General features: G+C 69.1%; 57 protein-coding genes (2 of these 57 cut by a window edge). 27 read left to right on the forward strand and 30 right to left on the reverse strand.

Annotated features, from left to right (window positions below; translation table 11 throughout):
- Nucleotides 1–49 carry the 3' portion of a chitobiase/beta-hexosaminidase C-terminal domain-containing protein gene (locus tag ACFC14_RS07180; protein WP_376102297.1) on the forward strand. 2168 nt of this gene lie to the left of the window's left edge, so only the last 49 of its 2217 coding nucleotides appear in the window; its start codon lies beyond the left edge, outside the window; the stop codon is at nucleotides 47–49.
- Between the two features lie 64 nt (nucleotides 50–113).
- Here the strand turns inward: ACFC14_RS07180 and ACFC14_RS07185 are convergent, their stop codons facing one another.
- From ACFC14_RS07185 to ACFC14_RS07200, 4 genes are all read right to left on the reverse strand, one after another.
- Complete coding sequence (locus ACFC14_RS07185; RefSeq protein WP_376102300.1) at nucleotides 114–344, reverse strand: helix-turn-helix domain-containing protein; 231 nt, start codon at nucleotides 342–344, stop codon at nucleotides 114–116.
- A complete protein-coding gene (locus ACFC14_RS07190; protein WP_376102303.1) occupies nucleotides 344–832 on the reverse strand; it encodes a DUF2975 domain-containing protein in 489 nt (162 codons plus the stop codon). Before ACFC14_RS07190 ends, ACFC14_RS07185 begins: the two co-directional genes overlap by 1 nt.
- 220 nt (nucleotides 833–1052) lie before the next feature.
- Nucleotides 1053–2690: a glycosyltransferase family 2 protein gene (locus tag ACFC14_RS07195; protein ID WP_376102306.1), complete on the reverse strand. Its 1638-nt coding sequence runs from the start codon at nucleotides 2688–2690 to the stop codon at nucleotides 1053–1055.
- Between the two features lie 244 nt (nucleotides 2691–2934).
- Nucleotides 2935–3213: a helix-turn-helix domain-containing protein gene (locus tag ACFC14_RS07200; RefSeq protein ID WP_376107122.1), complete on the reverse strand. Its 279-nt coding sequence runs from the start codon at nucleotides 3211–3213 to the stop codon at nucleotides 2935–2937.
- A 68-nt stretch (nucleotides 3214–3281) separates the two neighbouring features.
- Between ACFC14_RS07200 and map the strand changes: the two genes are divergently transcribed.
- A complete protein-coding gene (gene map / locus ACFC14_RS07205; protein ID WP_376102309.1) occupies nucleotides 3282–4055 on the forward strand; it encodes a type I methionyl aminopeptidase in 774 nt (257 codons plus the stop codon).
- An 88-nt stretch (nucleotides 4056–4143) separates the two neighbouring features.
- Here map and ACFC14_RS07210 read toward each other — a convergent pair whose 3' ends face one another.
- The gene (locus ACFC14_RS07210) at nucleotides 4144–5646 is read right to left on the reverse strand and encodes a DUF4127 family protein (protein ID WP_376102312.1); all 1503 of its coding nucleotides are present in this window, start codon (nucleotides 5644–5646) and stop codon (nucleotides 4144–4146) included.
- Between the two features lie 67 nt (nucleotides 5647–5713).
- On the reverse strand, nucleotides 5714–6430 hold the full coding sequence (locus ACFC14_RS07215) for a GntR family transcriptional regulator (protein WP_376102315.1): 717 nt from the start codon (nucleotides 6428–6430) through the stop codon (nucleotides 5714–5716).
- Between the two features lie 138 nt (nucleotides 6431–6568).
- Here ACFC14_RS07215 and ACFC14_RS07220 point away from each other — a divergent pair, with 138 nt between their 5' ends.
- From ACFC14_RS07220 to ACFC14_RS07255, 8 genes are all read left to right on the forward strand, one after another.
- The gene (locus ACFC14_RS07220; protein WP_376102318.1) at nucleotides 6569–7858 is read left to right on the forward strand and encodes an ABC transporter substrate-binding protein; all 1290 of its coding nucleotides are present in this window, start codon (nucleotides 6569–6571) and stop codon (nucleotides 7856–7858) included.
- 10 nt (nucleotides 7859–7868) lie between these two features.
- Nucleotides 7869–8840, forward strand: coding sequence for a carbohydrate ABC transporter permease (locus ACFC14_RS07225; RefSeq protein WP_376102321.1), 972 nt, complete (start codon nucleotides 7869–7871; stop codon nucleotides 8838–8840).
- On the forward strand, nucleotides 8827–9690 hold the full coding sequence (locus ACFC14_RS07230) for a carbohydrate ABC transporter permease (protein ID WP_376102324.1): 864 nt from the start codon (nucleotides 8827–8829) through the stop codon (nucleotides 9688–9690). The genes ACFC14_RS07225 and ACFC14_RS07230 overlap by 14 nt, the downstream gene beginning before the upstream one ends.
- Complete coding sequence (locus ACFC14_RS07235; RefSeq protein WP_376102327.1) at nucleotides 9687–10370, forward strand: N-acetylmannosamine-6-phosphate 2-epimerase; 684 nt, start codon at nucleotides 9687–9689, stop codon at nucleotides 10368–10370. The genes ACFC14_RS07230 and ACFC14_RS07235 overlap by 4 nt, the downstream gene beginning before the upstream one ends.
- Nucleotides 10367–11299, forward strand: coding sequence for an ROK family protein (locus tag ACFC14_RS07240; RefSeq protein WP_376102330.1), 933 nt, complete (start codon nucleotides 10367–10369; stop codon nucleotides 11297–11299). Before ACFC14_RS07235 ends, ACFC14_RS07240 begins: the two co-directional genes overlap by 4 nt.
- Nucleotides 11300–11367: 68 nt before the next feature.
- Entirely contained in the window at nucleotides 11368–12000 is a 633-nt protein-coding gene (locus tag ACFC14_RS07245; RefSeq protein WP_376102333.1) for a PadR family transcriptional regulator, read from the forward strand.
- A 45-nt stretch (nucleotides 12001–12045) separates the two neighbouring features.
- Nucleotides 12046–13737: an ABC1 kinase family protein gene (locus ACFC14_RS07250; protein ID WP_376102336.1), complete on the forward strand. Its 1692-nt coding sequence runs from the start codon at nucleotides 12046–12048 to the stop codon at nucleotides 13735–13737.
- Nucleotides 13738–13885: 148 nt separating this feature from the next.
- Nucleotides 13886–15919, forward strand: a complete 2034-nt coding sequence (locus tag ACFC14_RS07255) for a BCCT family transporter (protein WP_376102339.1) — start codon at nucleotides 13886–13888, stop codon at nucleotides 15917–15919.
- Between the two features lie 144 nt (nucleotides 15920–16063).
- On the opposite strand, the gene ACFC14_RS07260 is transcribed toward ACFC14_RS07255, so the two are convergent.
- Nucleotides 16064–17623: an SDR family oxidoreductase gene (locus ACFC14_RS07260; protein ID WP_376102342.1), complete on the reverse strand. Its 1560-nt coding sequence runs from the start codon at nucleotides 17621–17623 to the stop codon at nucleotides 16064–16066.
- Between the two features lie 98 nt (nucleotides 17624–17721).
- Here ACFC14_RS07260 and ACFC14_RS07265 point away from each other — a divergent pair, with 98 nt between their 5' ends.
- From ACFC14_RS07265 to ACFC14_RS07275, 3 genes are all read left to right on the forward strand, one after another.
- Nucleotides 17722–18945, forward strand: a complete 1224-nt coding sequence (locus ACFC14_RS07265) for an MFS transporter (RefSeq protein ID WP_376102345.1) — start codon at nucleotides 17722–17724, stop codon at nucleotides 18943–18945.
- Between the two features lie 357 nt (nucleotides 18946–19302).
- Nucleotides 19303–19785 carry an SRPBCC domain-containing protein gene (locus tag ACFC14_RS07270; protein WP_376102348.1) on the forward strand — a complete coding sequence of 161 codons (483 nt, stop codon included), beginning with the start codon at nucleotides 19303–19305 and terminating at the stop codon, nucleotides 19783–19785.
- Nucleotides 19782–20099, forward strand: coding sequence for a metalloregulator ArsR/SmtB family transcription factor (locus tag ACFC14_RS07275; RefSeq protein WP_308737263.1), 318 nt, complete (start codon nucleotides 19782–19784; stop codon nucleotides 20097–20099). The genes ACFC14_RS07270 and ACFC14_RS07275 overlap by 4 nt, the downstream gene beginning before the upstream one ends.
- Nucleotides 20100–20102: 3 nt before the next feature.
- Here ACFC14_RS07275 and ACFC14_RS07280 read toward each other — a convergent pair whose 3' ends face one another.
- Together ACFC14_RS07280 and ACFC14_RS07285 are read right to left on the reverse strand one after the other, a co-directional pair.
- Nucleotides 20103–20654, reverse strand: coding sequence for a MarR family winged helix-turn-helix transcriptional regulator (locus tag ACFC14_RS07280; protein ID WP_376102352.1), 552 nt, complete (start codon nucleotides 20652–20654; stop codon nucleotides 20103–20105).
- Nucleotides 20654–20896, reverse strand: a complete 243-nt coding sequence (locus ACFC14_RS07285) for a hypothetical protein (RefSeq protein ID WP_376102355.1) — start codon at nucleotides 20894–20896, stop codon at nucleotides 20654–20656. Before ACFC14_RS07285 ends, ACFC14_RS07280 begins: the two co-directional genes overlap by 1 nt.
- A 129-nt stretch (nucleotides 20897–21025) precedes the next feature.
- On the opposite strand from ACFC14_RS07285, the gene ACFC14_RS07290 reads away from it, so the two are divergent.
- Both ACFC14_RS07290 and ACFC14_RS07295 read left to right on the forward strand, forming a co-directional pair.
- Nucleotides 21026–21484 (forward strand): MarR family winged helix-turn-helix transcriptional regulator, encoded by a 459-nt coding sequence (locus tag ACFC14_RS07290; protein WP_376102357.1) that lies wholly within the window; start codon nucleotides 21026–21028, stop codon nucleotides 21482–21484.
- Between the two features lie 111 nt (nucleotides 21485–21595).
- Nucleotides 21596–21922, forward strand: coding sequence for a hypothetical protein (locus tag ACFC14_RS07295; protein WP_376102360.1), 327 nt, complete (start codon nucleotides 21596–21598; stop codon nucleotides 21920–21922).
- A gap of 147 nt (nucleotides 21923–22069) precedes the next feature.
- Here the strand turns inward: ACFC14_RS07295 and ACFC14_RS07300 are convergent, their stop codons facing one another.
- Both ACFC14_RS07300 and ACFC14_RS07305 read right to left on the reverse strand, forming a co-directional pair.
- A complete protein-coding gene (locus ACFC14_RS07300; protein WP_376102363.1) occupies nucleotides 22070–22822 on the reverse strand; it encodes an SDR family NAD(P)-dependent oxidoreductase in 753 nt (250 codons plus the stop codon).
- Between the two features lie 115 nt (nucleotides 22823–22937).
- Nucleotides 22938–23522, reverse strand: coding sequence for a hypothetical protein (locus ACFC14_RS07305; protein WP_376102366.1), 585 nt, complete (start codon nucleotides 23520–23522; stop codon nucleotides 22938–22940).
- Nucleotides 23523–23730: 208 nt separating this feature from the next.
- Here ACFC14_RS07305 and ACFC14_RS07310 point away from each other — a divergent pair, with 208 nt between their 5' ends.
- Entirely contained in the window at nucleotides 23731–24702 is a 972-nt protein-coding gene (locus ACFC14_RS07310) for an arsenic resistance protein (RefSeq protein WP_376102369.1), read from the forward strand.
- A gap of 21 nt (nucleotides 24703–24723) precedes the next feature.
- Here ACFC14_RS07310 and ACFC14_RS07315 read toward each other — a convergent pair whose 3' ends face one another.
- Together ACFC14_RS07315 and ACFC14_RS07320 are read right to left on the reverse strand one after the other, a co-directional pair.
- Nucleotides 24724–25131: an arsenate reductase ArsC gene (locus tag ACFC14_RS07315; RefSeq protein WP_376102372.1), complete on the reverse strand. Its 408-nt coding sequence runs from the start codon at nucleotides 25129–25131 to the stop codon at nucleotides 24724–24726.
- A 64-nt stretch (nucleotides 25132–25195) separates the two neighbouring features.
- The gene (locus ACFC14_RS07320) at nucleotides 25196–26497 is read right to left on the reverse strand and encodes an NAD(P)-binding domain-containing protein (RefSeq protein ID WP_376102375.1); all 1302 of its coding nucleotides are present in this window, start codon (nucleotides 26495–26497) and stop codon (nucleotides 25196–25198) included.
- Nucleotides 26498–26580: 83 nt separating this feature from the next.
- Between ACFC14_RS07320 and ACFC14_RS07325 the strand changes: the two genes are divergently transcribed.
- Nucleotides 26581–26940, forward strand: coding sequence for an ArsR/SmtB family transcription factor (locus tag ACFC14_RS07325; protein ID WP_376102378.1), 360 nt, complete (start codon nucleotides 26581–26583; stop codon nucleotides 26938–26940).
- Here ACFC14_RS07325 and ACFC14_RS07330 read toward each other — a convergent pair.
- The gene (locus tag ACFC14_RS07330; protein WP_376102381.1) at nucleotides 26928–27485 is read right to left on the reverse strand and encodes an AAA family ATPase; all 558 of its coding nucleotides are present in this window, start codon (nucleotides 27483–27485) and stop codon (nucleotides 26928–26930) included. The two genes, ACFC14_RS07325 and ACFC14_RS07330, sit on opposite strands and share 13 nt — an antisense overlap.
- 81 nt (nucleotides 27486–27566) lie before the next feature.
- Entirely contained in the window at nucleotides 27567–28373 is an 807-nt protein-coding gene (locus ACFC14_RS07335; protein ID WP_376102384.1) for an NAD(P)H-dependent oxidoreductase, read from the reverse strand.
- 101 nt (nucleotides 28374–28474) lie between these two features.
- Between ACFC14_RS07335 and ACFC14_RS07340 the strand changes: the two genes are divergently transcribed.
- Nucleotides 28475–29065 (forward strand): TetR/AcrR family transcriptional regulator, encoded by a 591-nt coding sequence (locus tag ACFC14_RS07340; protein WP_376102387.1) that lies wholly within the window; start codon nucleotides 28475–28477, stop codon nucleotides 29063–29065.
- Nucleotides 29066–29156: 91 nt separating this feature from the next.
- On the opposite strand, the gene ACFC14_RS07345 is transcribed toward ACFC14_RS07340, so the two are convergent.
- Nucleotides 29157–30311 (reverse strand): ATP-binding protein, encoded by a 1155-nt coding sequence (locus ACFC14_RS07345; RefSeq protein ID WP_376102390.1) that lies wholly within the window; start codon nucleotides 30309–30311, stop codon nucleotides 29157–29159.
- A 148-nt stretch (nucleotides 30312–30459) separates the two neighbouring features.
- Here ACFC14_RS07345 and ACFC14_RS07350 point away from each other — a divergent pair, with 148 nt between their 5' ends.
- Together ACFC14_RS07350 and ACFC14_RS07355 are read left to right on the forward strand one after the other, a co-directional pair.
- The gene (locus ACFC14_RS07350; protein ID WP_376102393.1) at nucleotides 30460–30849 is read left to right on the forward strand and encodes an ArsR/SmtB family transcription factor; all 390 of its coding nucleotides are present in this window, start codon (nucleotides 30460–30462) and stop codon (nucleotides 30847–30849) included.
- 1 nt (nucleotide 30850) lies between these two features.
- Nucleotides 30851–31828: an SRPBCC domain-containing protein gene (locus ACFC14_RS07355; protein WP_376102396.1), complete on the forward strand. Its 978-nt coding sequence runs from the start codon at nucleotides 30851–30853 to the stop codon at nucleotides 31826–31828.
- A 94-nt stretch (nucleotides 31829–31922) separates the two neighbouring features.
- Here ACFC14_RS07355 and ACFC14_RS07360 read toward each other — a convergent pair whose 3' ends face one another.
- The 6 genes from ACFC14_RS07360 to ACFC14_RS07385 all read right to left on the reverse strand — a co-directional run bounded on the left by ACFC14_RS07360 (nucleotide 31923) and on the right by ACFC14_RS07385 (nucleotide 39913).
- Nucleotides 31923–33311: an NtaA/DmoA family FMN-dependent monooxygenase gene (locus tag ACFC14_RS07360; RefSeq protein ID WP_376102399.1), complete on the reverse strand. Its 1389-nt coding sequence runs from the start codon at nucleotides 33309–33311 to the stop codon at nucleotides 31923–31925.
- Nucleotides 33308–34618 (reverse strand): acyl-CoA dehydrogenase family protein, encoded by a 1311-nt coding sequence (locus tag ACFC14_RS07365; protein ID WP_376102402.1) that lies wholly within the window; start codon nucleotides 34616–34618, stop codon nucleotides 33308–33310. Before ACFC14_RS07365 ends, ACFC14_RS07360 begins: the two co-directional genes overlap by 4 nt.
- Complete coding sequence (locus ACFC14_RS07370; RefSeq protein ID WP_376102405.1) at nucleotides 34615–36276, reverse strand: dipeptide ABC transporter ATP-binding protein; 1662 nt, start codon at nucleotides 36274–36276, stop codon at nucleotides 34615–34617. The genes ACFC14_RS07365 and ACFC14_RS07370 overlap by 4 nt, the downstream gene beginning before the upstream one ends.
- Nucleotides 36273–37172 (reverse strand): ABC transporter permease, encoded by a 900-nt coding sequence (locus ACFC14_RS07375; RefSeq protein WP_376102408.1) that lies wholly within the window; start codon nucleotides 37170–37172, stop codon nucleotides 36273–36275. The genes ACFC14_RS07370 and ACFC14_RS07375 overlap by 4 nt, the downstream gene beginning before the upstream one ends.
- Nucleotides 37169–38137 carry an ABC transporter permease gene (locus ACFC14_RS07380; protein ID WP_376102410.1) on the reverse strand — a complete coding sequence of 323 codons (969 nt, stop codon included), beginning with the start codon at nucleotides 38135–38137 and terminating at the stop codon, nucleotides 37169–37171. Before ACFC14_RS07380 ends, ACFC14_RS07375 begins: the two co-directional genes overlap by 4 nt.
- Before the next feature lie 114 nt (nucleotides 38138–38251).
- Entirely contained in the window at nucleotides 38252–39913 is a 1662-nt protein-coding gene (locus tag ACFC14_RS07385; protein WP_376102413.1) for an ABC transporter substrate-binding protein, read from the reverse strand.
- A gap of 195 nt (nucleotides 39914–40108) precedes the next feature.
- Between ACFC14_RS07385 and ACFC14_RS07390 the strand changes: the two genes are divergently transcribed.
- Complete coding sequence (locus ACFC14_RS07390) at nucleotides 40109–41461, forward strand: FAD-dependent oxidoreductase (RefSeq protein WP_376102416.1); 1353 nt, start codon at nucleotides 40109–40111, stop codon at nucleotides 41459–41461.
- Nucleotides 41462–41480: 19 nt separating this feature from the next.
- Here ACFC14_RS07390 and ACFC14_RS07395 read toward each other — a convergent pair whose 3' ends face one another.
- The 6 genes from ACFC14_RS07395 to ACFC14_RS07420 form a co-directional block, all read right to left on the reverse strand.
- Nucleotides 41481–42218: a Pr6Pr family membrane protein gene (locus tag ACFC14_RS07395; protein ID WP_376102419.1), complete on the reverse strand. Its 738-nt coding sequence runs from the start codon at nucleotides 42216–42218 to the stop codon at nucleotides 41481–41483.
- Nucleotides 42219–42343: 125 nt separating this feature from the next.
- Entirely contained in the window at nucleotides 42344–42733 is a 390-nt protein-coding gene (locus ACFC14_RS07400) for a DoxX family membrane protein (RefSeq protein ID WP_376102422.1), read from the reverse strand.
- 29 nt (nucleotides 42734–42762) lie between these two features.
- Entirely contained in the window at nucleotides 42763–43629 is an 867-nt protein-coding gene (locus ACFC14_RS07405) for a ribonuclease H (RefSeq protein WP_376102425.1), read from the reverse strand.
- Nucleotides 43630–43736: 107 nt separating this feature from the next.
- Nucleotides 43737–43979 (reverse strand): hypothetical protein, encoded by a 243-nt coding sequence (locus tag ACFC14_RS07410; protein WP_376102428.1) that lies wholly within the window; start codon nucleotides 43977–43979, stop codon nucleotides 43737–43739.
- A gap of 77 nt (nucleotides 43980–44056) precedes the next feature.
- Nucleotides 44057–44365: a protealysin inhibitor emfourin gene (locus ACFC14_RS07415; protein WP_376102431.1), complete on the reverse strand. Its 309-nt coding sequence runs from the start codon at nucleotides 44363–44365 to the stop codon at nucleotides 44057–44059.
- On the reverse strand, nucleotides 44340–45410 hold the full coding sequence (locus ACFC14_RS07420) for a M4 family metallopeptidase (protein WP_376102434.1): 1071 nt from the start codon (nucleotides 45408–45410) through the stop codon (nucleotides 44340–44342). Before ACFC14_RS07420 ends, ACFC14_RS07415 begins: the two co-directional genes overlap by 26 nt.
- A gap of 359 nt (nucleotides 45411–45769) precedes the next feature.
- On the opposite strand from ACFC14_RS07420, the gene ACFC14_RS07425 reads away from it, so the two are divergent.
- Nucleotides 45770–47029 (forward strand): hypothetical protein, encoded by a 1260-nt coding sequence (locus ACFC14_RS07425; protein WP_376102437.1) that lies wholly within the window; start codon nucleotides 45770–45772, stop codon nucleotides 47027–47029.
- 65 nt (nucleotides 47030–47094) lie between these two features.
- Nucleotides 47095–48303 carry a hypothetical protein gene (locus tag ACFC14_RS07430; RefSeq protein ID WP_376102439.1) on the forward strand — a complete coding sequence of 403 codons (1209 nt, stop codon included), beginning with the start codon at nucleotides 47095–47097 and terminating at the stop codon, nucleotides 48301–48303.
- 124 nt (nucleotides 48304–48427) lie between these two features.
- On the opposite strand, the gene ACFC14_RS07435 is transcribed toward ACFC14_RS07430, so the two are convergent.
- Nucleotides 48428–48871: a hypothetical protein gene (locus ACFC14_RS07435; RefSeq protein ID WP_376102441.1), complete on the reverse strand. Its 444-nt coding sequence runs from the start codon at nucleotides 48869–48871 to the stop codon at nucleotides 48428–48430.
- Nucleotides 48872–49034: 163 nt separating this feature from the next.
- Between ACFC14_RS07435 and ACFC14_RS07440 the strand changes: the two genes are divergently transcribed.
- The 4 genes from ACFC14_RS07440 to ACFC14_RS07455 are packed head-to-tail and all read left to right on the forward strand — an operon-like array spanning nucleotide 49035 to nucleotide 53909.
- Nucleotides 49035–50351, forward strand: coding sequence for a sugar ABC transporter substrate-binding protein (locus ACFC14_RS07440; protein ID WP_136042674.1), 1317 nt, complete (start codon nucleotides 49035–49037; stop codon nucleotides 50349–50351).
- Nucleotides 50352–50353: 2 nt separating this feature from the next.
- The gene (locus ACFC14_RS07445) at nucleotides 50354–51316 is read left to right on the forward strand and encodes a carbohydrate ABC transporter permease (RefSeq protein ID WP_376102446.1); all 963 of its coding nucleotides are present in this window, start codon (nucleotides 50354–50356) and stop codon (nucleotides 51314–51316) included.
- Complete coding sequence (locus tag ACFC14_RS07450; RefSeq protein ID WP_376102449.1) at nucleotides 51313–52257, forward strand: carbohydrate ABC transporter permease; 945 nt, start codon at nucleotides 51313–51315, stop codon at nucleotides 52255–52257. The genes ACFC14_RS07445 and ACFC14_RS07450 overlap by 4 nt, the downstream gene beginning before the upstream one ends.
- The gene (locus ACFC14_RS07455; RefSeq protein ID WP_376102452.1) at nucleotides 52257–53909 is read left to right on the forward strand and encodes an amylo-alpha-1,6-glucosidase; all 1653 of its coding nucleotides are present in this window, start codon (nucleotides 52257–52259) and stop codon (nucleotides 53907–53909) included. The genes ACFC14_RS07450 and ACFC14_RS07455 overlap by 1 nt, the downstream gene beginning before the upstream one ends.
- Nucleotides 53910–54043: 134 nt before the next feature.
- Here ACFC14_RS07455 and ACFC14_RS07460 read toward each other — a convergent pair whose 3' ends face one another.
- On the reverse strand, nucleotides 54044–54815 hold the 3' portion of the coding sequence (locus ACFC14_RS07460; RefSeq protein ID WP_376102455.1) for an SDR family oxidoreductase. Its footprint extends 47 nt past the window's final position; only the last 772 of its 819 coding nucleotides appear in the window; the start codon falls outside the window, past its right edge; its stop codon occupies nucleotides 54044–54046.

Here is a 54815-nt window from a genome sequence, read left to right on the forward strand (position 1 = left end):
CCACGACGTCGCCGGCAACGTCACGACGGTCGAGTTCGTGCTGCGCTGATCGATCGACGCGAAGCCTCGCGGGCGTACCGCGGGGCTTCGCGCGTCACCCGGTCCTGTCGGCGTCAACCGGTCCTGTCGGCATCAATTGTGTCCGGCTCCCAGCGCAGCAGGTCCCCCGGCTGGCACTCCAGCACCGCGCACAGAGCGTCCAATGTCGTGAAGCGCACCGCCTTCGCGCGGCCGTTCTTCAGAACCGCGAGATTGGTCGGCGTGATCCCGATCCGCTCGGCCAGCTCGCCGACGCTCATCTTCCGTCGCGCCATCATCACGTCGATGTCGACCACCACCGGCATCAGATCACCTCGTCGTCGAGTTCGGAACGCAGCGCTCGCGCCTCGGCCTCGCGGTCGATCGCCTGCCGCAGCAACGCCTTCATGACGACCGCGAGCAGTGCCATTCCGGCGAGCACGACTCCGGCTCCGCCGATCAGCGCAACGACCCCCGGCGCCGTCGACCCCGGAGCGAGCAGCGCGGCCAGGATCCACGTGAGCGCCGCGGCCACGAGGATCGCGCCGATGATCACGTTGACGTAGCGGAACGACGACTCCGAGAAGATCGACCCGCGCCGCACCCTCGTCAGCAGCATCCACACGCACACCCCGAACACCTGCAGCGTGCCCACGCCCAGCACCACGAGCGACACCAGCACGATCCGGCCCCAGAGCTCCTCGTCGGCGAGGTCGAGCCACAGCAGCGGCACGATGAGCGCCTGCACCGCCAGCGAACCCAGCAGCGCCACCGCGATCACGATGCGCAGAACGACGATCGTCGTCTTCCCCATGCCCACTCCTTCATCGAAGAACAACAGGAATCTATCGTTATTCGTTCGATCATGCAAGCAAGGGGGCGGTCGGAGTGGGGGCGGGAGGGGCCCGTGCCGTCGGGTGGAGGGGGCGGTGCCTTCGGGTGGAGGGGGCGGTGCCTTCGGGCAGTGACGTGGGTTCCCGGGGGCGTCGGGGCCGGTGCCGTCGGGCGGAGGGCTCAGCCCCGCGACGGCGCGGTCAGTGCCGCTGGACGGCGCGACGGATGCGGCGAACCGCCCGCCCCGCAGCATCCTTGAATCCGCCGCCCGGCCACTCGCGGTGCAGCTCCACCGCGCCGCCCTCACTCACCGCGAGCGTGCAGGTGCGCCCCGCCAGGATCGGCGAGCGGCCGACGCGAGCGAGCACCGCGGGAGCGGCCTCGAGGGGAACGTCGAACGTCCACCCCGCCCGGCGGACCTTGACGCTGAGGGGGCCGCCTCGGGAATCGTCCGTCCGCTCGAACGAGCGAACCGGATCGATCGAGACGGCGACGGCGGAGAGGTCGCGGGGGCGGCGGCCGGAGAGGACGCGCTCGGTACCGGGCCCGTCGCGGAGGATCAGATCCACACGATCGTTGCGAAGCTCGCGATCCACGACCAGAAGATTCGCGGGGAGCCCTTCGAGAGACGACAGGGGCAGCGACGTCAGCCGCGTGATCTTCTTGGCGCCGGACGACGTCGCCGCGGCACTGCCCCTACCGGCGATGCTCCCGAGTGCGTCGCTTCCGCCGACGTTCCGCGCGCCGGGAGTGGGCGCATCCGAACGGGACATCTCGAACACCAGCGCATCCTTCCCGTCGTAGGTGATGGTGATGCGAAGCGTGAGGTGCAGCCCGCCGCCCCGCGACCAGTGCGCGGCTGTCACGGTCGCCCGGCACTCCAGGCCCGTCTCGAACTCGGCCAGACGCACCAGGTCGTCACGACGATCGGCCCGCAGCAATGCCGCGCGGATCCGGTTCGCGACCCCGAGACCGGCATCCACGCCCGGCCCGAACCGCCGCTGTGTCAGCGGGACCACGACATCAAGCAGGCGGTCGCGATACTCGTGGGGGTACTTGACCATGCGCCGCCCCGCGATGCGCTTGAGGATCTTGCCGCGGAACCAGTGCCGCAGCAGCCGGTCGCGCAGGCGCCCCGGCTCGGTGTGCGCCTCGACGATGTCGAGCACGGTCTCCAGGTGTGGGAAGTAGGTCTCCGGCTCGATCCGCGCGGAGCTCGCGCTGCCCGGCTGCTTCACCCAGGCGTAGCAGGGCTCGCTCGCGAGGATCGAGATCGTCGACGCGGCGAAGTACGCCTGCATCACGAACATGTGATCCTCCAGCCGCACACGCCCCTCGGGGAAGCGGATGCCGTTCGCGCGCAGGAACGCCGTGCGGAACATCTTGTGCGGTGTGAGCATCTCTAGCAGCGGATCGGTGCCCAGCGTCGCCCGGGGGATGTCGTGGCGGAAGATCCGGCTCGGCAGCGGGCGACCGATCCCCACCTCCTTGCCGACCACGACGTCGGACGCGTTCGCATCCGCGTAGTCGCACAGCTTCTCGAGCGCTCCGTCGAACAGGTAGTCGTCTTGATCGACGAACTGCACGTACTTCCCGCGCGCCGCGTCGATGCCGTGGTTGCGGGGCATGCCCGGCCATCCGGAGTGCTCCAGCGACAGCACCCGCACGTTCGGACGCGTGCGCGCGATGGCGGCCAGGCGCTCACCGGTCGGCTCACCCGAGCCGTCGTCGCACAGCAGCACCTCGAACGCGGTGGGGTCGAGCGTCTGCCGATCGAGCGATGCGATGAGGTCATCGAACGACGGCCCCGGCCGGAACACCGGCACCACGACGCTCACGCGGATGCTGTTCCCGCGACTGCTGCTCTCCGGCTGAATGCTCTGTGACAAACGTCTCACTCCCCCAAGTCCGACAATCTCCCGAGCTAAACACGAGTTCCTGTGGGGGTCACCAGGCTTGCGCTTCGCGGGCGGGTATGCAGAACCGGGCGGTGGCCGGCAGGTGGTCGGCAGTGGCCGGGCAGCAGCCGGGCAGCGACTGAGCAGTGGCCAGACGAGGGGCTCGGCGCGGAAGTCGTCGGACTCAGGAGGCGATGCGGCGAGCCGCGGCGTCGTCCGTGCGCGTCCCGACCTCGGCCCAGACCGCATCCAGCGAGATCTCGAGAACGCCGGCGATCGCCGCGATGGTCGAGAAGGCGGGGGTGGCCACTCGTCCGGACTCGATCTTGCGCAGGGTCTCGGGGGAGACCCCGGCGTCGAGTGCGACGCTCAGCATCGACCGCTCGCCGCGCGCTCGACGCAGCAGGGCGCCCAGGCGCTCGCCCCGCTCGAGCTCGGCGGAGGTGAGCGGCATCCGAACCATCGTGATGCCCATACTAATACCGGGATAGTATTACCGGGATAGTTATTGGTATAAACGGGAGAGAGCCCATGATCGAGATCCTGAATGCCGATGAGCTCGTGCGCGCGAGGGCGGCAGGCGCGCTCGTCGGCGACATCCTGCAGACGTTGAATTCCCTCGCCGACGTCGGCGTGAACCTGCTCGACCTCGACCGCAGCGCGAAGCAGCTGATCGAGGATGCCGGCGCCGAATCCTGCTACGTCGACTACGCCCCCTCGTTCGGCCGTGGTCCGTTCGGCCACTACGTGTGCACCGCCGTGAACGACGCCGTGCTGCACGGCATGCCCCACGACTACGCCCTCCGGCAGGGAGACCTGCTCACGCTCGACCTCGCCGTCACCCTGCGTGGCATCTCGGCCGATGCGGCCATCAGCTTCGTTGTCGGAGGCGCCCCGGCGGCAGAGGACCTCGCGATGATCGAGGCGACCGAACGAGCGCTCGCCGCCGGTATCGCCGCCGCGCGACCCGGTGCCCGCGTCGGCGACCTTTCGCACGCGATCGGCACGGTGCTGCACGATGCCGGCTACCCCATCAACCTCGAGTTCGGCGGCCACGGCATCGGCTCGACCATGCACCAGGACCCGCACATCGCGAACGACGGGCGACCCGGCCGCGGGTACAAACTGCGCCCCGGACTCCTGCTCGCGCTCGAGCCCTGGGTCATGGCCGACACCGACGTGCTGCGCACCGACGATGACGGCTGGACCCTGCGGAGCGCCACCGGATGCCGCACCGCGCACACCGAGCACACGATCGCGATCACCGCGGACGGGGCCGAGATCCTGACGCTGCCGAGATCCTGACGCTGCCGACGGATCGCGCCGTCTGAGGCTGCCGACGGATCGCGCCGTCTGACGTTGCCGACGGATCGCGCCGCCTGACGTTGCTCGGCTAACTCAACACGAGCCCGATCTCGAACGATCGCCGCCACGGCAGAGTCAGCTCCTGGATGCGCACGTCTTCCGCGGGGAGTGTCGACTCCAGCAGCGCCGTCAACTCCTCACGGATGACCCGTTCCGCCGTCGCGACCCGGGCGTCGTCGGCCATCGGGTAGACATCCGGGAAGAGGGCGGGGCCGGAGTCGGTGCGCACGACCGCCTGGTACGCGAAGTCGTCCAGCAGTCGCGTGAGCAGGGCGATGCGGGCAGCGCGGGCATCGAACGTGCTCGTCGCCCGTCCGACCACTCCGGCCGCCGCGACCGCGACCACGCTGCCGAGCGTGTTGCCGGCCGTGTTCCAGCCGCCGAACGCCTCGAGCCGCCCGAGCAGCCCCGCCTCGGCGAGTGCCCGCACGAGCGCCTCGTCGGCGCCGTTGGGGTAGCGGACGTCGGCGAGGGCCACGTGCTGGCCTGCTTCCAGCCGCTCCCGGATCAGCGCGACCGTGCCGGCCACGGCGTCGGCATCCACCTGATCCGGACGTCCGCGGAACATGTCGTGCCGGTCGGGATCGGGGGCGTGCAGCACCAGGGTCACATCGCCGCCCTCGGCGACCTCGACGGCACCGGCCGCACGGATCTGCCGGCTCGCGGAGGCTGCGAGCGACATGTTCTCGTACGGCGGGATGCGCGTCATGCCCTCGGCATCCGCACACGCGACCGAGAACGAGGCGGTCACGCCGGCGTCCGCGGCGAGGGCTCGGGCGACCAGTGCCGCCCCCACCTCGTCGGCGCCCGGGTACATGAGCACGTCGCGGCCCGACGGCAGCATCCGCATCCAGTGCCGCAGCCACACCTGCTCGGCGCTGCCCGCGGCGAACGGTGCGGTGTCATCGGCGGTGATCGCCAGGAAGTCGAGCGTCGCATCCTCGACGAGGGCGAGCGTCGACAGGTTCACGATGTGATTGCGCAGCCGCCGTGCCGAGTAGTCGGACACGATCTCGGCCGGCACCGGTGTCAGCTCCGACAGCGGCAGCACGTCGGGCTCGTCGAGCAGCCGGTGCGCGTCGCCGCCGAGCGCGTGGATCTCCTTGCCGTGCTCCCGCCAGTACTCCGGCTCCTCGGCGGCCGAGTACGAATTGCTCGCCCGCGTCACAAGCGAGACGGCCGAGATCGGCAGCTCCGGCCGGCGGCGGCGCACCTCGCGCAGCACGTCGAGCCGCTCCAGCACCTCGCGCGTCGTGTCGGCGCTCGTACGGCTGGCGATCAGCCCGCCGTAGAGCAGCATGTCGACCGACACCACCACATGCACCGTGGCCGGGTCGGCGACGCGGTCGAGCAGCCAGGCGCCGAGCGCGCTCGCGTCTCCGGCGACGCGGTACGAGGGCAGGATCTCGGCCGGCGGAACGTCGAGGATCACTCCGGCCACCGCGGCGACGTCGCCGGGAAGCCGCACGTTCACCGGCCGGTCGTCGAGCGGGAGCAGAGCGATGCGCGGGCGCAGAGTCGTGTCGGACACGGGGAGTGCCTTTCGTCGAGAGAGTTCGGGGGTTCGAGGGGGTTCGGGTGGCGATTCGGGAACGTGTTCAGGGGCGCGAGATGGAGACCAGGTACGAGTAGCGGTCGCCGCGGTACACCGACTCGGCGTACTCGAGCGGACGGCTGCGGGCGTCGTAGGTCGTGCGCTTGACGAGGAACGCGGGCGAGAACGGGGGCGTCTGCAGTGCCGCCGCCTGCTCCTCGTCGAGCACGACCGCGTGGATCTCCTGGTCGGCGCGGACGGCCGAGATGCCGAAGCGCGAACGCAGATCCTCGTAGAGCGAGTCGCCGACGATGCCGTCTTCGAGGCCCGGCACCGCGTCGGCGGCGATCGAGCAGACCTCGAGGCAGATCGGGATGTCGTCGGCCGTGCGCACGCGGCGGATGCGGACCACGGGCGACTGCGGGCTGAGGTTCAGCGCGTACCCGGCGGTCTGTCCGGCGGATGCCGTGCCGACGTCGACCGACAGCGAACCGGGCCGCATGTTGCGGGTGTGCATGTCTTCCGAGAACGAGGTGAGCTCGAAGGCCTTGCTGATGCGGGACGCGCTCACGAAGGTGCCGGCGCCCTGCAGCCGGTAGACCAGCCCGTCGCGCTCCAGCTCGTCGAGGGCGCGCCGCACGGTCTGGCGGTTGACCTCGAGCGATTCGGCGAGGTCGCGCTCGGTCGGCAGCTTCTCGTGCGGGGCGAGCCCCTGCTGGATGACCTCTTCCAGATGCCGTCGCACCCGCTCGTGCTTCGTCACGCCTTCGATCGACGACATGCCCACCCCTCCGGTCTGCCCATTTGGACTAACCCAATCTTGACGATCACTCGCAGATGTGTCAATGTCTGTTCTCAGCGGTTCCGAATTGGTCTATTCCAATCCTTTTGCAAGGTCAATGATGAGCGGAGAACTCCCATGCACACGAAGCAGCACATGCGCCGGCGCGCCCTGATCGCCGGTGCCCTGACAACAGCCACGGTCGCAGCCCTCACCGGATGCGGTGCGGGAGCCGGCGACGCCGATGGCCCGACCGAGATCACCTTCTCGTACCTCTGGGGCGGCGAAGAGGCCAAGGCGCTCGAAGAGATCATCGCCGACTTCAACGACAGCCAGGACGAGATCGTCGTCAAGGGCGTCTCCAGTCCCGACACCCAGAAGCAGCTGACCTCGATGTCGTCTTCGAACGGGTCGTTCGACATCTCCGACAACTTCGGCAACACGGTCGGCGCGTGGGCCTCGAAGGGCATCCTTGCGCCGCTCGACGAGGCGATCGCGGCCGAGGGCATCGAGGTCGACGACTTCATCCCCAGCGCCATGGAGCAGATGACGTACGACGGCAAGATCTACTCGTTGCCGATCGCCACCCACAGCTTCCAGCTGCTCTACAACACGCAGCTGCTCGAAGAGGCCGGCGTGACCCCGCCGACCACCATGGACGAGCTCGCCGCCGCGATCGAGAAGCTGACCGTGGTCGACGGATCCGGCAAGATCACGCAGCTCGGTCTCGGCTCGGCCAACGACAGCACGACCCTGACCACCCTCGGCTACGCGTTCGGCGGCAGCTGGGACGGCGAAGACGGTCCGACCCCGGCCGAAGACGGCAACCTCGAAGCCCTGCAGTGGTACCAGGACAACGTGATCGAGCCGGTCGGCGCCCAGGCCATGGCGACCTTCGTCTCCGGGCAGGGCGAGTACCTCTCGGCGCAGGACCCGTTCTTCAGCGGCAAGGTCGCGATGATCATCGACGGCGAATGGCGTTCGGCCTCGGCCGCCAAGATCGCCCCGGAGTTCGAGTGGGGCGTCACCGCGATCCCGGCCGCCTCGCCGGAGCTCGAGAACAGCACGCAGGTGACCGCCAGCACGCTCTTCATCCCCGCGAACTCGAAGCACAAGGAGGAGGCGGCGACCTTCCTCGCCTACCTCGTCAGCGAGGAGCCGATGGAGAAGTTCGCCGTCGCGCTCGGCAACCTGCCCGGGCGCACGTCGCTCGCCGGCAGCGCCGCCTTCGACAGCCTCCAGGACTTCGGAGTGTGGGCCGATGCGGCATCCTCCCCGAACGCGAAGTCGCTCGCGAGCCTTCCGTACAGCGCCGAGTACGCCACCGACCTCGCCACCGCCTTCGATGAGGTCGTCCGTCTCACGGCGACCCCTGAAGAGGCGATCGCGACGGTCGAGGAGCGCATGGCCAACTACTCGACGAAGTGATCGAAGCTCCGTGACCACTGCAACAGCGCGCCGGGTCCGGCAGGAGAACGCTCCTGTCGGGCCCGGCGGTCGCGCCCCGCGGCGGCGCCGCACCCGTCGGTCGACCCTGATCGGCCTCGCATTCGCGTCGCCGTTCATCGTCGGCTTCCTGTTCCTCTTCGCCTACCCGATCGCTGCGTCGGCGTATTACAGCTTCACCGACTTCAACCTGTTCCAGTCACCGGAGTGGGTGGGGCTGTCCAACTACGTGCAGATGTTCAACGACGGCGTCTTCTGGAAGTCGCTCGCGAACACCGCCGTCCTCACGGTCTTCGGCGTTCCGCTCGCGATCGGCATCGCCCTCGCGGGTGCGCACCTGCTGAACACCCCGGTGCGAGGTCAGCCGCTCTATCGGGCGCTCGTCTACCTGCCCTCGATCGTCCCCGTCGTCGTCGGCGGCTACCTGTGGCGCTGGCTGCTCAACGCCCAGTACGGCTTCGTGAACTACTTCCTGTCCTGGTTCGGCATCGAGGGGCCGGCCTGGTTGCAGGAGCCCGAGTGGACCAAGCCCGCCATCATCCTGATGTCGCTGTGGACCGTCGGCGGCACCATGATCATCTACCTCGCCGCCCTTCAGGAGGTGCCGAAGGAGCTCTACGAGGCCGCCGAACTGGATGGCGCGGGTATGTGGCGCCGCTTCACCAGCGTCACCTGGCCGACCGTCTCGCCGGTCACCCTGTTCCAGGTGATCGTGAGCATCATCGGCTTCCTGCAGATCTTCACGCAGCCGTACATCCTGTCGCAGGAACGGCTGAATCAGGCCGGTTCCGGCCCCGGGCAGTCGATGCTGTCGTACGCGATGTACCTGTATCAGAACGCGTTCGTGTTCCTGAAGATGGGGTACGCGTCGGCCATGGCCTGGACCCTGTTCATCATCACGCTGGTCGTGAGCCTGATCGTGCTCGCGACCTCGAGGAAGTGGGTGCACGATGGCACACGCTGACATCGCCGTCCGCAAGCGTCCGCGGCGGGTGCGCCGCACGATGCGCCGAGTCCGGCAGCAGGTCTCGGTCGCGCTTCTCGCGCTGCTGTTCCTCTTCCCGCTGCTGGTGATGCTGTCGACCGCGTTCAAGACCCCGGGCGACGTGTTCTCCTCGCCGCCGTCGCTGCTGCCGACCGACTGGACGATGGACAACTTCGCCGAGGCGTTCGAGCAGATCCCGGTGTGGCGCTACCTCGGGAACACCCTGTTCGTGTCGGGCATGAGCATCCTCGGCACGGTCATCTCGTGCCCGCTCGTGGCCTACGCGCTGGCCAAGGTGCGCTGGCGCGGTTCCCGCCCGCTGCTCATCCTGGTGCTGGCCACCATGATGCTCCCGCCGCAGGTCACCCTCATTCCCCTGTTCCTCGTGTGGAACGGGCTCGAGGCGACCAACACGTATCTGCCGCTGATCGTCCCCGCGTTCCTCGGCACGCCGTTCTTCATCTTCATGATCCGGCAGTTCCTGCTCGCGGTGCCGGACGAGCTGATCGAGGCCGCGCGTCTGGACGGAGCCTCCGAGTTCCGCACCTACGCGACGATCGTGCTGCCGTTGGCACGGCCGGCTATCGTGACCGCCGCGATCTTCCAGTTCGTGTGGGCGTGGACCGACTTCCTCAACCCCCTCATCTATCTGAACGACGAGTCCACCTATACGCTTTCGATCGGCCTGTACGCCTTCTTCGGGGAGAACGACGTGGCCTGGGGGCCGCTGATGGCCGCCTGCGTCATGTTCACCCTTCCGGCCGTGGTGATCTTCCTGATCGGTCAGAAGTTCTTCATCGGCGGCGCCAGCGCAGGAGCTCTCAAATGACGCATGACCCTCTCGAATTCATCACCGGACGCCTGATCGCCTCGGTGCAGGCGCAATCGGGAAGCCCCGTGCGCGACACGGAGGTGATCGCGGCGCTCGCCGAGTCGGCGCTGCTCGGCGGGGCGAGCGGTCTGCGGCTCAACGGCCCGGACGACATCCGGCGCATGCGTTCGTCGACGAGCGCGCCCATCATCGGACTGCACAAGGTCTTCAACGGCGTGCGCAACGTGATCACCCCCGACGTCGCGCTGGCGCTCGGGCTCGCGGGTGCGGGGGCGGACATCATCGCGGTGGATGCCACGGTCGAGCAGCTGGGGGAGAGATTCGATCTGCTGCGCGACATCGCGGATGCGACCGGGCGTCCGGTGATGGCCGACGTCTCCACCCTCGACGAGGGGCTGCGCGCCCGGGAGGCCGGAGCGGCTGTGATCGGCACCACCCTCTCGGGATACACGCCGCACTCGGTGCGCAGGGAGGGGCCGGACCTGCAGCTGGTCGCGGATCTCGTCGCCGCCGGCATCCCGACCATCGCCGAGGGGCGGTATCAGACGCCCGAGCAGGTCCGTCAGGCCTTCGATGCCGGTGCGCTCGCCGTGGTGGTCGGCGGGGCGATCACGGATCCGATCGCGATCACACGACGCTTCGTCGAGGTGACCCCCGCGGTTCGGAGCCCCGCATGATCGTGGGCGTCGACATCGGCGGCACGAAGATCGCGGTCGCCGGCTTCGAGCGCGACGCCGACCGGCTCGTCCGGGCGACCGGGGTGCGCACGATCGCCACACCGTCTCGAGCGGGTGGTCCCGTCATCGTGCAGGCGGTGGTGGATGCCGTGGTCGAGGTGTGCGGCGCTGCAACGCTCGACGCGGTCGGCGTCGGGACGGCAGGGGTCGTCGGGCCGGATGGAGTGATCACCTCGGCCACGGACGCCATCAGCGGCTGGGTCGGGTTCCGGCTGCGGCGTGCCCTCGCGGATGCTCTCGGGGTGCCGGTGGAGGTTGTCAACGACGTGCACGCAGCGGCAGTCGCTGAGGCCGAGGAGGGCGCAGGACGCGGGGCGGACACGATGCTGATGGTCGCGGTCGGCACCGGCATCGGCGGGGCGGTGGTGCTGCCGGACGGATTGCGCCGCGGGTTCACCGGAACGGCGGGCTCGGTCGGGCACATGGAGATCGCGCTGCCCCCGCACCTCGCAGAGCGCCGGTGCCCGTGCGGTGGCTTCGGCCATGTCGAGGCAGTCGCCTCCGGACCGGGCCTGGAGCAGACCTTCTTCGAGGAGACCGGGGTGCGCCTCTCCCTCCGCGAGGTGCACGCGGCGGCTCTGGACGGAGACGGGGTGGCCGAACGGGTGATCCGCGACGGCGCCCGCTACCTCGGCCGCGCCCTCGCGAGCGCGAGCGCTGCTCTCGACGTGGAGGTGATCGTCGTCGGCGGAGGGGTCGCCGAGATCGGCGGGAGCTATCTGTCCGAGGTGGCGCGCGCCCATCGCGCGGCCGCGATGCCGGGGCCTTCGCGGGCACGCGTGGTGCCGGCGAAGCTCGGGATCGATGCCGCACTCACGGGAGCTGCGCTGATCGGCGCCGCCCGAGCGGAGGACGCGCTTCCGTCCTGAAACTCACACCCCACCTTCAGCCTGAACGACATATCGTTGAGTATCGTTCAACCCAGCAGGAGGTCATCATGAACAACGCATTCCCCTCCAACCCGTTCGGCGGCAACAGCGGCTCCGGGAACAACGGCGGCCCCGGCGGCCTCTTCGGCGGCGGCGGCTTCGGCACGGGCCCCGGCGGTCCGGCATCCGCGATCTTCGAAGCGATGGACCAGCTCCGCAAGTCGTTCGAGCCCCGCCCGTCCGGCGGCTCGCGCATGGCCCGCGGCGATGTGCGCACGGCCGTGCTCTCCCTGCTCGCCGAGAAGCCGATGCACGGCTACCAGATCATCAACGAGATCGCCGAGCGCAGCGGCGGCACCTGGAAGCCCAGCGCTGGTTCCGTATACCCGACGCTGCAGCTGCTCGCCGATGAAGGACTCATCGAAGCCGAGGAGCAGAACGGCCGCAAGACCTACTCGCTCACCGAGGCCGGCCGTGCGGTCGCCGACGAGAGCTCCGAGACCCCGGCTCCCTGGGAGTCGTCGGGCAAGGACGGCAACCGCGACAACGCCCGCTTCAGCGCCCTGCCCAAGGCGGGCGTCGACCTCGCCGCCGCGGCAGCGCAGGTCGGTCGCAGTGGTTCGCCCGAGCAGGTGCAGCAGACCATCGAGATCCTCGACGAAGCCCGCCGTAGGCTGTACTCGATCCTCGCGCAGGACTGACCGCACAGTGCGGCATCGGGTGAGGGCCTGCGAGAGGACCACGCGATGACGGATGCCGCGGCACAGGGCGCGCACCGCGCCAGGTACCGCCGCATCGTGTCGTTCGCGGGCCGCGAGTTCCTGAAGATCTGGTGGTTCGAGCTCGTCCTCCCGCGTTTCGGCATGAGCCGGATCTGCGAGCGCACACGAGGGCAGCGGATGCAGACGTTCGCGCGTCGCTTCCATGCGCTCGCGGTGGAGCTCGGCGGCCTCATGATCAAGGTCGGGCAGTTCATGTCGTCGCGCCTCGACGTGCTGCCGCCCGAGATCACGAAAGAGCTCGAGGGTCTGCAGGACGAGGTTCCGGCCGTGCCGACCGCGGCCATCCGCGCGCTCGCCGAAGCCGAACTCGGCATCCCGCTCGAGCGCGCGTACGCGTGGTTCGACGACACCCCGGTCGCGGCGGCATCCCTCGGCCAGGTGCATCGGGCCCGGCTCTCCGAGCTCGACGCCGCCGACACCGGCCTCGACCAGGTCGTGGTCAAGGTGCAGCGTCCGGGCATCGACGGGATCGTCGCGGTCGACCTCGCCGCACTCCGTCGGGTCGCGCGCTGGCTGACCCGTGTGCGCATCGTCGCCGATCGTGTCGACGCCCCCGCGCTCGTCGAGGAGTTCGCCGCGACCAGCCTCGAGGAGATCGACTACCTGCACGAGGCCGCGAGCGCCGAGCGGTTCCGCGAGAACTTCGCCGATGACCCGCGCGTGGCCGCTCCGGAGATCGTGTGGGAGCGGTCGACTCGCCGCGTGCTCACCCTCTCCGACGTCACCGCGATCAAGATCAACGACACGGATGCGCTGCGTGCCGCCGGCATCGACCCGTCCGAGGTGGCCGCCGTATTCGCCGAGGTCATGTTCGACCAGGTGTTCACGCACAGCTTCGTGCACGCCGACCCGCACCCCGGCAACATCTTCGTGACGCCCGTCGCCTCGGTGCCCGGGGGATTCCAGCTCACGTTCATCGACTTCGGGATGATGGCCGAGGTGCCGGACAGCCTCCGCGATGGGCTGCGCACCCTCCTCATCGCGGTCGCCGGGCGCGACAGCCGCGGACTCGTCGCCGCCGCGCAGGAGATCGGTGTGCTGCTCCCTTCGGCCGACACCAATGAGCTCGAACGAGCCCTGACCGCGCTGTTCGCCCGCTTCGGCGGCATGGGATTCGCAGAGCTGAGCAAGGTCGATCCGCGGGAGTTCCGCGACTTCGCCGAGGAGTTCGGTGACATGGTGCGCTCGCTCCCGCTGCAGCTGCCCGAGAACATGCTCCTGCTCATCCGCGCGGTCTCGCTGACGTCGGGCATGTGCAGCGGACTCGATCCGGCGTTCAACGTGTGGGATGCCGCGGAACCCTACGCCGGACGCCTGCTGCGCGACGAGAGCGGCAACATCGTGCAGGCCTTCGCGACGCAGGCGATGGACACGATGAGCACCACCTGGCAGCTGCCCGGACGCATCGACCGGATCATCACCCGCATCGACGACGGCAACGTGTCGTTCGACACCTCGCGTCTGGAGCGGCGCCTCGACCGTCTCGAGGGCATCGCGCGCCGCATCGCCTCGGGGGTGCTGTTCGCGGCGATGCTCGTCGGCGGGGCGCTGCTCGTCCCCTCGCTGCCTCCGCTGGGCATTACCCTGATCTGCGTCTCGGCTCTGCCGCTGCTGCACTCCGTGTTCGCCGGCGTCGGTCGCCGCGGCCCGCGCTGACCTCGGCCGCGGTCGATCCGGCACGCCCGGGAAACCCGGACCATCCGGCATCCGCGCGGCGCGTCGAGCCCCGACGCGCCGCGGATCGCTCCGTTGGCCTGGGTTCTCGCACCACGGGCGGGTATCGCGCGTGACAGGATGGTGTGCCATGGAGACCCCTGACGAGAAGCCGCCCGCACGCTCCGCAGGAAGCACCCCCCAGCGCCCGCGTACGGATGCCGTCGGCACGGGCGTGAACCGCCTCCCGGCCAAAGCCACCGAGGCCGCCAAGAAGATCGTCCGCGACATCGCCGCCGTCCCGCCGCGCAGCGTGCACCCGGCCCTCGTGCCCGGCGTCTCAGTCGAGGAGACCGGCCGCACCTACCGCACCGACCCGCTCGTGTTCGGCGTCGCGGTCGCCCTCACCGTGGCCTTCATCGCCTGGGGTGTCTTCGCCGGCGACAACCTCTCCGGCACCACCACGGCCGTGCTCGGCTGGGTGGTGGAGTACTTCGGATTCTTCTTCACGACCATCGCCACGGTCATCCTGGTGTTCATGCTGTTCGTCGGTTTCAGCCGCTACGGGCGCATCCCTCTCGGCCGCGACGACGAAGAGCCCGAGTACTCGATGTTCTCGTGGATCTCGATGCTCTTCGCCGCCGGCATGGGCATCGGCCTGGTGTTCTGGGGTGCGGCCGAGCCGCTGACCTTCTTCGAGAACCCACCGCCGGGAACCGTCGAGGCGAACACCCTCGACGCGATGCACACGGCGCAGACGCAGGTGCTGTACCACTGGGGCCCCCAGGCGTGGGCGTTCTACGCACTCGTCGGCGGTGCCATCGCCTACGGCGCCTACCGCCGCGGACGCACCCCGCTCATCTCCTCGATCTTCGCCCCGCTGCTGGGTGAGGGCCGCACGACCGGACCCCTCGGCCGCACGATCGACATCTTCTCGATCATCGTCACCCTGTTCGGAACGGCGGCATCCCTGGGCCTCGGCGCCCTGCAGATCGGGCACGGCGTCGAGATCGTCAGCGGCGCCGGTCCGCTCGGCAACGGCATCCTCATCGCGGTCATCGCCGTGCTCACCGCGTGCTTCATCGCCTCGGCGGTCTCGGGCGTCTCGAAGGGCATCCGGGCGCTGTCGAACATCAACGCCGTCGTCGCCCTGCTGCTGGCGTTCTTCGTGTTCTTCGTCGGACCGACGCTGCTCATCCTCAACGTGATCCCCTCGGTCGCGGTGCAGTTCATCGGGGACCTGCCGCAGATGATCGGCCGCTCGGCGTCGCAGGGCGAGGCGGCGCAGACGTTCCTGTCGAGCTGGACGATCTTCTACTGGGCGTGGTGGATCTCGTGGTCGCCGTTCGTCGGCATGTTCATCGCGAAGATCTCGCGCGGCCGGAGCCTCCGCCAGTTCGTGTCCGTGGTCATCGTCGTGCCCTCGGTCATCTCGCTCATCTGGTTCGCGATCTTCGGCACCACGGCGATCCAGCAGCAGATGGACGGTGCGAACCTCGCCGTCGACCCGCCGGAGGAAGTGCTGTTCGGCGTGCTCGAGAACCTGCCGTTCCCGCTGATCACGAGCATCGTGCTCATCCTGCTGATCGCGATCTTCTTCGTCACCGGCGCGGATTCCGCCTCCCTCGTGATGGGCACGCTCTCGCAGCAGGGCCGCCCGGAACCCGCACGCTGGGTCGCGGTCGTCTGGGGCGTGCTGGTCGGTGTGATCGCGGCCGTGCTGCTCGTCACCGGCGAGGAGGGGAGCGGCCTCAAGTCCCTGCAGAACGTGACGATCATCGCCGCGCTGCCGTTCGCGATCATCATGGGGTTCATGATGATCGCGTTCATGAAGGATCTGCGGCGGGATCCGCTGATCCTGCGCGACCGCTACGCCCGCGCCGCCGTGCGTCACAGCGTCATGTCGGGGCTGGAGGAATACGGCGACGACTTCGCGCTCGTGCCCGTCGAGTACGACCACTCCGAGGACGACCTTGCCTGGATCGACGAGTCGACCGTCGACGACAGTCTCGCCGAGGTCTACGAGGCAGCCACCGAGGCGATCGACATCATCCCGCCGGCCGAGGTGGGTGCCGTGGTCGACGCGGCGCTGGACGACGCGGCGCTGGACGACGCGGCGGATTCGGCTGCAGAGTCGGCGGCGGATTCGGCGGCGGATGCGCAGGAGCGGCCCCGCGCGGACTGATCCGCTCGCGAGGCGCGCGCGAGATCAGGCGATCCTGCGAGAACAGGCGGATTCATCGGGAATCGGCCTGAATCGGCGGGATCGCCTGATCCCGCCCGCCCAACCCGCCCAACACGCCCAACCCGCCCAACACGCCCGGGGGTGCTAGGAGTTCTCGGCCGTGCGGGTGATGCGCGATGCCATGCTGGCGAAGATCAGTCCGTGGAAGGGCAGCACCGCGAGCCAGTACAGGCGTCCGGTGAGCCCGCGCGGGAAGAAGATCGCCCGCTGCTCGTAGCGCGCGCCCGCGGCTTCGGGGAGTGCGCGAAGTTCGAGCCAGGCCTCACCGGGCACCTTCATCTCGGCGCGGAGACGCAGCAGTCCACCGCTCGCCGGCGACGACTCGGTCGCAGCTCCCGGCTCTTCGACCGCTTCGACGCGCCAGAAGTCGATCGCGTCGCCCACGCGGGCGACGGTCTGACTGCGGCGGCCCCGTCGCAGTCCCACCCCGCCGACCACGCGGTCCATCAGCCCGCGCACCGCCCACAGGAACCGTGACGAGTACCACCCGTTCGTGCCGCCGATGCCCAGGATCACCGGCCACAGCCGGTCGACGGATGCCGAGGTGACGAGCGTGCGGGCATCGGTGAAGACGGTGCGACCCGCCCAGTCCGGGTCGCTCGGCAGCGGATCGCTGGGAGCGCCCGAGACCTCGGAATCCTGCCAGCTCGTCTCGATCGCGTCGGCATCGACCCGGCCCAGCGCCAGGTCGACGGCTCGCCGATACGGCGTCAGGCCGCCCTCCGGCTGCGGGATCAGCTCGTCGACCGCGTGGTCCTTCATGATGCACTCGTTCTGCAGCGAAGCGACGAGTGGCCGAGCGATCGAGCGCGGCACGGGCGTCACGAGGTTCACCCAGTGCGAGGCGAGCCCCGGCGTGAGCACCGGCAGCGCGGCGATGGCCCGCTGGGGGAGACCGGCCTCGACCGCGTAGCCGTTCATCATCTGCCCGTAGCGCAGCACGTCGGGTCCGCCGATGTCGACCGCGCGGTTCACGTCGGCGTCGACCCGGGCCGCGCCGAGCAGATAGTGCAGCACGTCACGCACGGCGATCGGCTGGATGCGGTTGCGCACCCACTTCGGCGCCGGCATGTACGGCAGCACATCGGTGAGGTGCCGGATCATCTCGAACGAGGCCGACCCCGATCCGATCACGACACCCGCCTGCAGCACGAGCGTCGGCACGCCGGAGCGCAGGAAGATCTCGCCCACGTGCACGCGGGAGCGCAGATGCGGAGAGAGTTTCGCGTCATCCGGATGCAGCCCGCCGAGGTACACGATGCGCCGCGCACCCGCACGGGCCGCGGCCTCGGCCACCGTCGTCGCCGCGCGCTCGTCGCTCTCCTCGAAGCCCTTGCCGGCGGTCATCGAGTGGATCAGGTAGTACACGACGTCGACGTCGTCCATGGCTGCGGCCACGGCATCCGCATCGTCGGCCGAGCCCTCGACGATCTCGCAGTCGGGACCCCAGGGGAACGACGCCGCGCGGGCGGCGTCGCGCGCCAGTACCCGCACCCGGTAGCCGGCGTTCAGCAGCCGCGGGGTCAGTCGCCCGCCGACATATCCGGTCGCGCCCAGCACGAGCGCGCGCGGCGCCGATCCGTCGTCGCGGGGGAAGGCGCGCAGCGCCTCTTCGCGGCCGGTGGGTTGGGTGAGTTGAGCCATGGGTCGAGAGTACGACCGGGAGCGGGTGGCGGGTACGGGGTTGTGGCGATGAGCGGGTGCGGATATGGAGTGCGCGCCGTGCCGTTACGATCGTAGACATGGCTTCAATCGAATCGATTCGACGACCGGCTCCGGACCGGGCGTCCCGGCGCGCGCGCATCGCCGTCTCCGCCCTGTTCCTGACCAACGGGGCGCTGTTCGCGAACATCCTGCCGCGCTACCCGGAGATCAAGGCCGGGCTCGGGCTCGACAACCTCGGCTACGGCTTCGCGATCGCCGCCTTCCCCGCGGGCGCGATCGCCGCGGGGCTTCTCGCCGCCGTGCTCATCCGTCGGTTCGGCTCGGCGCGCGTCGCGGTGATCGGCACCGTGCTCACGAGCATCGGACTGCTGTCGGCCGCGCTCGCGCCCTCGGGCGTGCTGTTCGCCGTGGCGCTGTTCCTCGGCGGAGCATCCGACGCCATCACGGATGTCGCACAGAACGCGCACGGCCTCCGCGTGCAGCGGCGCTACGGGCGGTCGATCATCAACGGCTTCCATGCCATCTGGTCGATCGGCGCCGTGATCGGCGGAGCGATGGCCGCCGTCGCGATCGCGCTGCAGCTGCCGCCGGGTGTGCACCTCGGCATCTCGACCGCCGTGTTCGCGACCGTCGCCCTCGTGGCCCTGCGGTTCTGCCTCCCTGGCCGCGACGACGAGTCCGAGCCGGATGCCGTCGCCGAGCCGACTGAGGTGACGGGGGCGCTGCGTCGTCACGTGACCCCGCGCACCGTGATCGCGATCATCGCGCTCACCCTCATCGCGATGGCCGGAGCCGTCGCCGAAGATGCGGGCAACTCCTGGGCGACCCTGTACCTCGCCGACTCGCTGGGGGCTGCCGCGGCGATCGCCCCGCTCGGCTTCATCGCCCTGGTCGGCGCGCAGTTCATCGGCCGGATGCTCGGCGACCCGCTCACCGACCGGTTCGGGCAGCGCTGGGTCGCACGGGTGGGCGGCATCATCGCGGCGGTGGGCATGACGCTCGCGCTCGCCTTCCCGACCGTTCCGGGTACGATCCTCGGGTTCGCCGCGGTCGGCTTCGGCATCGCGACCCTCATCCCCGCGGCGATGCATGCCGCCGACGAGTTGCCGGGGCTGCGGGCGGGCGTCGGGCTCACGGTCGTGTCGTGGCTGCTGCGCCTCGGGTTCCTGCTCTCGCCGCCGTTCGTCGGGTACATCGCCGAGACCCAGAGCCTGCGCGCCGGGCTGCTCGTCGCCCCGGTCGCCGCCCTCGTCGCCGTGCTGCTCGCCGGGTTCCTGGAGAAGCGCCGCCCGCGGGACTAGCCCCCGGCATCCGTCCCGTCCCGGCTTGGCCCGTCCCGGCATCCGTCCCGTCCCGACATCCGTCTGCCCCCGGCATCCGCCCGTCGCGCTGCATCCGTCTGTCGCGCTGTACGGATGTCGGACGGATGCACGGATGCAGGACGGATCTGCGGCGTTTCGTCCTGCGGATGTGAAATCTCCCGACAAGTGGACCGGATGCCGGGGCCGTTGCCGGGGCGGATGCCGGACGGATGCCGGGACCGGTGCCGGGACGGATGCACATATCTGCAACTCGGGGGTTGCGACACGGCGCCCAGTGTGCAACTCTGGAGTTGCAGTTGGCCGACCGGCCAGCACGAAATCCCGAAAGGACCCATCATGGTGAACATGACCCACAACGAGGCATCCGTCGTCGACGAGGAGACCTTCTCCGTGCGGCGCAGCATCCAGATCGCGGCGCCCATCGAGAAGGTGTGGCGGGCGGTCGCCGAGCCCGAGCACGTCTCCCGCTGGTTCGGGCGCACTGTGCTCGACGGCACCGGTGTGGGCGCGACCGGCACGATGACGTTCCCCGACTACGACGTGATCCCCCTGCGTGTCGAGGAACACGACGAGCCGCGGCGAATCACCTACCGCTGGAACAACGACGATGCCCTCGGGAAGCTCCCGGATGCGATCGACGAGGCGACCTCGACCGTCTTCACCTTCACGCTCGAAGAGGCCGACGGCGGCACGCGGCTCACGGTCGTCGAGAGCGGCTTCGAGCGCACGTCCGACCCGCGCGCCAACCTCGAGTCGCACCGCACGGGCTGGGACCTGGAGCTCGACAAGATGGTGGCCCTGGTGGAAGGCGAAGCGTGACCACAGAGACCCTGCTGCCCATGTTCGCGGCGCTCGCGGACGAGACGCGCTGGAGCATCCTGACGGCTCTCGGCGAGGGGGACGCCTCGGCATCCGCCCTCGCCGGGCGCCTTCCGGTGTCTCGGCAGGCCATCGCGAAGCACCTGGCCGTGCTGCAGGAGGTCGGTCTGGTCGAGCCCGTGCGCGTCGGCCGCGAGGTGCGCTTCCGCGTCGTCGGCGCCGAGCTCTCCGCCACCGCGGCGAAGCTCGACGTGATCGGACGCGAGTGGGACCGCCGCCTCGCCGCGATCAAGGAGATCGCGGAAGGCCTGTAGGCCTCACTCCGCCTCGGGCCCCGCCTGGTCGCGGATCACGTCGCGCAGCTCCTCGTCGAGGTCGGAGGCCTCTTCGATGGCGGCGGTCATCCCGGCGAGGAACCGCGTGACGACGGCTCGCTCCTGGTCGGAGAGCTCATCGACGAGAGCCAGCATGCGGTGGTGCATCGCGCCGAGCGTGGCCCGGACCTCTTCATCGCTGCTCACGGTCGGAACGACGACTCCGGCCCGCCGATCGGTGGGGTGCGCCTCGCGGCGGACATGGCCGCCCTTCTCGAGCCGGTCGATGAGGGTGGTGGTCGACGCGGTCGAGATGCTGAGGGTCCGGGCGAGATCGATCGCTCGCACGATCCGGCCGGCGCGCTGCTCCCGCAGGAGGAATCGCAGGGCCAGGAGGTCGGTCTCGTTCATGCCCATCGAGATGCGGGTGCGCTCGCGCATCGCGGTCTCGGCGGCACGGTAGCGGCGCAGGAGGTTCAGCACGTCGATGGTGCTCGCGCTCTCGCCGTCGGGGTACCAATATCCGGAGCGGGCATGGTCCTGAGGCTCGGCCATCACGCCACCCCCTCTCCGTCGTCGAGGGCGCGCGCCGTGCTGAGTTCGAGCATCTCGATCGCGCCCGTCGCCACCTCGGCGGGGACGACGAGGAGGAACCCGCCGGTGATGGCGTCGTTCTCTGCCTCGATGATGCGCGCGATGCGGTCCCGGGAGACGCCGGGGAACTGCGCGTGGAGGTGGTCGAGCAGCTCGGCGAAGCCGATGTACCGCTCGTCTGTGAGGTCTATGGGCTCGACCATGACGTCCCTTCTCGTCGTGATTCCATCTTCTCATCGTCGGAAGCCCCTGATGATCGCCTGATTTTGCTAGATGATCCGATTATCAGGCGATCGAGGTAACATGGGCCGCCGGGGGAAGGCGAGGATGTGATGGGGACGAAGCTGGAGATCGCGACGCCGCAACTCGCGCGCGAAGTCGAAGCGCTGCGCCGCGTGGATGCCCGGCTCGGACGCCGTCTCGCGGCGGAGCGCCAGCCCAACGAGACCGATCGAGCCGCCATGGGCTTCATCGCGGATGCGCCTGCCGACCGACCGGTCACGCCCGGCGATCTCGCCCAGCATCTGGGCGTGAGCACCGCGGCGGTCACCGCGATGATCCGCCGGCTCACTGCGCGTGGGCACGTCGTCGTCTCCGTGCACCCGGACGACGCGCGCTCGAAGATCCTCCGCCCGTCCCTGCGTGACCTGCATTCCCCCGCGGACGAGATCTCCCGTCGGGTCGCCGACATCGAGAGCGAGTTCGCGGCGGAGCAGCTCGCCGCGATCTCCCGGTTCCTCCGGCGCCTCACGGAGGAAGTCTCCGACCTCGCCGACTCCTCTCCGAACTAGCGCCGGCCTCGGACGCGTCACCTCCCGGAGCGAGGTCTCAAAACCCTCGACTAGCATTTAGCTAGTTAAACTAGTAATCTACTTCTCGAAGCTATTTCTCGAGGGGGTGCCATGGGTCAGCTCAGCTATGCCAGTGAATCGCAGATCGTGGAGGTGGACGACCGGGTGCTCGCGCATCTGAGGCTCGTCACCGTCACCAAGCTGCGCCGCGGCGAGTCGTTTCCGCTCACGCTGCGCACGGCGGGTCGCGCGACCGAGACGCTGTGGATGCACGCGTCGATTCCGGTGCGCTTCACGCTCGATGAGGAGGTCGAGCTCCAGCGGCCGATGCTGGTCAAGATGATGGCCGCGGCGAGCACGGCCGGCGGGCTGGACCTCACCGACGTCGACTTCGCGCCGCTGGGGTCCGCGCTCCCGGCCATGCACGCGGTCGCCTGACCGCAGACTCGCCTCCCTCGCCGGCGCATCCTGGGCAAAGCGGTGCGGCCCGCGGGCGGGAGGTGCACAGCGACGTTTCGGGGGGTACGTCGCTGTGGATGGCATCCGGTCACCGGGAATCGGGTCCCGGGACCGGATGCCATTCGATCACAGAGCGGTGTATCCGCCGTCGACCAGGTGGTAGCTGCCGGTGACGAAGCTCGCGGCGTCGCTGGCAAGGAACACGATGAGGTTCGCGACCTCGTCAGCCTGGCCCAGGCGCCCGATCGGGTGCTTCGACACGAGGAAGTCCTTCGCCTCGTCGCCCATGGTCGCCAGCAGCGGGGTGTCGATGAAGCCGGGGCCGACCGAGTTCACGCGCACGCCCTGCGCCGAGTACTCGAGCGCCGCCGACTTGGTCATGCCGACCACGCCGTGCTTGGCCGTGACGTAGGCGGGCGATCCGGCGAAGCCGACGCTGCCGAGGATCGAGGCGATGTTCACGACCGATCCGCCGCCGTTCGCGAGGATCGACGGGATCTGCGCCTTCATGTTGCGGAACACCGCGTTGAGGTTGATCGCGATGACCTTGTCCCAGGCCTCGTCCTCGTACTCCGCGGTGGGGGCGGATGCGCCGCCGATGCCGGCGTTGTTGACGCCGATGCGCAGCGGGGCGAGGGAGTTCGCGAGTTCGATCGAAGAGGCGATCCAGGCCGCATCCGTGGCATCGCCGACCGAGGCCTCCGCGATGCCGCCGGCCGCGCGGATCTCTTCGACGACCGCGTTCGCATGCTCGGCGTTCAGGTCGTTGACCACGACGGATGCGCCGTTCTTCGCCAGCAGGAGGGCTGTCGCGCGTCCGATTCCGCTGCCTGCTCCCGTCACGATCGCCGAGCGGTTCGAGACGTCGTACTGAGCCACGAGGGACTCCACTTCCGGGCGGGCACGGTGCCGGGAGATCTTCTCGGACGGTCCGTCCTTCTCTCCAGCCTACGCCTGAATATCGGTGATGGATTCATGTGAATGGATGTCGGGGCTAAGGGTTGACGGGCAGATACACGGGTTCGATCCTGACGATGTTGTTGCCGATGTTCGGCTCATCGACGCCGGGCGGCGGCATCACGACAACGGTGTAGGGGTTCGCGTCCGGAACCCATTCCCCGTTTCTGACCACAGCGAACGTCGGCAGGAGGAGTACCTTGTCGAACTCGAACGGCAGGATGAAGGTCAGGATCTGTACGTCTCCCTGAACATCCGAGGAGACCATCTGGGCAGGACCGTTGTTGAAGATCTCCAGGGTGAGATCGCCGAGAAGTCTCGCGTCGAAACTGACCTGCACGGTGGCTCCCGGCGGGAGCATGACGCGTTCCCCTCGATCTTCGACCAGGACGTCGAACTGCGCGGGGAGCCGCAAGGTGAAAGCCTGCAGACCATCAGGGCTCGTCGCGCCGACCTCGCTGCCTTCAGGTCCGGTGAAGACGATGATGTCGAAGACGGGCGTGCTGGCAGCGGCCAGGGGTGTGCCCAGCGCGACGGCGACGACGGGTAGGGACCAAGCTGAGGCCCTGAGGATCGTGCGGCGGGTCGTGCCGGGCGTGGAGTTCTCGACGGGCTCGGACATGGTGCACTCCTCCGAATGTGCGGCGTAGGTCCCCCCTGCGCCTTTGCGCCCACGGTAGACCTGTTGGCTCGGATAGTCGACGATCGCGGCGGTTTTCTTCATCCGGAGGAGGTACCAGCCGATTTCTGCGGCACTCGGGCCGGACCAGGAATGGGATGTTCACGGATTCCGATTCGCGCTCCTTCCGGTCGATCGACATGCTGGGAGCGTGACCGCAATCGTCGTCTGGGGGGAGCGACACCAGATCGTCCTCTATCTCGCGGCGATCGCGATCGGTGCCGCGGTGGGCCTCTGCGCGCCCGCGGTCGCGCATCCGCTGGAGCTCGCCATCACTCCCGTCCTCGGGCTGCTGCTGTACGCGACGTTCCTCGGCGTCCCGTTCTCGGCGATCGGACGCGCATTCCGCGACATCCGCTTCCTCGCCGTGCTGCTGGTCGTCAACTTCGTGATCGTGCCCGTGATCGTGTTCGGCCTGTCACGTTTCGTCGCCCACGATCAGGTGCTGCTGGTCGGCGTGCTGCTCGTCCTGCTCACGCCGTGCGTCGACTACGTGATCGTGTTCACCGGGCTCGCCGGAGGGGCGAAGGAGCGACTGCTCGCGGCCGCGCCCCTCCTGATGCTGGGGCAGATGCTGCTCCTGCCCCTGTACCTGTGGCTCTTCGTCGGTCCCGAGTTGATCGACGCCGTCGACCTCGCCCCGTTCCTCGACGCGTTCCTCCTGCTGATCGTGCTGCCCCTCGCGGCTGCCGGCCTCACCCAGTACGCGGCCCCGCGCACGCGCGCGGGGCGAGCTCTGAGCGACGCGGCCCAGAGCGCGATGGTGCCACTGATGATGCTCACGCTCGCGGTCGTCGTCGCGTCGCAGATCTCCGGCGTCAACCGACAGCTCCCCGCACTGCTCGCGACGATTCCCCTCTATGCCGCCTTCGCCGCGATCATGATCCCCGTCGGCGTCGTCGCCGGCAGAGCATCGCGCCTCGACGTCGCCCGCACGCGGGCTGTCGTGTTCTCGGGCGCCACCCGCAACTCGCTGGTCGTGCTTCCGCTCGCCCTCGCGCTGCCGGCGGGTTTCGCGCTCGCGCCGCTCGCCGTCGTGACGCAGACGCTCGTCGAGCTGATCGCCATGGTGGTCTTCGTGCGGCTCGTTCCCCGAGTCGTGCCGGTGCTCCCCCGGTTTTGAGCCGCGGATCTTGGCCGGCCCTCAGACGATCTCGCTCACCAACTGCTCGATGCGTGCTTTGATCTCGTCCCGGATCGGCCGGACCGCGTCGATGCCCTGACCGGCCGGGTCGTCGAGCTTCCAGTCTTCGTAGCGCTTGCCGGGGAAGAACGGGCAGGCGTCGCCGCAGCCCATCGTGATCACGACATCGGATGCCTGCACGGCCTCGGTCGTCAGCACCTTGGGCTGCTCGGCGGTGATGTCGATCCCGAGCTCGCCCATCGCCGCGACGGCGGTCGGGTTGATCTGATCGGCGGGCATGGAGCCGGCGGAGCGGACCTCGATGCGGTCGCCGGCGATGTCGCGGAGGAATCCGGCGGCCATCTGCGAACGTCCCGCGTTGTGCACGCAGACGAAGAGCACGGAGGGCTTGGTGTTGGTGTCGGTCATGGTTGCTCCTGGGGAGAGGGGGACCTGCGTCTATCTTGACAGTCGGATCGAGCGGTCGGCGCGATCAGCCCACCGCGACCGGGCGCGCGCCGATCTGCAGCACCGACGGTGTGGCGCAGCAGCTGCCCGCCGAATCGTCGAACCCACCGGCGCCGCCGCACACGCCGGTGTCCGGAAGGGTGAGCTCGTTGCGGCCCGCTGCCTCGTGATCGCCGGCGAGATGAGCGGCGACGCTGCGGACCTGCTCGTAGCCGGTCAGGGCGAGGAAGGTCGGGGCGCGTCCGTACGACTTCGCGCCGACGATGAAGAACCCGGGTTCGGGCTGCACGAGCTCCCGCGCTCCGGTCGCCCCCACGGATCCGCAGGAGTGGATGTTCGGGTCGATCTCGGAGGCGATGCCCGCCACCGCTTCGAGGGCGGGATCGAGGTCGATCCGCAGCTCTCGCAGCATCCCGGTGTCGGGGCGGAAGCCGGTGAGGGCGAACACGTGCGCGACGGCCCCCACCTCGCGCCCGTCTTCGGCGACGACTGTCAGGCCGTCGTCGCCGTTCCGGAACTCGGCGACGCGGAACCCCGTCACCAGCTCCACGATCCCCTCGTCGATCACTTTCCGCGCGCGGGAGCCGAGTGCGGCGCGCTCGGGAAGCTCATCTCCGATGCCCCCGCCGAAGACATTCGCCGCGCTTCCTCGACGCAGCAGCCAGGTCACGCGCGTTCCCGGAGCCCGGCGCGCCAACTCGCTCAGTCGCAACACGGCATGTGTGGCGGAGTGCCCGGCGCCCACGACGACGACATGCGAACCGGCGAGCTCGGACACATCGGCCGGGATCCGGTACGAGATCCGATCGGATGCTGCGGCCTCGCCGAGTGCCGGGAAGCCGTCGGCCCCCGCAGGGTTCGGGAGGTCCCAGGTGCCGCTCGCGTCGACGACGGCGCGGGCGAGGACGCGGCCCTCATTCCCCTCCGCATCGACGGTGTGCACGACGAACGGCTGGCTCTTGCGTCCGCCGTCGACGACCTTGTCCCGGCCCTGGCGCGCGATGCCGGTGACCGTGGTCGCGTGGCTGATCCGCTCGCCGAGTGCATCCGCGAGCGGCGCCAGATACTCGCTCACCCACTCCGCGCCGGTCGGGTAGCCCGTCGCGGGTGCGGTCCATCCCGTCGGCTCGAGCAGGCGTCGGGATGCGGCGTCGGTGAGTTCCGGCCATGCCGAGAACAGGCGCACGTGCCCCCAGTCGGAGACCGCGGCCGCAGCTCCATCCCCGCGTTCGACCACGATCACGTTCTCGTCGCGTTCGACGAGGCGCGCGGCTGCGGCGAGACCCTGCGGACCCGCTCCGATGACGACGACGGGAAGCTCGGACATCACATCTCCTCAGATCGATGATCTTCAATATGATGACTGTCGTCGATCTATCGAAGTTTGTCAATACGTGTCAGGATGGATGCGTGAGCCTGCCGACGACCATCGAAGCGACCGCCTGCTGCGTGCCGCGCGTCACGGCCGCGCCGACCGTCGAAGACGCCGAGCGCGTCGCGCGGGTGTTCAAGGCGCTCGGTGACCCGACGCGCGTGCGGTTACTTTCGCTCATCGCCGCCGGCGCCGGGGGCGAGGCCTGCATCTGCGACCTCACCGAGCCGGTCGGTCTCTCGCAGGGCACCGTCTCGCACCACATGAAGCTCCTCGCCGACGCGGGCCTCGTCACCCGCGAGCAGCGGGGGAAGTGGGCGTATTTCTCACTCAACGCCGACGCGATGGATGCCGCCGCCGACGCGCTTCGGGTGGCGGTGCCCTCTCACACTCCGTGACCGTCTCTAAGTGCGGCATCCAGTCGGCGTGACGTCGCGAGGGCATCTCCGTCCGCGGAATCGACGATGATCGCGTCTGCTCTCGATCGGAGGAATTCTTCGTGCGCGAGGACCGCGTGAGCCATGGACGCCTCGAGTGGTCCATGAACGAGCGCCGCGCGTCCATGGGGATGATCGGCATCGACCCGTTCGTTCCATCGACGTGATGCGACGTCGGCGGGCGCGACGAGTGCGACCTCGCGGAAGGTGGCCCCGACTTCCGCCGCGACACGTGCGAGGTCTTCGATGAACGGGATTCCCGCGACTCCGATGAACTGCGGCACGATCACGTCCTTCCCCTCGGAAAGATGGGAGCGGATCATCTGCACTGCCAGCCGCCTCGCCGTGAGCCCGGCCTCGACAGGATCGCTCGTCCAGCCGCCGAGCATGGACCGGAGAACGTCGATGTCCAGGGCCAGAGCGAGGGGTCGCCGGGATGCCCAGTGGAAGGCCGTCGTGGATTTACCGGACGCGGGCACACCGTTGAGGAGAACCAGAAGGGGCATGCGACCATTGTCGCTCGCCGCTCGCCGCTCGCCGCTCGCCGCTCGCCGCTCGCCGCTCGCCGGGAGTCGCCGCGCGACCTCCTAACGGGTGCCGCCCGCACCGTCCACGCGGTCGATGCGGTGGATGTCGAGATCGGTTCGTCCGGGAAGGATGTCGGCGCGCAGCGCCCGCGTGCCCCGGTACTCGCCGTCACGCAGAGCGCGGAACGGCTGAGACGGCACTTCGTCATGGATGCCCGCGAGCCTCGTGGTCAGCCGGTCGCGCTCGGAGGTGACGGCCGCGGCGTCGAGGGCGTCGGCGTCGTGGATGACGTGGAGGTCGAGCGATTCGATCCCCGTGTACCAGAGCGTGCCGTGCGTGATCGGGAACATCAGCGAATCGATGTCGCCGCTGACCCCTCGTGAGCCGATGCTCCGCGCATCCTCGCCCGCCGTCACGATGATGAGCGCGCGCTTGCCCTTCAGGCCGCCTTCGCCGTAGCGGAGCGGCAGCCCCGTCTCCGCGTCGACGCCGCCGTAGGCGAAGCCGTTGGTGAACACCCGATCGAACCAGCCTTTGAGGATCGCCGGTGCGCCGTACCACCAGAGGGGGAACTGGAACACGAGCAGTTCGGCGGCCTCGAGCTTTCGCTGCTCGAGGCGCACGTCGTCCGGGATGAGTCCGTTCTCGTGCACCTCGCCCATCAGGTCGACGATGCTGCCCTCGCGTCCGGCGAGATCGCGCTGCGCGAGCAGGGGGTCGAAGCCCTGGGCATACAGATCCGAGGTCTGCACGTCGTAACGCGGCGTGAGCGCTTCGACCCCCGCCTGGAACAGTTGCCGGTTCAGGGATCCCGACTGCGGATGCGCGTAGATCCAGTGCGCGGTGGGCCGGAGGTCGGCGGTCATGTCTCTCCTCGGAGTGTGGCGTGCCGGGGCGGCACCGGGATAGGCTGGATACCTACCAACCGTAACTTACTCATAGTAGGTATGGGGCACAAGGGGTGAGCGTGACGAAGGCGAAAGAGGGTGCGCGACCGCGGCTGTCCAAGGCGGACCGTCGCGCGCAGCTGCTGGGCGTCGCGCGGGAGATGATCCGTGCCGAGGGTGCCGACGCGCTGACCCTCAGCGCGCTGGCAGACCGGGCGGGCATCACGAAGCCCGTCGTCTACGAGCACTTCGGTGACCGTTCGGGGCTCTTCGCCGCGTTGTACCGTCAGTTCGACGAACGCCAGGATGCCTCCCTCGAGACCGCGCTGGCGAACGCCGGGCCCGACGCCGACGGGGTCGTCGACGTCGTCGCCGCGAGCTATATCGCCTGTGCCCGCGCCGAAGGCATCGAGATGGCGGGCGTGGTCGCGGCTCTCCAGGGAACGCCGGTCCTCGCCCGGATGCGGCAGGAATCTGTGGTGGCTTACGTCGAGCGCTGTCGCGCTGCCCTCGCCCGCGTGGTCGGCGCCGAGAACATCGATCCGATCGCCCTGGAGGCCGCGTTCGCGTCGGCGGACGTGCTCGCGGGCGCGGTGCTCGCCTCCCGCATCGACGAGCGTGACGCGCACGAGACGCTCGTGCGGATCCTCCACGCCGCGATCGGGAAGTGAGCCGGGGGCGTTCCGAGCGAGCGCGTCCCGGTGCGCGGTCAGCGGCTGAGGCTCACAGTGCGATCTCGAGATCTCGGCGGCGGCGGCGGGCTCAGCTCTGCGCGAGGATCCACTCCGTGAACCCAGGGACGGTGAAAGAAACCCGACCGTGACGATTTGCGTCGATGATGCCGCGACGCAGCAGGCCATCACGTGCCATCGAAATCGCCTGCGTGGTAACCCCGAGGCGTGCAGCGATGTCTTCTCGCTTCACGTCACGTCCGCCGAGCTCTGCGATGGTGCTGAGCAGCTCCCGCTGTTTCGGGGAAGCGCTGCGCCAGCGTGACCGGAACAGGGTCTCCATATGGACCTCTACCTGCGGCATTGCTTCTGTGAGGTGCTCGACGGTGATGGAAGACCCGGGATCTGGATATCCCGCGGTCTTCCACGCCTCGTCCCCGATGAGCTGCACCTTGTACGCGTAGCCTCTCGCTTCACTTACGGCCATCTGCAGCGCCGTGCGCTCCCAGGAGGCCCCGAGGTTGTGGGCTGGCTCGGCCAGCGCGGTGACCACTCCGCCGTCATCGAGACCGAACAGCTCCGAGAAGTCGAATCGCTCGCTGAATGTGACGGCAGAGTTGATGTGGTCCTGGCTGCCGGGTAGCCCCACGCTGAACAGCCCAGCGGGGACTCTGCTGGGAGAGTTCTTCATCTCTTGCCACGCGTACGCGATCGCTCGCAGGCTGGGCTTGTCCGCGGACTGGATCTCGTCGATGAGGATCACCAGGCCTTTCCTGTCTTCGTCGAGGAGTACTCGGGTGACGTTCTCGAACGCTGCGATAAACGCCTTGCTGGATGATGCGGCGGCGGTGACTGCATCCTTCTTCTTCGGCTTGACCGTGACTGCGCCCCTCACCACGCCGGCATCCAGCGTGAGAGTAGCGCTGTCGATGTAGCTGAGAACATCGGCTGCCTTCGAGGTGGGGACGAGCTTGCGCAGCTCGTCGAGTACGGTCAGAAGGAGGTTCTCGTCCTGGTTGGCGGTGACCCAGATGGCTGCGATCCCGTGCCGGGCGAAGATCCGCTCCGCTTCCCGTAGCAGGGACGTCTTCCCCACGCCGCGCGCGGCGTAGTCGACCCGGACGCGGGCGATGAACTCGCTCAGATTCTGGATCCGCTGGGCCTTCTCCTCGTAGAACGCCAGCTGCGTAGCGCGGCCCGGCACGGAGTCGGCGACCTCACCGGGGGTGTAGGGGCTTGTCTGCATCGTTCCTCCTGCGGCGCATTCTTATACCTCCGCGAAAGTATAAGGTTCGACCGCAAGCCCTGCAGCTCAGTGCCGCAAAAGACCCCATCCTGACGAATGCAAAAGGATCCCTTGACATCCCCTCCGCTCAGGCATAACGTACAACCAAATGGTTGCACAACGAGAACTGAGCGAAGCGGAGGTCGACCGTGTCTTCCACGCACTGGCGACGTCGACCCGGCGCGACATCCTGCGCCGGACGATCGAGCGTGAGCAGTCGGTCTCGACCCTCGCCGCCGACTACGAGATGTCGTTCGCCGCGGTGCAGAAGCACGTCGCCGTGCTCGAGGCCGCGAACCTCATCGTCAAGCGCGCCGAGGGACGCGAGCGGCTCGTCCGCGCGAACCCCGAGATGATCGCCCGCGCCAGGGCGCTCCTCGCCCGATACGAAGAGCTGTGGCGGTCGCGCATCGCCCGACTCGACGACCTGCTGGCCGAGACCCCTCGGTCTGGCGCATCCGACAACAGCGACACCAAGAAGAACGAGCAAGGAGACTGAAATGCCTGTCACCGACGTCACCACCGATGCCGACAACCTCACGATGACCGTGGTCGCCGACTTCGCGGCCCCCATCGAGCGCGTCTGGAGCGCCTACTCCGACCCCCGCCAGCTCGAGCGCTTCTGGGGTCCTCCCGGATGGCCGGCCACCTTCACCGCCTGGGACCACACCGTCGGCGGACGCGCGGTCTACTCGATGAACGGCCCCCGCGGCGAGAAGTCGTCCGGGTCGTGGGAGTTCCTCTCCATCGACGCGCCGAACGGCTTCGCGGTCATCGACTCGTTCGTCGACGAGTCCGGCAAGCCTCTGGAGGGTTTCCCCGCGCAGCGGATGTCGTTCTCGTTCGAGCCCACCGCCGAGGGCACGCGCATGGTCACGACCAGCCACTTCGACTCGGTCGATGCACTGGAACAGGTCGTCGAGATGGGCCAGGTCGAGGGCATCAAAATGGCGATGGCGCAGCTGGATGCCGTGCTGCAGGACCTCCGCGACTACGCGCAGGGCAAGGGCACCCGCGTCGAGCTGCTCGACGACACGCACGTGCGCATCACCCGCCTGGTCGAAGGCCCGCGCGAACTGGTCTGGCGCGCGCACTTCGAACCCGAGCTCATCCGCAAGTGGATGCTCGGCCCCGACGGCTGGGAGATGACGGAGTGCGTCGCCGCCACCGAGGTGGGCCAGTCGTACCGGAACTCCTGGGCGCCGGTCGGCGACACCGAGGGCGAGCCGTTCGGTTTCGAGGGGGAGGCGCTCCTGATCGACGCCCCGCGCCGCGCGGTCACCACCGAGCGGATGCAGGGTCTGCCGACCGAGACCCTCAACGACCTGAACCTGTACGAGGAGGACGGCGCGACCCTCGTCACGGTGCTCATCGAGTACCCCGACAAGGAGACGCGCGACATGATCCTCGCCACCGGCATGGCCGACGGCATGGAAGCGTCGTTCGCCCGCCTGGAGCGGGAGTTGCTCGCCGTCTGACCGCGGCGCCGCGTTCACAACTCAGGAGAACCGGCCGATCCGCCCACGGATCGGCCGGTTTTCGAGTTCCGGACGGACAGTCTTCCTGAATCGTTCACCGCACGGGCGACGACACCTGCCACGCGGGGTGGGTCGGGTGCGGACGGGCTCCGGACCGGTCGCGCGACAGACGCTCCCGCAGCGTCTCCCCGTCGCGATAGCTCGATCGGGCGAGGCTGCGTCGCCGCAGCTCCGGCACGGCGAGTTCGATGAAGTCGCGCGCCGACTCGAAGCTCACATCCTGGCTCAGATTGAAACCGTCGAGGTGTGCGTAGTCGGCGATCTGCTCGAGCCGAGTGGCGACCTGCACCGGGTCGCCGACGATCGACCAGTCGCCGCCGATGCCCTTCCGCGAGCTCGCCGCCTTCGCCACGAGCTCGCCGACCGTCTGCCCAGGACGCCACTCCCGGATCAGCAGCCGATACCCGTGATCTTCGCGCCGGATGATGTCTTCGACGAGCTCGGTCGGCTCGTAGCGACTCAGGTCGGGGGTGCGGGCGGGCTGCGTGAGAGCCTCCCGGGGTGTGCGATATCGGTCGTAGTCCGCTGCCTTCTCACGCGCGGCCTGCTCGGTTTCTGCGACGACGACATGCGCGCCCGCGAGGAAGGAGATCGTGTCGGGGTCGCGGCCGAACTCCGCCGCCTGCGCACGGATCGCGTCGACGTTCGCACGGATGTCGTCGAGGGTCGATCCGCCCACGAACACGACCTCCGCGTGCTTCGCGGCGAAGGACAGGCCCCGCAGCGAGCTGCCCGCCTGGAAGAGCACGGGCACGCGCTGGGAACTGGGTGCGGTCAAGCTGGGACCGGCCACCTGGAACCGAGCGCCGACATGGTCGATGTAGCGCACGGCGTCCGACTCGGCGTAGACGCGCCTGTCACGGTCGGCGGTGATCGCGTCGTCATCCCACGACTGCAGCAGCAGGCGGTACACGACTTCGAGGAACTCATCGGCGATCTCATACCGGGCGTCGTGCTCGATCTGGTCTGCGAGACCGAAGTTCCTCGCCGCGTTCGTGAGGTACGAGGTGACGATGTTCCAGCCGATGCGCCCCTTCGACAGGTGATCGAGTGTGGCGAGCCGTCGTGCGAACGCGAAAGGAGGCTCATAGGTCGTCGAGAACGTCGCGACCAGCCCGAGGTGATCGGTGGCGTCCGCAAGCGCGCCCAGCACGATGAGGGGATCGAGCGCCGGGATCTGGAACCCCTCCCGCACGGCGGTGCCGAGTCCGTCGTCGAACACGTCGTAGGCGCCGAGCACATCGGCGAGGAACAGCTCGTCGAACGTGCCGTACTCGAGCAGGGAGCCGAGCTCTCGCCAGAACCCGATGTCGGCGACGCGGTGACGCTGATCCAGCGGATGTGTCCACAGCCCGTGCGACAGGTGCACGGGGGAGGCCATCTCGAACAGGCTCAGGACGAGAGGCCGATCGCGCTCGCTCACGCGGTGCCCTCGCTCTCAGAGACGGCCGCACTCTCGTCCGCGGCACCTTCCGCAGCGCCCACGGGCGCAGCATCCTGCACCGCATCCGTTCCGCTCTCCCGCGCCTCACGCTCGGCGAACGGATCGGGAAGTGCGCCGAAAAGCACCCGGTGCCCGACCGCGCGCTGTCGCGCGGCGATCGGGTTGTGCACGCCGATCGTCCGGGCGTTGCGCCAGTGCCTGTCGAGCGCTCGGCTCTGCGCGACGGATGACGATCCGCCGACGTCGAAGACATCCGTGGTCACCGACAGCACGAGCGGGATCACGGCGATCTGCGCCGAGTACGCGGCGACGTCGGCCGCCTCGAACGGCTCCCTTTCCGAAACGCCGTCCAACGCCGCACGGTACGCATCGTCGATCTTCTGTGCGGCGTGCAGCACGGCCGCCTCGGCCGCGAAGGCGGATCCCGCAGCTCTGCCGAGTACCGCCTGTGACAACGGGTCGTCCTGCGCCGCCGCCCCGCTGAGCAGCGGTCTCGTGCGCGAGCGCACGTAGTCCGCGGCGTCGTCGACGGCCGCGTGCCCGATACCGGCCACCACGGCGAGGAGGAAGAGTTGGTAGAAGCCGGAGATGTAGCTCCGCTCGCGCGCTCCGGGCGAGTACACCGTGAGGTGTGCGGGATCGACCACGACCTCCGAGAAGGCAGTCGTCCCGGTTCCGGTCAGGCGCTGTCCGAACCCGACCCAGTCGTCGTGGATCGTGACGCCGGGCGCGTTCAGCGGAACCGCGATGGTGGCGTGATGGTCCTGGTATCGCGCGGTGACGTTCGCCCAGTCCGAGAAGATCGTGCCCGTGCTGTAGTACTTCTCACCGTTGAGCACGAGGGTGCCGTCGTCCTTCTCGGTGATCACGGTGTTGCTCTCGGTCGGCGCCCCGCTCCCCGGTTCGCTCTGGGCATTGCCGACCACCACACCGGCGACGGCCCGCTCCCCCCAATGCCGGCGGTACTCCGGGTCGTCGTGCGTGAGCCGCACTTCGAGGAAGGCGAAGTGTCCGCGCCAGATGTGGGCGACGTTGGAGTCGGCTCTGGCGAGTTCGATGAGCAGACGGAAGAGATCCACCGCGGACGCCCCGTCGCCGCCGTACTCCTCGGGCACGCGCACGGCGCCGAATCCGGCATCCCGCAGCAGCCGGATCTGCTCGAAGGGGAGCGTGCGGTTGATCTCCCGGTCCGTCGTGCCGGAGGCGATCTCGGCGAACAGCGGACGGAACCGTTCGGCGAGGCGCTGATAGGTGCTGATCGGTGCGGTCTGCGTGGGGGCGGTCATATGGTGCTTCCAATCGTGGGGGAGATGGGCTGGGACGAGCCGTGGATTCGCGGGATCGCCGCGAGCAGCTCCTTCGTGTAGTCGGCCTGTGGCCGGTCGAAGACGTTCGACACCGAGTCGTGCTCGACGACCCTGCCGTTCTTCAACACGAGCACTTCATCGCTGATCGCGTTCACGACACCGAGATCATGCGAGATGAGCAAGAGGGCGACGTGCGTCTCCTGCTGGATGCGGACGAGGAGATCGAGGATCTGCGCCTGGATCGACACATCGAGCGCCGACACCGGCTCGTCGCCGACGATGATCGTCGGTTCCAGGGCGAGAGCTCGGGCGATCGCGACGCGCTGGCGCTGACCGCCGGACAGTTGCAGCGGTCGCCGATCGAGCAGCTGTGCGCTCAGCTCGACATGGTCGAGGAGCTCGCGGACGCGCCGTCGACGGCTGGTGCGATCGTGGCGGCCGAGCGCCCCGACGGCCTCGGTCAGGATCCGATCGATCGAATGCCGCGGATCGAACGAGCTCAGCGGGTCCTGGTACACGGCCTGGATGCGCTGACGGAGAGCGGATCGCTCGCGGCCCTCGACATCCGCCCAGCGGGTGCCGACGACTCGGACCTCTCCGGCATCCGCTCTCTCCTGGCCCAACAGGATGCGGCCCGCCGTGGTCTTGCCCGATCCGGACTCTCCGACGAGCCCCAGCGTGCGACCCGGGTGCAGGGTGAAGGACACATCGTCGAGCGCGCGCAGCTCTGACCCGCCCGGAAGGCGGAACGTGCGGCTGATGTGGTCCACTTGCGCCACGGCGACGGTGTCAGCGGGGCTGTGCCCGTCTTCGGATGCGGCACGATCCACGACGGTCGCCGCCCGGCGTGGGCGGTGCGAGGGGATCGAGGCGATGAGCCGGCGGGTGTAAGGATGTGCAGCCCCGGCGAACACGTCGGCGGTCGCGCCGGTTTCGACGATCCTTCCGTCCTTCATCACGATCACGCGGTCGGCGATCTGCGAGACGACGGCGAGATCGTGGGTGATCAGCAGAAGCGTGCGCCCCTGTTCCTTGAACTGCTCGAGCAGCCGGACGATCTGCGCCTGCACGGTCACGTCCAGCGCGGTCGTCGCTTCGTCGAGGATGAGGAACGGTGGCCGAGCAGCGATGGCACTGGCGATCAGGGCTCGCTGGCGGAGGCCGCCGGAGAGTTCGTGGGGGCGCTGGTGACGTCTCAGCTCCGGCTCGGGCACCCCCACGTCTCGGAGCAGCGCGAGCACTTCTTCGCGCCGATGCTCGGCATCCCACGAGAAGTGTTCGCGCAGCGGCTCTTCCACCTCCCGGCCGATCGTCCGGAGGGGGTCGAGCGAGACGAGCGCGTCCTGGAGGACGAACCCGATCTCACCGCCGCGGATGCCGCGCCACGCGCGCTTCGACGCCGTCCGGAGATCGTGGTCGCCGAAGTACAGCGCATCCGCACTCACGTCGCTGTCCGGGCCGGTGAGCCCGACGAGCGTGCGTGCCGTGACGCTCTTGCCGGAGCCGGATTCGCCGACGATCGCGAGGGTCTCGCCGGCGTCGATCGAGAACGAGATCCCGTGGACGACGTCGAGACGATCCGCGTGGCGACCGAATGCGATACGCAGGCCGGCGACGTCGAGGAGGGGGCGGCTCATCGCTTCCCCTCCAGACGTCGCTGCAGTGTTCGGCCGATCGTGGTCGTGGAGACGACCAGAGCGGTGATCGTGAGTCCGGGGAAGATGCCGTACCACCACGCGCGCTCGAGGAAGTTGCGTGAGATCGACAGCATCGATCCCCACTCCGGGGTGGGGGGTGCGACGCCCAGACCGAGGAACGTGAGCGCCGCTCCGGCGAGGGTCGCCGTGCCGACGCCGATCGTCGCGAGCACGAGCACCGGGCGGATCGCATTGGGCAGCACATGGTGCACAGCGATCCGCGTGGGGCTGAGGCCGATGCCGCGCGCCGCCTCGACATATCCCGCATTGCGGATCGCGAGGGTCTGGCCGCGGACGAGTCGGGCGTAACTGGGGATTCCCGCGATGCCGATCGCGAGCAGAGTGTTGAGCAGCCCTCCGCCGAAGATCGAGATGATGAGCAGAGCGAGCAGCAGCTCAGGGAACGCGAGCGAAACATCGGTCACGCGCATCAGCACAGCATCCAGGAACCGATTGCCGAGTCCGGCGGCGAGCCCGATCAGGCTTCCGACCCCCAGCGCGATGATCGTCGCGCCAATGCCGAGGAACAGCGCCGGCTGCGCGCCGTAGATGATGCGGCTGAGCACATCGCGTCCGGCTTCGTCGGTGCCGAGCAGATGGGCGATGCTCGGCGGCGCGAGGACGTTCGAGGTGTCGGTCGACAGCGGATCGAAGGGGGCGAGGGCGGCGGGCGCGATAGCCGCGACCACGACGACCGCGAAGAAGGCGACGGAGATCCAGAAGCCGACCGGGTATCCGCGGAGGGCGCGCCGCCGTCGGGGGCGGTGTTCGTCCGCGGGGGTGGTCGGCGTCTGCTCGAGCACGAGACTGGGGCGGGCGAGTTCTGTCACGCTCATGCGTGTGCCTCCGTTCGGATGCGCGGGTCGATGAGCGGGTACAGCAGGTCGACGATGAAGTTGACGCCGACGTAGGCGGTCGCGGCGAGGAGCACGAGTCCGAGCACCAGCGGGACATCGCTGGCGTTCGCGGCCGTCACCAGGACGCGGCCGATCCCCTGCCGGCTGAAGAGGGTCTCGGCGATCACCGCACCCCCGATCAGGCCGCCGATGAGGAAGCCCGAGAGCGTGCTGAGGGGGATCAACGCGTGGCGCAGCGCGTGACGGAGCCGCACGGTCACCTCGCTCACTCCGCGTGTGCGCGCGGTGATGATGAACGGCTCGTCGAGCGCGTCCTCCAGTGCCCCACGGAAGACCTGGATGAGAGCGGGAGCGGTGCTCAGACCGATCATCAACGCCGGGAGCACCAGGGTCGCTGGTCCGTCGCTGCCGACGGAGGGCAGCAGGTGCAGGGAGTAGGAGAAGATCGTGAGCAGCACGATGCCGATCCAGAAGCCCGGTGCCGACAGGAAGAAGATCTCGACGACGGACGAGACGCGGTGCGGGATCGGACGCTTCGCGGTGAGCAGCGCGACGGCGACGGTGAGGGCGATCGTGACGACGGCTGCTGCTCCGGCGAGCTGCAGGGTCGGGCCGAGCTGCTCCCCGATGATGTCGATGACCGGAAGGTCGCGCTGATACGAGGTACCGAGGTCTCCGGTGAGAAGTCGTCCGAGGTAGGTGCCGTACTGCACCCAGAGCGGCTGATCGAAACCGTATTGCTCGCGGATCGCCGCTTCTTGATCGGCGGTGAGACTGACCTCCGCGCCGCCGACGACGGCGTAGACCCGGTCGCCGGGAAGGACGTAGAGGGCCACGAAGGCGAGGCTGATGGCGCCGAAGAGCACTCCGATGCCGGCGAGGGCGCGCAGCGCCGCATGGCGCAGATACCCGGCCACGTGGTGGGCGGTTCGTGTCGAGGTCATGGGACTCCGGGGGATGGTCGCCGGCGGAAGTTCGGGGTGGAGGACGCGGGATGCTGCCGGTGGATCGTCGTGTGATCCGCCGGCAGCATCCCTTCGAAGGGGGGCGGGTTCCGATCAGGAACCGGCGCCCTCCTTCCAGGTGTTGTAGAACCAGAGGTTGCCGTAGGCGCGGTCGAATGCCAGACCGTGCACGCTGTCCTGCGACGAGACCAGCGAGGGGCGGTAGTACAGCGGGATCGAGGGGACGATCTCGGTCAGACGCTCCTGCGCCTGCGCGTACAGATCCGCGATCTCGTCGGCGTCGGTCGATGCCCGTGCCGCGGCGACGAGTTCATCGAGTTCCGCATCGGCGGTGTTGGTCTGGTTCGTCCCCCGGCGCTCAGGCGTCGTGACCTCGGTCGAGCTGTACTTGATGAACAGCACGTCGGCGGTGTTCGTGGTCCAGATGCCGGCACTGATGTCCTGTTCGCCTGCGGCGACGCGGGCCTGCTGATCCTCGGACGAGAGCAGATCGATCTGCACCTCGACACCGATGTCCTTGAGCTGGTCCTGCACGATCTCGAGGATCTGGTTGGCCTGCGTCACGTCGCCCGTCGTGGGGAAGTAGAGCGACAGGCGCTCGCCGTCCTTCGTGCGGAATCCGTCGGAGTCGACCTCGGACCAGCCGGCGTCGTCGAGGATCTCGTTGGCCTGATCGACGTCATAGGTGAACGTTGCCGTGCTGTTCTCGGCGTAGTTCGGCGTCGAAGGGACGAGGAAGCCATCCGCCACCGTCCACTGCCCGAACGAGACCGCGTCGATGATCGCCTTGCGATCGAGGCCGGCGAAGATCGCCTGCCGCACTGCCTGGTCGTCGAGAGGAGCATTGTTCTCGTTGAGCCACAGCGAATACGGGTGGCCGGGCCGGTCGAACCTGGTGAACTCGAGGCCGTCATTGCTCTGTACCGACTCCACGCTCTGCGGCGGAGTCCAGTCGATGACATCGAAGTCACCGGCCACCAGGCCGTTGTAGCGCACGCTGTCTTCGGCGACGAAGCTGATCTCGATGCCGTCGAGGTAGGCGGCTCCCGTCCTTCCGGCATCCGACTCCGGAGCCCAGGCGTAGTCGTCGTTGCGCTCGAGGGTGAGAGACTCGTCCGCCCGCCAGTCGACGACCTCGAACGGCCCCGTGCCGATCGGGTGATCGACGATCGTCTCGGGCGCCTCGGTGAGCTGCTTCCCCGAGATGATGCTCAGGTATGCCTGCGACAGCACGTTGATGAGTGCGGAGTACGGTTCGGAGAGCGTGATCTCCAGGGTCAGGTCGTCGATGGCCTTCGAGCTCTCGTACGGCCCGAGGTACGACGCCTGCAGCGGCGCCGCCGTCGCGGGATCGAAGATGTGCTCGATGTTCTGCTGCACGACCTCGGCGGTGAGTGGCGAGTCGTCCTGGAACGTGATGTCGGGTCGCAGGTGGATCGTGTACACGCGGCCGTCGTCGGAGAGATCGTACGACTCGGCCAGTAGACCCTCGAAGGTGCCGTCCTCCTTCTGCCAGAACAGCGTGTCGAAGATCGCACGGAAGATGAGCGGGTCGTTCGAGTTCCCCTGCTGGTGGGGGTCGAGGTTGGTCGGTGCCCAGGCGTTGAGAGCCACCTTGAGCGTTCCTCCCGCTTCGGGCTCGTCGCCGCTGGTGGGGCCGGGGGAGCCGCCGGTGCTCGTCGAGCATGCGGCGAGCGTGATGGTGAGCACGGTCGCTGCGATCGCTCCGAGCAACCGATTCCGGGATGCCGTCATGGCCTCTCCTTGCTGTGTGGGGGTCTTGGTGGTGAAACGCTATGTGAGGTGCGGGAACCGGCCGACGGGGAGTCGAGGGGTTACCGGTGGTTACGCCCGGTTACCCGCGTCGTCGTTCTGTGTCGCATCGGCGGAGGGGTCCGGACCGCTCGGCGGGATCGAGAATCCCCCGGCTCGGGATAAAGTGGCGACACGATGAGGATCACGCGCCGCACTCTGCTCCTCGGCGCCGGAGCCGGCGTCGCTTCGGTGCTTCTCGCCTCCTGCACCCCCGAACCCGCGCCGACCCCGACGCCTACGCGCACCCGCGAGCCCGAGCCTCCGCCCGGAGTTCCTGCGCCCGCCGGCAGCGTCCGCAGCACCTGGACCACCGACCCGTTCGCCCTGGGCGCCGCCAGCTTCACCCCCGTCGGCGTCGTCGCCGGCACCCGCACCGCACTGGGTCTGCCCATCGACGACCGCGTGTTCTTCGCGGGGGAGGCGACCGACGAGGAGGCTCCCGGCACGGTGCGCGGCGCGATCGCCTCGGGTGTGCGCGCCGCGGAAGAGCTCATGATTCCGTCGAGTTCCGGGGAGCGGGTGGCCGTCGTCGGCGCCGGCCTCGCGGGCGCGACCGCGGCGGCACTGCTCGCCGAACGCGGGGTGCAGGTGACCGTGTTCGAGGCGCGCGACCGCGTCGGCGGACGCGTCCACTCGCAGGTCGACGACTCGTGGCCGGTGCCGGTGCAGCTCGGCGCCTGGCTCTTCGGCGAAGACGACTCCGAGGTCCTCGATCAGCTGACCAGCGGCGATGTCGGCATCGACGAGCTGACGGGCGAGCTCTGGCGCACACCGGATGCCGACATCGACCCGGTCGACCCGCAGCCGTTCACCGCGGCGATGACGACCGCGCAGGCCGCACCCGAAGATTCCTCGGTCGCCGACGCCCTGACCGCGGCGGGCGTCGATCCCGCCGACCCCGCGACCGCCGCCCTGCTCGCGATCCTGGCCACCCGCACCGGAGCAGATGCCGACGCGCTCTCCAGCTGGCTGGCCCCGCCGCTGCCGACCGGCGACCCGAAGGCCGCGCGCGACGACCTCACCCCGTTCGTGGAGCATGCCCTCGACGGCGTGCAGGTGGGGCTGAGTTCCCCGGTCGCGCGCATCGCGTACGACGACTCCGGCGTCAGCATCCGCCTCGGCACCGGCGAGGCCCTGTCGTTCGACCGGGTCGTGGTGACCGTGCCGCTGGGTGTGCTCCAGAAGCGCAGCATCGAGTTCGAGCCGGCGCTGCCGTTCTCGCAGCGCGGTGCGATCGCCGCTCTCGGCATGGGTGCGATCGAGACGGTCTGGCTGCGGTGGGACGAGCCGTTCTGGCAGAACGAGGAATCGGTCTGGCATGCCGTGGGAGCCGATGTGCTGATCCCGACCTGGATCAACCTGCAGCCGACCACCGGAGAGAACGTGCTCGTGGGCCTCGTCGGGGGCACCGCTGCCGCGGACTTCGCAGCGCTCGACGAGAAGGCGGCGCTCGAAGCAGCCCTCGCCTCGCTCACGCTCTGGATCTGACCGCGCTCCCAGACCGCGACTAGCTTCGCGCGGTCGCCGTCTCCCGCTCGGATTCCTCCGGCACGCGCTCGCCGTCGGCCGTCGGTGACCCGTCCGGCGCATCCTCGTCGTCATCGGCATCCGTCCGCAGGCGTCTCGGCAGCGGCATCCGGCTGATGAGCACGAGCAGGGTGGAGACCACGGCGAAGCTGCCGAGCGCGATCGCCGACGAGGCGAGGAACTCCAACGGCCCGCTCACCTGCCGCGGGTCGAGGAAGTAGTAGGGGTACCAGCCGATCATCGGCCCGCGGATCATCGTCGCGACGCCCCACAGCACCGGGTAGGCGAGTGTCACCGGGATCACGCGCCACGGCACCGAGCGGTGGCCGGGCGCCAGGGCCCACGCGGCCACCGTCAGCGCCGGCAGCCAGAAGTGCAGCACCTGATCCGACCACGGAACATCGATGCGGATGCCGCGGAGTCCGGCCTGCCAGACGAGGATCGCGAAGACCAGCCCGGCCGTGATCGTCCAGGTGAGCACGAGTGCCAGCGCCACCGTGAGCCATCGCGGATCCCGCGCCGTGCGCAGAGCGATCACGCCCGCGATCGTGAGCAGCACGACGAACGCGATGTTGGACTGGTTGGTCAGATAGGCGAAGAAGTTCTGGCTCGCGATCGTATGCGACGCGAGCCCCCAGCTCAGCCGGTGGATCAGCGCCGCGAGGCACACGGCGGCCGCGCCGAGGCGGAGCAGGCCGAAGACGGTACGCGCCTTCACCGCTGCGTCACCCGCCGTTTCCTCATCCGCCGAGTCTACGGATCCGACCTCCGAGGTCAGGCGCGCCGCGGGGGGCGCCCGCCCTGACAGTCGGGGATCGGTGCTGGTGATTCGGTGTCGATGGGTCAGCGTCGGGGCCCGCGCGTCGACCACAGCGCCAGCGCGACGAGCACCGGCTGGAAGAACAGCCGGACGAAACGCTTCATGTCCGTGTCGAGGCCGAAGCCGTCACGGTGGTGCATCCACTGCGCCACGTTGCCGGGGAACACGGCGACGAAGAACAGCGCGGCGATCGTGCCGACCGTGCGCCGACGGCCTCGCGCCAGCAGCAGAGCAGAGCCGAGCGCGACCTCGGCCACGCCGGAGGCGAGCACGGTCGTGTCGGGGTCGAGTGGGAGCGACTCAGGCACCTGGGCCTGGAATTCCTCACGAGCCACCGTGAGGTGGGAGACGCCCGCGAAGACGAGGGAGGCGCCGAGGAAGATGCGGCCGATGGTGCGGGCAGGAGTCGACATGGTGCGAGCTTACGCCTCAGCCACCCGGCTCAGATCAGGCGGCGGAGCGCTTCTTCGAGAGAGACGCCCTGGGCCTCGGCGCGGTCGCGCAGGCGGGCGTGCTCGTCGGATGAGAGCGGGATCCGCAGCTCGATCGGGTCATCGTCGGGGGAGTCCAGGCCGTCGAGCAGGTCGGAGGCCTCGGCCCAGAGCGGCTCTGCGAGCGACGCCGCTGCGGCGAGAGAGGGGGCGGATGCCGATGCCGCCGCCGCCGTCGTCGCCGCCGTCGAGCGGGCGCGGTCGTCGGTCGCGACCGCGCCACCGTCGCGTGCGGACGCGGAACCTGACTCTTCTGCCGACGATGTTGCCGCCGGCGATGTTGCGGCCGACGCCGGTGCGGGTGCCGAGGCCGCGACGGAGGCCGACCCGGCTACGGCGGCACCGCCATCCGTCCCCATCGTGAAGCCCGGTCCTCGCCGCGGTTCCTGCTTCGCCTGGTAGGCCTTGGCGGCAGCGTTCGCGCGTTCGTCGGCCGCCTCGTTGAGCGGGTGTCCGGCGTGACCCTTGACCCACGAGAACTCGACGTCACGGCCGCCGATCGCCTCGTCGATGCCCTCGAGCAGGTCGCGGTTGAGCACCGGCCCGCCGTCGGACTTGCGCCAGCCCTTGCGCTTCCAGCCCGGCATCCACTTGGTCACGGAGTCGATCACGTAGCGGCTGTCGCACTCGATCAGCAGCTTCTCGTCGGTGCCGGCCGTGGCGAGAAGCAGCTCGAGCACCGCGCGCAGTTCTCCCTGGTTGTTGGTGCCGTGCGGGGAGCCGCCGGCCGCCCAGTTCGCGTCGTCGATGTACCAGGCCCAGCCGTTGGGGCCGGGGTTGCCCAGGGCGGAGCCGTCTGCGGCGGCGGTGATCGTCATCCCTCAACCGTAGCCGCGCGGCGCTTCGTCGATTCGCACCCAGCGGCGTAGGGAATCGATCCCTGCCATCCGTCGTGGAGGTGATCCTGCGACGGCGTGCCGGTGGGTCAGTCGCCTTCGGGTTCGGGTTCGGGCTCGCGGCTCTCGGTCGTCAGGGCCTCGGGGGTCGGTGGCGCGACCGGGAACAGGACCGAGCTCAGGTCGCCGCTGGTCTCGGCGCCGAGGCCGATCGACAGCGGATCGACGACGGGCGCCGTGTCGAGCACATCCGCCTCCGTGCGCTCGAGCGGCTCAGAGGGCAGCACCCACTGGTTCTCTTGTTCTTCCGGCTTCTGCTGGAACAGTCCCATGGTCTCCATTGTGAACCTGCGCGTCGGCGGCAGGGCCGGATTCACACCGGATTGATCGGATGCCGGAGCGTGCGGGTTCAGCGCCGGGCGGCCGTGCGCACCGCTTCGACGAGCGTGCGCCACGGCCCGTCGAGTGCGGAATCGGGCAGGTCTCGCTCCCGACGTTCGGAGGGCGTGCGGGCCCGGATGCTCCAGACGTAGCGGTCGGCGCCGGTGCCGGCATCCGTCTCCTCGTCCCACGGGCAGCCGTCGATGAGGTCGATCCACTCGCCGGCGTCGTCGGGCTCGGCTTCCACCCGCCACTGACGACGGATGCCGGCGATGCCGCCCGAGCGCACCACCGCGATCACGACGTGCGTGTCAGTCGGTGGAGGGGACTCGCTCATCCTCATAGACTCCCACGGCGCTCCAGGCGCGTCGAGCCGCTTCGGCCGTGGCATCGTCGATCGCGGTGGCGGCGGACACCGTGGCGTCGGCGAACTCCGTGAAGGTCGCCGTGCTCGACAGGCCTCCGGTGAGAGCCCGATACCAGACCGTGCCCGCGCGCTCCCAGGCGTTGCCACCGAGGTCGGTCGCGAACACGGCGAAGGCGCGGTTGGGGATGCCGGAGTTGATGTGCACCCCGCCGTTGTCTTCGGTCGTGCGGACGAAGCCGCTCATGTGGTCGGGCTGCGGGTCTTTGCCGAGCTCGTCGTCGTCGTAGGCGGTGCCGGGCGCGATCATCGAGCGCAGCGCCGCACCCTCGACGGCGTCGGTGAAGATCTCGGCACCGATGAGCCAGGACGCCTGGTCGGCGGTCTGACCGAGGGCGTACTGCTCGGTCAGGGCCCCGAACACATCGGCGATGGATTCGTTCAGCGCGCCGGGCTGCCCCTGGTACTCGAGGTTCGCGGTGTGCTGCACGACGCCGTGCGCGAGCTCGTGCCCGATGACGGTGAGCGACCCGGTGAACCCTTGGAACACCTCGCCGTCGCCGTCGCCGAACACCATGCGCTCACCGTCCCAGAACGCGTTGTCGTAGTCGATGCCATAGTGCACGGTCGCGTCCAGCGGGGCGCCGGCGTCGTCGAGGGAGTTGCGCTGGAACGCGGCGAGCAGCATCTCGAACGTGGCGCCGAGCCCGTCGAAGGCCTCGTTCACCGCGTTGTCTTCCACGGGGCCATCGTCTTCCCCGCGCACCACCGCGCCGGGGAGCTGCTGCGTGTTGCCGGCATCGCTGATCGTGCGGTTCGGGGCATCCGACAGCTGCGCGACGAGGTCGCCGTTCTCGTCGATCGAGAGGTCGATGCGCGCACGGAAGGGCGGGCGGCCCGAGGTGAGCGTCTGTCGTGCGGCAGCTGCGGCCTTGGGGAAACGCCCCGACTCGGCCAGGCGCGCGAGCAGGTAGGAGGGGACCACGCCAGGACGTTCTCGGGATGCTGTGCTGCTCATGCTGCGACCCTACGCCGGGGCGCCGACGTTCGGACACTTCGTCCGTCGGCATGACGCGAAGTGAAGAGACGTCGCGTGGTGACCTGACGCGGAATGAAGGAGTTCTCACGACATGAAGGAGTGATCTGGCCCGACGCTCCTTCATGTCGAGAGTTCTCCTTCATTCCGTGTGGCTCCCGCGGGACGAAGGAGTTCGCACGAAATGAAGGAGCGATCCGCCCAGACGCTCCTTCATGGCGAGAGTTCTCCTTCATTCCGTGCGGCCCGTTCGGGAAGACGGCTTCATTTCGCCACATATGCCACGACCAGCCGCCGCGCGACTTGATAACGAGAATCGTTCTCAATAAAGTGACAGAGACATGAACTCTCACTCCCCTCGCGCCCCCTCCCGCGCCGCATCCGCATCTCGCGCCGCATCCACCGCCACCGCATCCCTCGCTGCCGCGGTCGCGCTGCTGCTGGGGGTCACCGCCTGTGCGCCGTCCGCTCCCGCGGCACCGGCGCCATCGGCCTCCCCCGACGAGCACGGCATCGACGCGGGCGACGCGGCCGAGGTCGCCGCCCCGGCTCGCGCCCTCGTGATCGCCGACCGGAACGGCGAGCTCACTCTCCTCGACCTCGACACCGAGGAGCGTTCGACCCTCGCGCCGGGCCACGACGATGTCACCGGCCTCGTCAGCGACGGCCGCCTCCTCTACCGCGCGTATGACGCGGAGGGCGGCACCGTGGTCGAGGTGTTCGACTCCGCGCGCTGGACCGTGCCGCACGGCGATCACACCCACTCGTTCCGCGGCGAGCCCCGCTCCCTCGGCAACCTCGAGGGCGAAGGAGGCGTCCGGGTCGTCGCAGGGGAGCAGCGGGCGACGATCGCCTTCGCGAGCGGGGAACTGATCCTGCTCGCCCACGACACCCTCGCCGGTGGGCTGGATGCCGCCCCACACGCGACCGTCGACGCGTTCGGCCCCGTGGCGTTCTTCGCCGACCATCTGCTCGTGCCGACAGCCGACACCGGGATCGAACTGCTCGACCCTGCAGGCTCCCCGGTTCCCGGCGCTGCGACCCCGTGCGCCGACCCCTCGGACGCCGACATCACTCGCGTCGGCGCCGTGTTCACCTGCAGCGAGGGTGCCGTGCTCTTCACCCGCGAGGTCGGCGGCGCCATCGCTGCCGAGACGATCCCGTACCCCGCGGCGGCTGCCCCCGTGACCGGCCTCGCCGGCCGCCCCGACCGCCCCGACCTCGCGGGTGTCACGGGCGCGCAGGGTGCCTGGTTGCTCGATGTGCGACAGCGGCAGTGGATGCTGCTTTCCTCGGACGTGCCCCTGCTGCGCGCGGCTGCCCTGGGCGACGACGACAGCCGCACGGTCGCGATCGATGCCGACGGTCGCGTCCGGGTGCTCGCGCCGGACGGCACGGTACTCGCCCGCACAGAGCCGCTGCTGGCAGCATCCGTCACCGACCCCGCGCTGCGCGAGAGTGTGCAGCTGCTCGTCGACGCCCAGCATGCCTACGTGACCGACCCGGCGACCGGGGCCGTGCACGAGATCGACCACGGTGACGGCACCGTCACCCGAACCTTCGCCGACCTCGACCCCCGGTTCGTGCAGCAGGTCGGCTGATCCCTCGACGACTCCGTCGTCGTCGCGCATCCCGCGCACCCACCCAGAAGAAAGAGAGACGATCCATGTCCCGACCCCGCAGACGCCTCGCGATCGGCGCCCTCGGCGTGATCGCCGCCGTGGCGCTCGCCGGATGCGCGACCTCAGGTCCCGCCGCTGAGAACACCGCAGGTTCCGCGCCGGACGACCATCACGAGAGCGACACCCGCATCGCCGTGACCTATGACGGCGGTGTGCTCGTGCTCGACGGCGAGACCCTCGACACCATCGGGCAGGTCGAGCTCGACGGCTTCCTGCGCGTGAACGGCGCCGGCGACCACGACGGCCACGTCTTCGTCACGGCCGAAGACGGATTCCATGTGCTCGACTCCGGCCTCGCGTCCGGCGCGGTCGAGTTCACCGGCGAGGTGTTCGATGCCGAAGCCGCCGGCCACGCGGTCCCGCACGCCGGACGCACGGCCCTGTTCGACGACGGCACCGGCGAGGTGCGGGTCTTCGACACGGATGCCGTCGGCACCGGCACGCTTCCCGAGGTCGACACGGTCACCTCGGAGGCGGCCCACCACGGCGTCGCTCTCGAGCTCGCCGACGGCAGCATCCTCTCGACGATCGGCACGGCCGAGGCGCGCAGCGGAGTGCGGCACCTCGCGACCGACGGCACCGAGCTCGCCCGCAACGAGCAGTGCCCGAGCGTGCACGGCGAGGGCGCGCTCAAGGGCGAGGTCGTGATGTTCGGCTGCGAAGACGGGGTGCTGCTCTTCGACGCCGGCGCCTTCACCAAGGTCGATGCCCCCGACGAGTTCGGTCGCACCGGCAACGCGTACGTGAGCGACACCAGCGCGATCGCCTTCGGCGACTACAAGACCGACCCCGACCAGGAGGGATACCTGCTGTCGCAGCTCGCGCGCATCGACACCGCGGCGCAGACGATGTCGATCGTCGACCTCCCGGATGGTGTGGAGTACACCTGGCGCGGGGTCGGGCGCGACGCGCACGACAACGTCGTGGTGCTCGGGGCCGACGGCAGCCTGTCACTGCTCGACGAGTCGGGTGAGCTCGTCGACACCTGGAGTGTCATCGACCCGTGGCAGAGCCCGACCGAGTGGCAGCAGCCGCATCCGGGCCTGCACGTGGTCGGCGATGTGGCCTATGTGACCGAGCCGGCGAAGGACCGCATCCTCGCGGTCGACCTGCACACCGGTGAGGTCTCGGCCGACGCGACCCTCGATGTCGTGCCGAACGAGTTCGTGGTGGTCGGCGCCGCCGGGCACTGAGCATCCGTTCGGCGTGACGATCCGCCGACGAGATGACGATGAGCCGAGGGTTCGATGCCGGAACCTCGGTGATTCGTCGTCCCGTCGGCGAATCGTACGTCCGGCTGACCGATCACGGTCGGGGTCAGTCCTGTTCGATGCTCAGCACCGTCGTCCGCATGCCGTCGGCCTCGTACTGCACCGGCATCCCGGGGTGATCGATCGAGAACCAGAAGACGCCGTCGTCGGTGTCGTATCGACGGCACGTGAGCTGTCCGAGCGGCGTCGTCAGCGTCACCGTCGACACGCTCGTCGTCCCCGCGTCGAAGGCGGCATGCCCCTGCAGCTCGACCCAGGTCACCCGGTTCGAGACCACGGCCTTCGGGTCGGCGGCGGCCCATCGGTCGAGGGTCGCGCCCTCGTCGTCGGTGTCGTGGAAGCGGTTGACGTGTTCCCCCAGCGGGCCGTCCGGTCCCTCCAGGAGCAGCCGGATCGTCTTCCCTGATCCGGTGGCTTCGCGGATCTCGGCGGCGGTGAACGGGGTCGGCAGAAGTCCGGGGCCGAGCAGGTACGGGTCGGGTTCGGTCATGCAGACAGTCTGCGCCCTGCGCGGTGCGCACGTCACGAGAAGGTCTCGATGCCGGGAGGCGGGAGGGCCGATCCTTGACACGATTGCGTTCTGTATACAGAATACCAGTACGCCCGAAGGCGTGATCCCGACCTGATCTTCCAATGATGAAAGAGGTAGCGAGATGGCTCGTGCGAACGTGACGCGGTATCTGGCACTGGGTGCCGCCGGCGCTCTGGCACTCGGACTCGCCGCGTGCAGCGGTGGGGGCGGAGGCGGCGGCGGTGGCGTCGACGCCGACGGCAACGCCACTGTCGTCTGGTCCACCTGGGGCACCGCCGACGAGCTCACCCGGTACGAGGAGTTCAACAAGGACTTCATGGAGCGCCACCCCGACATCAAGGTGAAGCTGCAGCCCGTGGCCGACTACGGCGACTACCACTCCAAGCTGCTCGCGCAGCTCACGAGCAACACCGCTCCCGACGTGTTCTACGTGGGCGACGACAAGATCGGCCAGTTCGTCGACTCGAACCGCCTCATGCCGCTCAGTGACCTGATGGACTCGAAGGACAGCAAGACGAAGAAGGACGACTTCTTCCCCGGGCTCTTCGGCGCCGCCGAGAACGACGGCGAGGTCTACGCCGCTCCGAACGACTCGAACCCCGACGTGTTCTGGTACGACAAGAAGGCGCTCGAGGCGGCCGGAATCACCGAGGACCCGGCGACCCTGGCCGAGAACGGCGAGTGGACCACCGACAAGTTCCTCGAGATGAACAAGAAGCTGCACGAGGCAGGCCTCACCGGCACGATGTATTGGAACTATTGGGCGACCCACTGGAGCTGGCTCTCCTCTCAGGGCCTGGACGCCCCGTACGACGACTCCGGCGCGTTCGTCGCGAACGAGGATGCGGCCACCGTCGAGTCGGTGCAGCAGCTCGGCGACCTGTTCGAAGACGGCACGTTCGTCGTCGCGGACACCCTGCCGGACGGTGCCGGGGCCGACAGCGTCTTCGTCACGCACAAGGCCGGCTTCTTCGTGCAGGGGCGTTACACGATCGGCACGGTCGACGCGACGGGCGAGAAGGACAGCTACGACATCGTGCAGTGGCCGACGCCGGATGGCGAGCCCGCCCCCACCGGTGTGGCGACCAGCTTCCTCGCGATCAACGGCAAGACCAAGGTCGAGGACGCCGCGTTCACGTTCTGGACCGAGTTCCTCTCGGCCGAGGGGCAGACGTTCCGCCTCCAGGGCGGCGGCAACGCGGTCCCGTCGATCAAGGGGGCCGACGAGGTCGTGCTCGAGGGCGACTACCCTGCTCACGCCCAGACGTTCCTCGACATGCGTGACATCGGCTTCGAGGACTACCCGGCCGAGGCGCGTGTCCCCGGTCTGCCGACGGCCATCGCCGACGAGTTCCTGAAGCTCTATCAGGGCAAGACCGACGCGCAGGCCACCCTCGACACCATCGCCGACGTGGTCAAGGAACGGTCGGAGAAGTAGGAGTGAGCACTCTCACCGAGAACGGGCGGATGCCGCAGGTCACCCCTGCGGCATCCGCCCCGCCCCTGCGCAAGGAGCCGCTCTGGCGCCGCCGCGACCGACTGTGGGGTTACGTCTTCGTCGGCCCGCAGATGATCGGCATGGGACTGTTCGTCGTGCTGCCCTTCGCCGCCAGCCTCGTTCTGGCCTTCGCGGACTGGGACGGACTGACCGACCTCACCTGGGTGGGTTTCGCCAACTTCGCCGACCAGCTGACCGATCCGCTGCTCGGCCGCGCGATCATCAACACCCTCATCATCGCGATCGTCACGGTGCCGATCGGTCTCGGCCTCTCGGTGATCGTCGCCGTCGCGCTCGAGAAGCTCAAGACCCGCACGCTCTACCTGATCCTCTTCTTCGCCCCGGTCGTGACCTCCACGGTCGCGGTCGCGATGATCTGGCAGCAGATGTTCCGCGCCGACGGCTTGCTCTCCACCACGATCTCGAAGGTCTTCGGGGTCACCCCTCCGGACTGGCTGCAGGACCCGAAGCTCGCGCTCCTCGCCGTCTGCATCGTCACGATCTGGTCCTCGATGGGCCTCAACGTCGTGATCTTCCTCGCCGGGCTGCAGAACATCTCGCCCTCGGTGATCGAGGCTGCGCGGATCGACGGCGCCGGCCCCTGGCGGCTGTTCACCAGCATCCGTCTGCCGCTGCTCTCGCCGATCGTGTTCTTCTCATCGGTCGTCGCGTTCATCTCCTCTCTGCAGACCTTCGACACGGTCTATGTGCTCGTGCAGGATGCCGGTCCTGATAACGCGACCCGCACGATCGTGTACCACATCTTCGATCTGGGCTTCGGGCGCTTCGAGTTCGGTCCGTCGAGCGCCGCGAGCATCATCCTGCTCGTGCTCACCCTCGTGATCACCGCCGTGCAGTTCGGCGCGCAGAAGAAGTTCGTCCACTACGAGGATGACCCCGCATGAGCATCCAGACGCCGCCCCTGACCGGTCCCGCTCCGGCGACCGACTCCACGATCGCGATCACCGCACCCGGCTACCGCTCGCGCGGCCGGGGTGGTCCCGCGGCCGATCGCGCGCGCCGCAGGGTCGGCTCGACCGTGCTGCACGTGGTGCTCGTCATCGCCGGGATCGGCATGGTCTTCCCGTTCCTCTGGATGCTGCTCACCTCGTTCAAGACGCTCACGCAGCTGCTGAAGAACCCGCTCCAGTTCCTCCCGGACCCCTGGACCTTCGACAACTACACCCAGGCGTGGAGCGCGGTGCCGTTCGGGCAGGCGTATCTGAACAGCGCCTACATCGCGATCCTCGTCGTGGTGGGCACGCTGCTCACGGCATCGATGGCCGGCTATGCGTTCGCGCGCATCCGCTTCCGCGGCAGCAAGGTGCTCTTCATCGTCTTCCTCGCGACGCAGATGATCCCCAAGCAGGTGACGCTGATCCCGTTCTATCTGCTGATGTCGAACCTCGGCTGGGTCGACTCGCACCTCGCGCTGATCGTGCCGGGCATCATGGCCAACCCGTTCGCGGTGTTCCTGATGCGGCAGTTCGTGCTGGCCCTGCCGCGTGAGCTCGAAGAGGCGGCGATCGTCGACGGTGCCGGCCGGTGGCGCATCTTCTGGAGCGTCGTGCTTCCGAACCTGAAGCCCGGTCTCGCCGCGCTCAGCATCATCGTGGCGCTCGACGTCTGGAACGCCTTCCTGTTCCCGCTCGTGCTGCTGAACTCGCCCGACCTGTTCACGGTGCCGCTGCTGCTGAACGCCTTCGAAGGTCAGCAGGGATCCATCAACTACGGACTCGTGATGGCGGCCTCGGCGATCGCGACCGTGCCGATGCTGATCGTGTTCGTCATCGGTCAGCGCAAGATCCTCAACAGCATGGCCGCGTCGGGCCTCGGAGGACGATGATGACGGATGCCGCTCGCCTCGCGGTCCTTGCCGGGCGTCACCTCGACCTGGTCACTGCCCCTTTCACGCTGCCGCGTTCGCGCGTGCTGGTGTTCCGCGCCGACGACGGGGAGGGCGTTCGCGTGCACACCTCGGAGTACGAGCGGCGGCTGTCGGAGTGCCGGGTGCTGGACGCGCTGACCGTGGTGGATGCGGCGGGAGAGGTGCTGCCGGTGACCGGCGTGCACCCGGCGCGAGTGACCTTCGGGGACGTGGCGACGTTGACGTTCGCCGACCCCTCGACGCTCAGCCTCGGCCCGTCGACGGGCTCAGGAGCGGGAGTGCGCGTGCGACTGCGGCGACCGGACGGGCGGGTCGAGGAGCATCCGCTCGGCGACGGCATCCGCCTCCGCATCGCTGCCGACCGCTCGGTCTCGATCGAATCGGGCGACCATTCGGCGGCGCTCGCCGCGTCCGACGAGATCTGGGCGGACTGGTTCGCGAAGTGCCCGACCGTGCGCGACGACCTGCAGGAGATGACCGCGTTCTGCTGGTGGGTGCTCGGGGCGAACATCGTCGAGCTGCCCTCGCTCGGAGACGCGCGGGCGATCGTGCCGTCCAAGATCGGGTACGTCGGCCTGTGGCAGTGGGATGCGTACTTCATCGCCGTAGGGCTGCGGCACGGCGACCCGGAGCTCGCGCGCGAACAGCTCGACATCGCGTTCCGGTTCCCGCAGCCCGACGGGCAGCTGCCCGACGTCGTGCACGAGCTCGGGGTGCTCGCGACCAGCGACGACCTGCCCGACAGCGACCGAGACAACCTGCGCCGTGCGGGGTCGCAGATCGCCGACCCCGGCGCGCCGGTGCCGCTGACGAAGCCGCCGCTCGCCGCGTGGGCTCTGCGCAAGGTGCTCGAGGTCGAGGATGCGCCGGAGTACGCGCGCACGCAGCTGGGCCGCATCGTCCGCTCGCAGGACTGGTGGTTCGCGGGCAGCGACCTCGACCACGACGGGATGCCGGAGTACGGGCATCCGTATTCCTCGGGGCTCGATGACAGCCCGATCTTCGACGGTCCGCTGCCGACGGCCGCGCCCGACCTGGGCGCGTATCTCGTGCGGCAGGACCTGGAGATCGCGGCGCTGCTCGAGAGGTATGAACCGGATGTCGACGTCGTGCGGTTCCGCGAACGGGCCGCGACCACGCAGGAGCTGCTGCTGCGCATGTGGGATGACGAGCGTGGGCGGTTCCTCGCGTTCGGCGGAGGGGAGCCGCAGCTCAGCGATACGGTGGTCGGGCTCATGCCGCTGCTCACGGGCACGCTGCCCGAGCCGATCGCCGAGACGCTGCTCGCGGCCGTCGGCGATCCCTCGCGGTTCGCCCTGCCGTGGGGGCTGCCGACGGTCGCGGCATCGGATCCCGACTTCTCGGACGAGCGGATGTGGCGCGGACCGGTGTGGGTGAACACGAGCATGCTGATCGCCGAGGGCCTCGAAGCGTCGGGGTATGCCGAGCGGGCGCGGGAGCTGCGGGAGCAGACCGTGCGCCTCGTGATCCACGGCGGCGGCCCGCACGAGTACTTCAACCCGCACACGGGGTTCAAGGCGGGGCGCGCGACGACCGCGTTCGGCTGGTCGGCGGCGCTGTTCATCGACCTCGCGGTGACGCTCAGCTGACCGCATCCGTTCCCGTTCGCGGCATCCGTTCCCATTCCCGGCATCGGTTCCCATTCGCGGCATCCTCCGGTCGCACTTTCTGTCGCTTCGCTGCCCTTAGGGCGACAGAAAGTGCGACCGGAAGGCGGGTGGGGTCAGGCGCGGAACAGGTCGGCGTTCTCGCGTGCCCACTGGGCGAAGGTGCGACCGGGGCGACCGGTGAGGCGCGGCACCGTGTCCTGCACCACCTGACCGATCTCCGGAGGGTTCTTCGCGAGTTCGACGCCGAATTCGACGTACCCGTCGTCGTACCCGAAGGCGCGCAGTCGCTCCCGCTCCTCGTCTTCGGTGAGCCGGATCCAGGTGACCTCTTCGCCGATGGCTTCGGCGATGCACGCCGTGCGCTCGGCCGGAGTCAGCGCCTCGGGCCCGGTCAGGTAATACGTCTGTCCCTCGGCGGGTGCACCGAGCAGCACTTCGACGGCGACGGCTGCGATATCCGCTTCGTGCACCATCGCGCTCGGCCAATCCGCCAGCGTGCGCACCCGGCGGTCGGAGACGACCTCCGGAGCCCACTCCCGCGCGTTCGACATGAACTCCACCGGGGCCAGCAACGCCCAAGCGAGATCGCTCTCTCGCAGCGCAGGCTCGAGGGTGCTCTCGTCCCATCCGCCCAGCACGCTCACCCGCTGCACGCCCGCCGTCTTCGCCGCCGCGACGAGCTCCACGCCGTTGGTCAGCGTCTCACCGAACTCGCCGTTGAACGTGATGAAGTGCACGGCGTCGCATCCGTCGACGGCCCGACGGAACGCGTCCACGTCGGTGAGGTCGCCGCGGACGACGTCGACGCCTTCGGGGAGGTTCGCGCGCTGCGGATCGCGGGTGAGAGCGCGCACGCTCTCGACGCGCTCGAGCAGCTGAGTGACG

Origin of the sequence: Microbacterium sp. NPDC055988 (assembly GCF_042269505.1) — a bacterium.
In the GTDB taxonomy this organism is placed as follows: Bacteria; Actinomycetota; Actinomycetes; order Actinomycetales; family Microbacteriaceae; genus Microbacterium.

Coding starts and splice junctions, on each gene's coding strand:
- ACFC14_RS07385 (WP_376102413.1), bottom strand. CDS start 39,913: ATGACGGCATCCCGGAATCGGTTGCTCGGAGCGATCGCAGCGACCGTG.
- ACFC14_RS07380 (WP_376102410.1), bottom strand. CDS start 38,137: ATGACCTCGACACGAACCGCCCACCACGTGGCCGGGTATCTGCGCCAT.
- ACFC14_RS07330 (WP_376102381.1), bottom strand. CDS start 27,485: ATGCCCCTTCTGGTTCTCCTCAACGGTGTGCCCGCGTCCGGTAAATCC.
- ACFC14_RS07230 (WP_376102324.1), top strand. CDS start 8,827: ATGGCACACGCTGACATCGCCGTCCGCAAGCGTCCGCGGCGGGTGCGC.
- map (WP_376102309.1), top strand. CDS start 3,282: ATGATCGAGATCCTGAATGCCGATGAGCTCGTGCGCGCGAGGGCGGCA.
- ACFC14_RS07320 (WP_376102375.1), bottom strand. CDS start 26,497: ATGTCCGAGCTTCCCGTCGTCGTCATCGGAGCGGGTCCGCAGGGTCTC.
- ACFC14_RS07255 (WP_376102339.1), top strand. CDS start 13,886: ATGGAGACCCCTGACGAGAAGCCGCCCGCACGCTCCGCAGGAAGCACC.
- ACFC14_RS07345 (WP_376102390.1), bottom strand. CDS start 30,311: ATGCAGACAAGCCCCTACACCCCCGGTGAGGTCGCCGACTCCGTGCCG.
- ACFC14_RS07285 (WP_376102355.1), bottom strand. CDS start 20,896: ATGGTCGAGCCCATAGACCTCACAGACGAGCGGTACATCGGCTTCGCC.
- ACFC14_RS07425 (WP_376102437.1), top strand. CDS start 45,770: ATGAACTCTCACTCCCCTCGCGCCCCCTCCCGCGCCGCATCCGCATCT.
- ACFC14_RS07420 (WP_376102434.1), bottom strand. CDS start 45,410: ATGAGCAGCACAGCATCCCGAGAACGTCCTGGCGTGGTCCCCTCCTAC.
- ACFC14_RS07435 (WP_376102441.1), bottom strand. CDS start 48,871: ATGACCGAACCCGACCCGTACCTGCTCGGCCCCGGACTTCTGCCGACC.
- ACFC14_RS07250 (WP_376102336.1), top strand. CDS start 12,046: ATGACGGATGCCGCGGCACAGGGCGCGCACCGCGCCAGGTACCGCCGC.
- ACFC14_RS07405 (WP_376102425.1), bottom strand. CDS start 43,629: ATGACGATCACCGCCGCCGCAGACGGCTCCGCCCTGGGCAACCCCGGC.
- ACFC14_RS07410 (WP_376102428.1), bottom strand. CDS start 43,979: ATGGGACTGTTCCAGCAGAAGCCGGAAGAACAAGAGAACCAGTGGGTG.
- ACFC14_RS07270 (WP_376102348.1), top strand. CDS start 19,303: ATGGTGAACATGACCCACAACGAGGCATCCGTCGTCGACGAGGAGACC.
- ACFC14_RS07295 (WP_376102360.1), top strand. CDS start 21,596: ATGGGTCAGCTCAGCTATGCCAGTGAATCGCAGATCGTGGAGGTGGAC.
- ACFC14_RS07390 (WP_376102416.1), top strand. CDS start 40,109: ATGAGGATCACGCGCCGCACTCTGCTCCTCGGCGCCGGAGCCGGCGTC.
- ACFC14_RS07280 (WP_376102352.1), bottom strand. CDS start 20,654: ATGGCCGAGCCTCAGGACCATGCCCGCTCCGGATATTGGTACCCCGAC.
- ACFC14_RS07240 (WP_376102330.1), top strand. CDS start 10,367: ATGATCGTGGGCGTCGACATCGGCGGCACGAAGATCGCGGTCGCCGGC.
- ACFC14_RS07370 (WP_376102405.1), bottom strand. CDS start 36,276: ATGAGCCGCCCCCTCCTCGACGTCGCCGGCCTGCGTATCGCATTCGGT.
- ACFC14_RS07415 (WP_376102431.1), bottom strand. CDS start 44,365: ATGAGCGAGTCCCCTCCACCGACTGACACGCACGTCGTGATCGCGGTG.
- ACFC14_RS07455 (WP_376102452.1), top strand. CDS start 52,257: ATGACGGATGCCGCTCGCCTCGCGGTCCTTGCCGGGCGTCACCTCGAC.
- ACFC14_RS07260 (WP_376102342.1), bottom strand. CDS start 17,623: ATGGCTCAACTCACCCAACCCACCGGCCGCGAAGAGGCGCTGCGCGCC.
- ACFC14_RS07315 (WP_376102372.1), bottom strand. CDS start 25,131: ATGACCGACACCAACACCAAGCCCTCCGTGCTCTTCGTCTGCGTGCAC.
- ACFC14_RS07200 (WP_376107122.1), bottom strand. CDS start 3,213: ATGGTTCGGATGCCGCTCACCTCCGCCGAGCTCGAGCGGGGCGAGCGC.
- ACFC14_RS07400 (WP_376102422.1), bottom strand. CDS start 42,733: ATGTCGACTCCTGCCCGCACCATCGGCCGCATCTTCCTCGGCGCCTCC.
- ACFC14_RS07185 (WP_376102300.1), bottom strand. CDS start 344: ATGCCGGTGGTGGTCGACATCGACGTGATGATGGCGCGACGGAAGATG.
- ACFC14_RS07305 (WP_376102366.1), bottom strand. CDS start 23,522: ATGTCCGAGCCCGTCGAGAACTCCACGCCCGGCACGACCCGCCGCACG.
- ACFC14_RS07335 (WP_376102384.1), bottom strand. CDS start 28,373: ATGACCGCCGACCTCCGGCCCACCGCGCACTGGATCTACGCGCATCCG.
- ACFC14_RS07290 (WP_376102357.1), top strand. CDS start 21,026: ATGGGGACGAAGCTGGAGATCGCGACGCCGCAACTCGCGCGCGAAGTC.
- ACFC14_RS07450 (WP_376102449.1), top strand. CDS start 51,313: ATGAGCATCCAGACGCCGCCCCTGACCGGTCCCGCTCCGGCGACCGAC.
- ACFC14_RS07245 (WP_376102333.1), top strand. CDS start 11,368: ATGAACAACGCATTCCCCTCCAACCCGTTCGGCGGCAACAGCGGCTCC.
- ACFC14_RS07355 (WP_376102396.1), top strand. CDS start 30,851: ATGCCTGTCACCGACGTCACCACCGATGCCGACAACCTCACGATGACC.
- ACFC14_RS07440 (WP_136042674.1), top strand. CDS start 49,035: ATGGCTCGTGCGAACGTGACGCGGTATCTGGCACTGGGTGCCGCCGGC.
- ACFC14_RS07365 (WP_376102402.1), bottom strand. CDS start 34,618: ATGACCGCCCCCACGCAGACCGCACCGATCAGCACCTATCAGCGCCTC.
- ACFC14_RS07190 (WP_376102303.1), bottom strand. CDS start 832: ATGGGGAAGACGACGATCGTCGTTCTGCGCATCGTGATCGCGGTGGCG.
- ACFC14_RS07215 (WP_376102315.1), bottom strand. CDS start 6,430: ATGTCGTCGATCGAAGGCGTGACGAAGCACGAGCGGGTGCGACGGCAT.
- ACFC14_RS07430 (WP_376102439.1), top strand. CDS start 47,095: ATGTCCCGACCCCGCAGACGCCTCGCGATCGGCGCCCTCGGCGTGATC.
- ACFC14_RS07350 (WP_376102393.1), top strand. CDS start 30,460: ATGGTTGCACAACGAGAACTGAGCGAAGCGGAGGTCGACCGTGTCTTC.
- ACFC14_RS07220 (WP_376102318.1), top strand. CDS start 6,569: ATGCACACGAAGCAGCACATGCGCCGGCGCGCCCTGATCGCCGGTGCC.
- ACFC14_RS07375 (WP_376102408.1), bottom strand. CDS start 37,172: ATGAGCGTGACAGAACTCGCCCGCCCCAGTCTCGTGCTCGAGCAGACG.
- ACFC14_RS07235 (WP_376102327.1), top strand. CDS start 9,687: ATGACGCATGACCCTCTCGAATTCATCACCGGACGCCTGATCGCCTCG.
- ACFC14_RS07265 (WP_376102345.1), top strand. CDS start 17,722: ATGGCTTCAATCGAATCGATTCGACGACCGGCTCCGGACCGGGCGTCC.